Consider the following 54,985-nt stretch of genomic DNA (forward strand, 5'->3'; position numbering starts at 1 on the left):
ACATGCGTCACGAGCTTGCGCTTCCCGCCCGGATAGCGAAGTGGGGAGAGATACTTGCGCGCCAGCGCCTTGGTCGCGGCTTTGAGAGCCGTCTTCGTCTCGTCGTTGGCAGTCATATTCGTATTCCTCTTCCGACCGCGGCGCGTGAAGACTAGCTAACAGGACGGAAATTCGCTGTCGTGATCCACAGCATCGAACACAACTTACGGTATTTCTGTCAAGATGTTGGTTGTTGCAAAGTGCTGCTCGCGCATGGCCTTAGCGCAGTGAGGTCGTCCTGTTGCCTTGCTGCACTGGGCCCGCTTCGTGGTCTCCACCCGACCGCTGCGACACGATCGCGAGCGCTCTCTCGCGCGTCGGCCGGCTCGGGGAAGGTGGCGGGCCACGTGGCCACGTGGCACACTCGTATCGCTAACGTTCGACGCGATGCGATGCACAAACTCACTTCGATGCTGGTGCGCGAGCACGGCCGCATCGTTAAAGAAGACCTGAACGGCCGCTGGATGATGCACAACCGCCGCCTCGCCCCGGCGATCGCGGACGTCGGCTTCTTCGAGTTCTCGCGGTAGCTGGTCTATAAGGCTCGGCGCGCCGGCATCGAGATCGTCATGACCTTGCCGCTCTCGGTCCGCACTTGGGCCTGGTCGCCTGAGGCACCGAACAGATCGCGACATCAATGCCACGATCAACCTGAAGAACCTGTCCGGTAGCGCGGTGCTCATCGGGCGCCGTCCGGTGACAGCCTGTGGAGTGGAAGGGGCTGGCGCCGGACTCGAAACTGCCCACGATAAAGCAGGAAAAGAGCCATAAAAACGGTAGCGAGGCCAATCGGTGTCATGCTACCCGGAGAGGATGATATACGGCGAATTTGCATCTTGCGACGAGTGCGGCACCGTTCACCGCGTGCGCATCGGGATTGGGACGGAGCCTGTTCAGGCTCATCGATTTGCTTGCGTCCAGTGCAAGCAGGAGATGGGTGTCGTTGTCGAGTTCGGGAAAGGGGTCTCGTTCGGGCCGAACGCAACCGTCGTCGAACCGGTAGATGACGCCCCGACCATCAATCTTCATGCGTCTTTCGTGTTCGCAAAGGGTGAACTCGGCGACCCGGGCGCCTTCCCGAGCATGGAGTTTTCCAAGCGGCTGCTAGAGGCGGCAGAGGAGAGGGCCGGGGAAGACCTGGGGGCAAGACTAGCGCAACTGTCCAGAAGCCAGCGCTCGAGGCCGCGGCCGACCGAAGAATGGGAGCAGCTTCGCTGGACCTGGTCGCTGACCCGCGCTGGCAAGCCGGACCTGGCGGAAAAGAGATTTCAAAAGTTCCTGAAGCTGAGCGCCTACGATCCGCCGCCGGAGGACCTGCCGGACTGGCTGTTCCAGTTTGCGGCAGATGTCTCAGGGCCGCACTTCGACACCCTGTTTGAGGCCGTCTTCGAGCAGCTGCGTATCGCCAAGGACAAGCCGGACTTCCCTCGGTTCGTCGAGCACTACGGCGCCAAGATGAGCGTGCCCAACGGTCGTCGATACTTCGACCTGTGCGGCGCATACTTCAAGGCATTCCCGGAGTTTTCGCAGGTTCATCATCTCGTCACCGCCGGTCTTGAGATCGGCGATGACCACGCGGCCGCGTCCATGAACTACGACGAAACGCGGATGTTCTACGGGAACACGTTCGAGGTTCTGGGAGAGCACGTCAGCATCCTGACCATGCTGAACAATCTGATTGAGGATCGCCTATTCGATCAGCTGCGAAACCTCACGCTCGCGGAGTATTTGAAGACAGACAAGGCGGGAAGGTGTCGGGCCTTTGCAGAAAACCCGGCCTTCGCGGCCATCACCGCCGAGTTCGACAATCAGGTCCGAAATGCCTCGCATCATGGGGGAATGACCTTCGATCGCGACACCGGGTTGGTTGAATATCGCTCCGGGAAGGGCGGGCAAGGCGATCTGAACTCCATGAGCTACGCTCGATATCTGGCGCGATGTGTTACACTCTTCATGCAGGCGCTGGTGCTCTTGCGTCTTGAGGTGGCCGTCGCAGAGTTCTTCAAAACCCAATACCCGCTCTGACATCGCCACAAAACGGACAACGGCTTCTTGATGACTCTCGGTGAACGGATCGATTTCGGCAGCGGCTCCTATGAAATCCGAACGGTCAGTCATCGCCGACAACATTCTGGACCGCGACTTCCAGGCTGACCAGCCAAACCAGAAGTGGCTGGCCGACTTTACCTACATCTGGACCGCTGAGGGCTGGCTTTACGTCGCTGTCGTGCTGGACCTGTTTTCTCGGCGCGCAGTGGTCTGGTCCATGAAAGCTGATCGAGATGCCTCATTGGTCCTGGACGCACTAATGATGGCGATCTGGCAGCGCGGGAAAGCCGACGCTCTGCTTCATCATTCGGACCAAGGATCGCAATACACAAGCAAGCAATTTCAGAGGTTTATGTCTGACAACGGGATCACCCGCTCGATGAGCAGGGCTGGAAATGTCTGGGACAATTCAGCAATGGAGAGCTTCTTCTCATCGCTGAAGACCGAACGGACAGCCCGCGAGGTTTATCGCACCCGCAACGAAGCCCGCGCAGAAGGCATTCGAAACTGGGATACCTCAGCCCCATGGAGTTCGAGACCCACGCTATGCTAGCTTGACCAGCTGTCCACGAAACCGGCAGCAGCTCACCTTCTACTATCGTGCTATCGACAATTCTCTGTCCGTGCCAAGGTCGCCTGCGCCACCGGATGGCTTGATCCGGCCTCGACCTCGCAGCAACCGCCAGCAGATCAGCCTAGGGCTAGGTTAGCCTAGTCCTTCTTTGGCGTGCTTGATGGACCCCTAGGTATGTCGGACGGCCCCATTTCTGCTAGGGTCCATCCCTATAATTTTCTGTTGCCTGCCAGCAGGTTGAGTTATTCACGCTGGTCATGAACATGCGAGACAAGCGATACTTCTGGCTGAGCGCGCGGCAGATGCAACGACTTCAGCCGTTCTTTCCCAAGGTGCGAGGCCGGGCGCGGTCCGACGACTGCAAGGTGCTGAGTGGGATCATCTACGTCAAGCGCTATGGGCTGCGGTGGCAGGATGCGCCTTCTGTCTATGGGCCCTATAAGACTCTGTATAACCGGTTCGCCCGCTGGTCTCGAATGGGCATCTTTGTCCGGATATTTCAGGAACTGGCGCAGCCCGGCAACCATGGCGACACGTTGATGATCGACAGCACATTCCTGAAAGCGCACCGCACCGCAGCAAGCCTGCGAAAAAAGGGGGCCGTCCGCGGGCGATCGGACGCACGAAAGGCGGCCTGAACTCCAAGCTGCACATGCTCAGCGACGGCAAAGGCCGCCCGCTGAACGTCTTCCTCTCCCCAGGCCAGATGGCCGACAGCCGAGGTGCCCTCGTGCTGCTACGCCATCCGCCGAAAGCGAAGCGCTTCCTGGGTGACAAGGCTTATGATGCCGACTGGCTGCGCGATGACCTCAAGAACCGTGGCATCCGTCCCTGCATCCCGCCCAGGAAGAAGCGCAGAAAACCGGCCAGATACAACAAGCGCCTCTATCGCAAGCGCTACCGCATCGAGAATGCCTTCGGTCATCTGAAGGACTGGCGTGGGGTCGCGACCCGCTATGAGCGCTGCGGGGACATCTTCCTCAACGCCATCATCCTGGCCGCGATCATCATCTTCTGGATATGAAACTTATAGGGATGGACCCTAGGATCATCCTTGGCCAACTGCCTCTATATATCGCCTGAATGCGCCGACAATTGCCGCGTCATCGTTGCCGAACCGTTGAGCAGGTGCGCAGCGGAAGTCTACATGTGCCCGCGTCATCCAATACACCAGCCTCAGATTGCTGATATGAGGTGGCCTAACCTGCAGGATGGCGCGGACCACATCGAAAACCCGATTGTTTGCCGTATCGAATTGGAAGAGCGGCAACCTAGTCCTGCCATTCTGAACCAAGGTGATGATTGCATCGTTGCGGGCCATGGCCTGCATGGCGCCTTCCGGGTCATCCGTTCCGATGCGCAGCAGCGCGCAGGCCAGCGCCGCATCGATCAGGTCGATTCTGGCCAGAAGGCGTTCCTCGACGCTGGGTTCGTTGATGAAGTTTTCTGGTGGCATTCTATTTCCTCTTGGGAACGGCCCGGTTCCGCGCTTCATCGAAGCTGAATCCGGTGGGAAGCGTGACCTCCCTCACGGAAAGATAGCCGCCGATGCATTCCGGGCAGACACGCCGACCTTCTGGTAGCCATTTGCGCATCGCCTTGCCCATGCGGACGATCGTCTCGTTCGTCGCGGACACGACGATCCGCCCGTTGCGCACCACAGCATCGCCAGAGACCAGCGCCGGGTCGAGGATCCGGCCGCAGCCCGCGCAAAGCTCCGTGGGCCAGGCACGACCCGGCTCGACCTGATTCCAGTGCGCATTGACTGGGAGGCTGGCTGAGCGGCGCTCGATCTCGGGCAGCGTCACGGGCCGGAAATCCCAAAGGTCCACGCCAACGTTGACGCTGTTTCGCGAACCCTGCCAGTTCTGATGGACATGGCCGAACAGTTGCAGCCCCTGATGCCGCGCGCCGGGCCAGGTGATCATGGGATAATGACAAAGGAACAACCGCCGTTTGTCCACGACGATATCGGCGGTCTCGCTCACACTGTCCCAAGGCATGCCTGAAACCCAGTCTTCATCGTGATTGCCACGGATCAGATGCTTTCGGCCCGGCAAGGCATGGAAGATGCCTCGGACCTCACGCCGTTGCGCATCGGTGGATCTTCCCGCGGTGAAATCCCCGAGAATCCAGAGGTCATCATCGGGCTGAACCCTGGCCCGGCACTCGGCCAGCAGGTGGGCGTTCATCGCGGACACGTCTGGGAAGGGGCGGTCGCAGAAGCGGATGATATTGCTGTGCGAATAATGGGGATCGGCGGTGAACCAGTGCATGTCAGCCCTCCCGTTCGCGGGCGTCGCGGTCCGCGGCGTCGATCTCTCGCACCCGCGGGATATATGTGGCCAGCAACTGCGCGAGAAGCGCGGGATCGTCCACGTTCATGAATCCGGGAAGGGTAAACCTGATCGCATCGGCAGCGGCCTTCTTCCCGTTCAACGATTCCGCCAGTTCCGCTGCGAGCGTGTCGATGGACCGGCCGAGCCGATACCAGCGCGAGGCGGTGCGGGACCAGCCGGCCTCCGAATCGATGGGGATCAACTGCGAGGTTGTGCTACTCGCAGTGCCGAGCAGCGGGTGATCGGTCACCTCGCCCCAGAGCATCACATGCCCGTCGAACGAAATCGCCGCTTTCCAGTCCGACAGGACCGGTGCCTGCGCTAAGTCCGCCTCAGATGGTCCGGCCTCGGCAGCGGCAATGGCGCGTAGAACCTTATCGCACCACGCGCGGTCTTGGGATGAGAGTTTCATGATGGTTTCTCCGTTTCAATGACATGAAGAGGGCGACTGCGGCGATGCCGCAGGCGCGTTAGATTCAGGGAGGTATGGAAAGGTGGATGGGCCGGCTCAGTGGAGCGTCGGCCCCTGTTCCAGATCGGCGGCGCGTTGCAACATACGGGCCGCGACCCGCAGACTGGGCCGATACCGTTGCAGGGAGGGGTGGGACAGGATCTCGGAGATCGACTCGATGGAGGCTTCCGACAGGTTGCGTTTCGTGCCCTCGCGGCGGACGAAGCTTGTCAGTTCTGTTAAGGTGAGGTGACGCAGCTGGATCGGCGGGCACCGACTGAGCAGCGGCTCCGGCAACTGTCGGTAATCGTTCGAGGTCAGCACCCAGATCACCCAACTCATGTCAAACTTTACTTGATAGTAGGGACAGCTCCAGTGCCGTGCAGTCAGGGGTTCCAACAGCGGCAGAAGCGCCTCGGCCAGACCGAAGGCGTGACCCTTTGTCGAAACAGCAGTGCCGGCCTTTTCCACCTCGTCGACCACCATCACCGGGTTGGCGATAGGATTATGCAGGATGGTTTCGATCAGTCGCCCCGGGCATGACCCGCCCCAGCCTCGCTGGGAGCCAACGACCCCGAAACTGGCATTTTCCGCCGTGGCTTCGATGACCATGGTAGGCGTGGACAGCAATTTGCCGAGGCGTCGCGCCAATTCGCTTTTGCCAATGCCGGGTGGGCCGTCGAGCAAGAGCGGCGGGATCTTGAGACCCGGCAGGCCCTCGCGCACCGATCGGCGCATCGCGTGCCAGACCACCTCGGTGGCAGGGGCCATCCAGGGCATGTCCGCGTGCAAGGCTGCGGCCAGTTCGTCGGCGTGATGCTCGTTCCGGATAGAGACCAGCCGGGCACCGTCCTTCAGCACCTCAAGTCGCGCCCGGTCATCGGACCTCAAATGCTCGAGGCCGGAGGCCGCCTTGCGGCGTTCGAGGATCCGATCGACCCGACGCTTGATACGGCTCTCGTCGTCACGGCCCATCCCGATGAAGTCCGTCAGGTCGGGCGCCGGGACGTCATCGGCGTCCACTACATCGCGGATCGGGGCTAGAATATTCGGAGGGAGCCTTCTGCAGCGCAACCTGCGCAGGTGTTTCTTGAGACGGATTTCGAGCTCAACGCGGCCCGCGTTCGCGCTGAAGAAGCGCGCCTCGATGAAGGGGATGGCGTTGGACATTGGATGACTCCAGGCCTGAGGGGGCCGTCGACCGGGAGTGGCCCGGCCGGGGAAAATGTGTTGGGGAAAGTGGCGATCAGGCGCCGGGGAAGATGAAGCCGCGCAGCAGCAGTTCGGCCTCCCCGCCTTTGGGCACCTCGTCGGGATAGCCGAGCGAGACGTTGATGACCGGTGCCCCGCGGATGCGGGTCGAGAGCGTCCGGTGGGTGTGGCCGAAGAACCAGTAGTCGGGCCGGTGCGCCTCCATCCACCCGTCAAGATCCGACGCGAAGGCTGGGCTGATGACGGACATAGGACCGGAGACCGCCGAGCTTGGAGCGTGATGGGTGACGATCACCGTTTGGCCGGGCCAGGGTTCGGTCATCTCCCGCGTCAGCCAGTTCAGATGATCTTGATGAATCGCGGCAACATCCTCGGGGCTAAGGAACTCACCATCGGTCCGGAGAGTCCGAGCGTAATCCGGCATCACCGTTGCAGCCCGCGTCATGGCGGCTTCGGGATCGCCAAGCAGGGCAAAATCCGTCCAGAGCGTGCAACACAGAAGGCGGGGGGTGCCGAAGGTCAGAGCGCGCTTCTGGGCAAGGTGTGCTCCGGCCGCCGATGCTATCCGGGTCAGAACATCGTCGTCGAGGGTGGCGCCGTAATAGTCATGGTTGCCCGGGATCACCCATATCTGCGCGGGTGAGACCAGCCGCGCGATCCGGGACAGCGCCCAAGGCCAATTTCGATGCGGATCATTGGCCAAGTCACCTGCGATAATAAGCGCATCAAGGCTGCGCAGCACCGGCAAGATGCCTGCGAACGGATCTCGCCCGGCGTCGGCCCAGAGGTCAAGGTGCAGGTCGGCGGTGATCAGGATGTTCATTGGCCACGCGCTCCTGTTGTCAGATAGGGACCCGACGCCTCGTGCCCAGTGGGAACGAGCTCGGCTTTGGCCAGCATGATGACGGAGAGCGGAGCGGAGACTTGGTCGTGCAAATGTCGGGATAGCATGGATATATCTCTTGAAAGCAGGCATGATGGATCGGTGCCGTGGCAAGACATGCCCGGCGCGGTGCGGATGGAAACCGGAAGGGCCTCCCGGTCTCCTCGTTGGTCAGAGGAATGAGGGTTTGCACACCTTGGCTGCCGTCACGGCGCGCCAGTCGACCCCCTCGAACAGGGCATCGAACTGGACCTTGCTCAGAACGACCGGCCCGGCCTGCGGCTTCGGCCAAGTGAACCGCCCGCCGTTCAGCCGCTTCATGGTCAGCACCAGCCCGGTGCCGTCCCAGACCAGAAGTTTCAGCCGGTCGGCGCGGCGGGAGCGAAACACGTAGATGGCGCCGTTGAAGGGATCCAGGTCGAAGTGGTTGGCGACATGCGCCACCAGCCCGTCCATACCTTTGCGGAAGTCGATCGGTTCGGAGGCCAGGAAAATACGAAAGCTGCCGGACGGGGAGATCACTGAGCCGCCCTCACTGCACGGATGATTTCGGCCAAGTGGTCAGCCGGGTAACCGGAAGGTATGGCGATATCGGCATCGCCGATGGTGATCCGGCACGTCGGGGCAGAGGATTCAGAAACTGCCTGTGCGGGCGTCTGGCGACGGGGCTTCACCGCACTCGGCGGCACGACCTCGAAGAACGCGGGCGAAGTATCTTCGCCCTTTGCGTTTTTGACCCAGAGTGCCACCAGGGATTTGTTGGCGCCGATCTCTTCGGCAATCTCGCGGATCCCTTCGCCGGCCGCGATCCGCTCGACCGCCATGGCGCGAAGGGCCTCAGGCCATTTCCGCCGACCACTGTTGCGGGTCGGGACCGCAATGCCCCAGACCTCATTCACCTTCTCCGGGACCTCTCCGTCCAGCATCTGTCACCTCCTTCGTCAGGTGGTAACAGTATCGATAACCCCTTGATTCATTGAAACATGGGGTCTTTGCACCGGTTACGAAGTGCAAGGCGTTCGGAAACAATGGACGGGTAAGTCTGGACGTTCACCGGACCTCGATCTGAAGGATTGCGATGGAAGGTACCTATGGTCCGGCAACCGGTCCCGCAACTTTAATGCTCTTCATGTAGATCGTTGAGCTGCGGCACCGGCTCTGTTGCGCAAACCAGTTGACGGTCGAGCTTCCCCTATCCCCGGACGGACCTATCCCACGACCTTCGTGACGGGTATGCCGAGGGCGGTGTAGCCGTTCAGGACGGCAATGCGGACCTGTAGCTCAGCGACCTGGCGGTCGAAGTCCCGCGCCATGAGGCGTTGGCCCAAGAGCCTATAGCGAATGAGCTTCCTCCCAAGTATAGCCACTGTCCGCTGAGGGCTCTGAATGTTGGTCCTGGGACGAAGCGGGCATGCGTGGCCGCACAACACGCCGTTCCAGGTGTCACAAATCTCGATCCTGTCTCGTCATGTGAGTATAGACAGAGAACGGAGACAGCGATGACCCCTCGTATGAATTACTACAAGGCCGCGCCTGATACGATGAAGGCGATGAGGGCGGCCGAGGAGACGGCGAAAGACTTATCTCTCCCTGACGCGCTGCGCGAGTTGGTCAAGATGCGCGTGTCGCAGATTAACGGCTGCGCTTTCTGTCTGGACATGCACGCCCCTGTCGCGCGGCAAGCTGGAGTGTCGCAGCAGAAGCTGGATGTACTTGCGGCGTGGCGAGAAAGCCCAGTCTTCGATGATCGCGAGCGTGCTGCTCTGGCCTGGGCCGAGGCTTTGACGCGCATTGAGCAAACTGGCGCGCCCGATTCCGACTACCAGCGCCTGGCGGTATCCTTCGATGAGCGCGAACGGGTCGAGCTGACCTTCGTGATCACCTTGATCAATGCGTGGAACCGCTTTGCGGTTGGCTTTCGCACGAGCCACGCGCTGCGCAAGAGCCAAGATGCGGCAGTCTGATTCACACAGTCAGATCTTCGAGGGAGAGCGTCGGCGTCTGGCGGGGCTCGCCTACCGCATGACCGGATCCGTGGCTGAGTCGGATGACATCCTCCAGGACGCCGCGCTCAAATTCCGTGCCGTTGATTTGTCCTGCATTGACCGCCCGACCCGGTGGTTGTCAACGGTGGTCATGCGACTGTGCCTCGACCACCTACGATCCGCACGGGCGCGCAGGGAAACATATATCGGGGCATGGCTGCCCGATCCGTTGGTTGCCGATCATGCCCCGGGCGCGGAAAGTGATTGGATCGTTACGGAGGATGTCGGCATCGCGCTGATCCTGACCCTCGACACCCTTACCCCGGAGATGCGTGCGGCGTTCATTCTCCGAGACGCGTTCGACTACTCTTTCAAGGAAATTGCTGTGCTCATTGGCAAGAGCCCCACTGCTTGTCGGCAACTTGTCTCCCGCGCGCGGCGCAAATTGGCTGGCGCCGAACCTCCCGATCCACCGTCGAAAGAAACACATCATCCGCTCGTCGCCGCCTTCTGGGAGGCGAGCCGGCAGGGTGACATGGACCGTCTGCTTTCCCTGTTCGCCAACGATATTGAGGTTCACACCGATGGTGGCGGCAAGGTCCCGGCAGCAATCAACATACTGAATGGATCTCGCAACGCTGCCCGGTTGTTCGCCGGCCTCGCCAGAAAGCGAACACTTCCGGCCGGGCCTTGCCCTCCGCTACGCTGGATCAATGGCTCGCCCGGCTTCATCTCCCTCGAAAGCGGCATCTTGCAGACCACCGCCCTCTCAATCCGGAGCGGCCGGATAGAAACGATCTGGATCGTGAGGAATCCCGAAAAACTCAAACACGTGCGCTCGCATAGCTAGACGCAGGAGATTCCGGTACGTCGAGCCAGCTTCGGAGCTTTTGGCCGTGCGCCCCACCCATAGTCTGTCGACCAGCCGACTTGCGATACGGTAGTACCGCTCGAACCGGACGGCCGCCGCGTAGGGTCAGGATGCATTGCTTTCCGTAGTGCTGCGTGATTCACCGCTTCGAAAACGGAGCGGTGACAGGATCTTTTCTTGCTGAGCGACGCAAAGATGGCGCGTCTGAAACCCTTCTTTCCAAAGTCGCACGGATAGCCCCGGGTTGATGGCAGGCGCGTGCTGAGCGGGGTTATCTTTCCGCGCGACTTCGGCCTGGAATGCAGGGCCTGATCCCCTTGCTTTTCAGGGCGTCGCGGATCCAGTCCGCCTACTTGCTGCTGTGAAGAAGACCCCGACAAACAACCCCAAGTCACGAAAATTTGATATCGTGTGAACCTAGGTATGCTATGCCTCTTGCAGCAGGATCATCGATTCTACCTGATAATGATAGTTTGCAACTGGGTGATGGGGGTGCCGTGAATCCGGAGATGCTGAAGGGCCACCTTGATGCCGTCCTGCTTTCGGTCGTCGAAGGCGGCGCGGGCTATGGATATGCCATCATCAAGGAGATCAGCCAGCGCAGTCAGGGTGCTCTCGATCTGCCGGAGGGCACGATCTATCCCGCGCTGCACCGGCTGGAAAAGGCCGGGCTGATCGTCAGCCAATGGGAACAGGCTCCATCGGGGCGCAAGAGACGAACCTATACTTTGACCGATCTTGGAAGACGAACTCTTACTGAGAGATGCGATCAATGGAACTCTTTCGCGAACGTGATCACCGCCCTTCTGACGAAGCCTCGCGCGGCGACCGCCTTATAGAGGAATATGCCGCCCGCACGGCCGAAGCGGCCACGTCGGACCGCGAAATGGCCGAACGGCTGCGGTGGGAGATCATGGATCACCTTGCCGAGGCGGCCGAGGATACCCAGGGCGGGGACGATCCCGCCCGCGCCGCGATCGAACGGTTCGGATCGCCCCGCGCCTTTGCCACCGAATATCGGGCCGCCGTCGTGAAATGGCGGCTGAAACGGATGCGGTCCACCGCGCTTTACGGCATGATCGCCGTGTTCGTCGGGATGCGGCTGCGCAACTTTTTCCTTGAACCCGGCTGGCGCGACAGCCTGCAATCGACCCTGTGGGGCGATGCGCTGCTGGCGATCGATCGGTATGCCTTCCTGATCGCGGTGATCCTGTTGACGGTCGGCCTTCTGTCGGGCAGCCGCTTCTTTCCCCGCAACCGGGTGGGCGACGGGCCGAAACGCGATCTGGTCACCATCGCCGCGCCCTCCGTCCTGATCCTTTTATCCGCCCTTGCCATCATCGGTTCGATCTTCGTGCTGGTCGGCCCGGGCGTCATGAGCCTTGCCAACTACGGTCTGGGCTCCGTCACCTTCGCGGCGCTCGTCACGGTCTGCATCGTCATCCTTGCGCGTCTGCTGAACCTTGTCGTCGCCTATGTCACGTCCCTCAAAACGCTGAGCCTGCCCAAAGAACTGTTCTAGGGGCAGCCTTTCCCACATCGCCGACATCGGGTGTCGGGCTTCGGCCCGATCCCCCCGTCACGTCTTGTCAACTGAGGCACCACGCGCTTCTCAGGCCGATCACGGCCCGCCGCAGGAGAGATGCCATGTACCAGCCGAAGATTTCGCCCCCCGCCCCGCGCCGTCCGAACCCCTTGCCATCGTCGGGATGGCCTGCCGCTTTCCCGGCGGCGTCGCCTCGCTTGACGATTACTGGGCGCTGATGGCCGAAGGCCGTGACGGCATCCGCGAGATCCCCGCCGACCGGCTGGACATCGACAAGTTCTATGACCCGCGCGCCGAAGCGCCGGGCAAGATCTTCGTGCGCCATGGCGGATTTCTGGATCAGCCGCTGGATGCCTTCGACGCGGAATATTTCGGCATGTCCCCGCGCGAGGCCGCCTATCTGGATCCGCAGCAGCGCCTGTTGATGGAGGTCGCGTTCGAGGCGATCGAGGATGCAGGCATCCCGGCGGAGCGCCTGCACGGCAGCAATACCGGCGTGTTCATCGGGGGTTTCATGGTGGACGGGATGCTGACGCAGTTCAGCCCGCTGGGTCGCGACGCCATCGGCCAGCACAGTGCCGTCAGCTCCACCCTGACGATCCTGTCGAACCGCATCTCGTATCTGCTGGACCTGCACGGGCCGAGCTTCACGCTTGATACCGCCTGTTCGTCCTCTCTGGTCGCCATGCATCAGGGGTGCCAGGCGCTGCGGGGCGGCGAATGCGATCTGGTGATGGTCGGCGGCGTGAACGTCATCTTCCGCCCCGAAACGCTGATCGCCATGTGCAAGGGCGGTTTCCTGTCGCGCGACGGACGGTCCAAAAGCTTCGACGCAGTTCGAAAGGATATTCGGCCTGCCCGTCCACACCATCTATGGCATGACCGAAACCGCCGGGTTGATCGCCACCGCGCCCATCGCGACGCCCCCCGATTACGCGACGGTCGGACGCCCCGCCCCACAGACCGAGCTGCGCGTTCTTGAATATGGCGAAGGCGGCCCCGGTGCGCCGGTCGCGGACGGCCCCGGCGTGATCGCGGTTCGCGGACCGCAGGTCTTTGCCGGATATCTAGAGGGGGGCGGCCTTGCGGACGGCTGGTTCGTGACCGGCGATATGGGCAGGCTGGCGCAAGGCACGCTGGCCGTCACCGGGCGCAGCAAGGACATCATCATCCGTTCGGGCAGCAACATCGACCCTTCGGTCATCGAGGACGCCGCCGAAAGCCACCCCGCCATCGCCGCCTGCGCCGCCGTCGCCATGCCTGACCGTTACGCCGGCGAAGTTCCGGCCCTGTTCGTGACGCTGCACGAAGGCATGTCGCCCGGCACCGAGGCCATCGCGGATCACCTGCGCGACCGGCTTGCCGAACCCCATGCAAGGCCCGCCCATATATTCGTGCTGCAAGACTTGCCGCTGACGCGGGTGGGCAAGGTCTTTCGGCTGGAACTGCGGCGGATGGCGGCGGAACACGCGCTGCGCAAGGCGCTGCCGGAGTTCGGGGGCGCGATTACGCTGAGCGGGGACGGGGCGGCCGTGGTGGCCGGGATCGATTGCCCGCAGTCGCGCCGGACCATCGAAGGACTCGGGCTTCGTCTTGCATGAGGAGCGTGCAGATCTGGCGGGTGATGCTGGACCGCCCTGCCCCGCAGGATTGGCTGAGCGGCGAGGAGCGCGCGCGCGGCGGCCTTCATGCGCCCCGAGGACGGGCGGCGTTTCGCTGCCTGCCGCACCGCCTTGCGCGGGATACTGGGCCGGCGGTTCGGGATGCATCCGGCCCTGGTCCCCATCGCGCAGCCCCCCGGCCATCGGCCGACAACCACCCCGCACATCGCCTTTTCCGTCAGCCATAGTGGCGATAGGGCGCTGATCGCGCTGGCTTCGGACGTGATTGTCGGCGTCGATCTGGAACGGCGGTCGCCGCGCCCGCTGAGCTGGCTCTGCGCCCAGATGTCGCCCGCCGAACGGGTGCGCGGGGTGGGTGATCCGCTGCTTCGCTGGGTCTGCAAGGAGGCGGCGCTGAAGGCAACGGTATATGGACTCGCCTTCGATGCCGCCGGAATTGCCGTGCCGGAGGGACGCGACCCGCGAAGGATATCGGTGGCCCGGCCACGACCTCCGTTCTGGCACCTTTCCTGCCTTTTCCCGTGGCCTGATTTTGTTGCAGCGATCGTCACAGATCGCGCGCATAGCGTTGCATTTCACGAATGGGTGAACTGACGGGCAGCTCTTCACTTTGTGTTGCAAGGTGTTGTGACGCTATGCATCAATGGGCCTGCGATCTTCGCCATGAAAGGAACTCCGGATGAAGACCCCGATCCTTGCCGCCCTCCTTGCCGCCGCTGCCCTTCCAGCAATCGCCCAGCCCCGGCCCGTCCCCCTGCGCGGAGAGGTCGAATCCTTCGCCCCCGGCACGTTGAACGTCACCGCCCGCACAGGCGAGACGGTTGCCCTCGAAGTCCCCGACACCCTTGAGATCGTCAGCATGATCCCCCGCGCGCCCGCTGACATCGCTGTCGGCGATGCCGTCTCCACCACTGCTGTGCCGGATGGCAATGGCGGGCTGACGGCGCTTCAGGTCTCGATCCTGCCTGCCGCGATGGCCGGGCAGAACGAAGGCCAGCGCCCTTGGGACGCCGCCCCCGACAGCGTGATGACCAACGCCACCATCAGCGGCGTCGCGACCGTCAACGATGACGGGCAGATCACCCTGAAATACGGCGACGAGACTGTTACCATGACCGTTCCGGCGCACGTGCCCGTTATCTCCTTCGGGCCGGGCGATGCTGACCTGCTGGCCCCCGGCGCGGATGTCTTCATCATCGCAATGCAGGCCGAGGATGGAACCCTGTCCACCAACCGCGTCATTGCGGAATCGAACGGCATCAAGCCCCCGATGTGACGCCCGCGGGCGCGGCGATGAAGCTGCGCCCTCCCCGCCCCCCGAGGACGATCATGCCCGTAAGCCTTGGCTTTGCCTTCGCCGCAGGTCTTTTGACCATCGCGGCCCCCTGCATCCTCCCCATGCTCCCCATCCTTCTGGGCGCATCCATTGGAAAGGGGTCGCGGCTGCGTCCCTTGTTCATCGTGCTCGGCTTCGTGCTGGCCTTCAGCGCCTTCACGCTGGCCTTCAGTTTCTTCACCCGCTTGGCGGGTCTGTCGGCGCTGGATTTGCGGCTGGGATCGGCGGTGCTGATCGGGCTGTTCGGCGTCTTCATGCTCTGGCCAGCGCCGATGGCCCGGATCACCGCCCGCCTCCCATCCTTGGCCGGCGGCGGCACGGGCGAAGGTCTGGGCGGAGCCATGGCGCTGGGCGCGGGGCTGGGCCTCGTTTGGGCCCCCTGCGCCGGGCCGGTGCTGGCGTCAATCCTCGTCTTCGTCGCGACATCGCCCGACTGGACCAGCTCGCTGGTGCTGCTGCTGGCCTATGCGCTGGGCTGCGCCATTCCGATGCTGCTGATCGCATATGGCGGACAGGCCGCGACGACCCGCGTCCGCACCATATCACGCCATACGCATGCGCTGCAGCGCGTCTTCGGCGTGCTGATGATCCTGTCCGCCGCCGCCATCTGGACCGGATACGACACGATCGTCGTCTCGCGCCTCACGGCATTTTACCCTCAGGGGCGCGCAGGCCTTTGAACAGGAGATTGCACATGACCCGCATCACCCGGCGCGGCCTGATCGCCGCCACGCTCGCCTTGCACGTCCTGCCTGCGCTTGCGGCGAATCCGACCGAGCCGGCCCCGGAATTCGAGGGGCTGGAGAACTGGATCAATTCGGACCCGCTGACGATGGGAAGCTTGCGCGGCAAGGTCGTGCTGGTCGACTTCTGGACCTTCGGCTGCGTCAACTGCATCAACACGCTGCCCCATCTGACGCAGTGGCACGAAACCCATGCGGCAAACGGGTTGGTCATCGTCGGCATCCACACCCCGGAATTTCCGTTCGAACGCGATCTGGGCGCGCTTCAAGATGCGGTCGCGCGGCATGGGATCGCCTATCCGGTGGTGCAGGACAACCGCTACCGCACATGGCAGGCCTATGGCACCCGGTATTGGCCGACCTCGGTGCTTGTGAACCGCGAGGGGCGCATCGTGAAATACCACGAAGGCGACCGAGGACTGGAGGACTTCAGGAAGGATATTGAGGTGGAAATACACCGACCTTCTTGATCGCTATCTGCCAAAAACGCCGGCGTGGAGTTCCCAAACGACATTGTAGGTCACGTTGACAAATGTCTGGGCCATAGGCTGATGCAAGCGATGTCTGCGAAGCCGAGGGTTGCCAATCGGCGACTGTTCTTCAGTTTGTTGAAGCAACGCTCGACCATGTTGCGCAAGGTGTAGATGGTCATGTCGATGGTTTTGCGAACCTTTCGGTTCTTTCGCATCGGGATCATCTGCACGCCGTTGCGACTCTCGATGTCTTCCCGAATTTTTCATAGTCATAGCCTCTGTCGGCGATCAGAACGGCAGGTTGCGGCAGATTTTCGGCCATCACCAGATCATAGCCAGTATAAATCTCAGCTTCCGCGAATGAGCCACGGCCTTCGGCGCTGCCAAGATGACCACGGCACTGCTCGATCGCCTCAACCACCGCTGCCACATCCTGAAGACCGGAAACAACAGCTTCCGCTCCAAGGCCAGCACAGAAGCCGCCGCCCGTAAAAAGAAGGAAACCAGCAATGTCTTGACCCAGCCATGACCCGCTTCTCATAAGCTAAAGGGGGGTCACTCCTCGGTGGAAAAACCGGGCCACTTCCGGGTGGAAATCAACACGCCAGCGATGGTGGGCCGATGGGGCTGAATGGCCACAGCATCGACGCCGTCGCCTTGGCCGCTTGCATTGTGCTGATCCTGCCGGGCGGGCAGATCAACCCCGACATCCTGCTCGCAGATGCCAGGGCGGTCCAGATCTTGAAGGACTTCGTCGCAGTGTGCAAACCCGCCGCAATCTGCCACGACTCATGGCTGCTAGTGGACGCGTGGGGGCGCGAGATGACCGCGTGGCACTCGATCCGCAAGGACGTCAAGACTGCGGGCGCGACATGGGTTGACCGGGAAATCCCCGTGTCGGACGGCATCATCACCAGCCGCAGCCCCGACGCTTTCGACGCTTTCGTGGCAGCCATCCGCGCCGGCTGATCGCCCTTGCCCCCCGGCGTGCCCGTTCAGGGCCGCGCCGGAGCCATCCGGCGATAGGTCCAGTCATCCGACACATCCTCGGCGAGCAGCGCGTCGACCTTGGCGCGGTGGGGGGAGTGCCTGCAGACAGGGTCCATCGCGAAGGGATCGCCCGCCAGCGCCATCGCTTGGCAGCGGCAGCCTCCGAAATCCTGGTTGACCCGCTCGCAGCCGCGGCACGCGTCGGGCAGCCAGTCCGTGCCCCGAAAGGCGTTGAACGCGTGGCTGTCGCGCCAAATCTCGGCCAAACCCGTGTCGCGCACATTCGGGAAGGTCAGGTGCGGGATGATTTCGGCGGCGTGGCAGGGCAGCACGCGCCCATCCGGGGCGACGTTCAGGCCCGTCGAACCCCAGCCCCCCATGCAAGCCTTCGGATAATCGGCATAATAATCCGGCGGCACGAAATCGATGACCAGCCGGCCGCGAAGACGCTCCGTCGCCTCGGCCACGACGCGTTTGGCGGTGTCAACCTGCTCGCGCGTCGGCTGGAGGGCTGCGCGGTTCTTCAAGGCCCAGCCTTGGAACTGGACGCAGGCGACCTCGATCCGGCGGGCGTTCATCCGCAGCGCCATGTCGATGGTGGCGGGAAGGTCCGAGATGTTGGTGCGGTGCATCACCGCGTTCAGGGTCAGGGGGATGCCCAGGTCATCAATCTCCGCCGCGATCGCCATCTTGCGGTCGAACCCGCCCTTGTAGCCGCCCACATGGTCTGCGATCGCCGCTGTCACGCCCTGCAGCGAAAGCTGGACATGATCCATCCCTGCCGCCACCAGCGCCTCCAGCCGCGCTCGGGTCAGTCCGATCCCGGAGGTGATGAGATTGGTGTAGAGCCCCGCCCCCGACGCGGCGGCCATCAGCTGCTCCAGATCGCGGCGGGCGGCGGGTTCGCCACCGGACAGGTGGATCTGCAGGATGCCGAGGTCGGCCGCCTCCCGGAAAACCCGCGCCCAGGTTTCCGTGTCCAGCTCGGCCTGCGCGCCCAGAAGCTGCAGGGGGTTGGAACAGTAGGCGCAGGCCAGCGGGCAGCGGTGGGTCAGTTCCGCCAACATGGCGATGGGTGGCGGGGCCGCAACACGGCGGTGGGGCGTGTTCAAGGCCGCACCTCCAGCAGGCGTTTCGCCAGAAGGCCGTCGAGGAATTCAGCCACGTCCGGCTGGATCACCTCCACCGGCGCCTCGAATTTCCGCGAAAGACGTCCGGCAATAACCGCGACCGAGGATTCGCCGTCTACCTCAGCCATCACGGCATGCCCGATCTCGTCCAGCAACAGCGCCCGTTCCGGCCCCAACAGGACCTGCCGGCCCCGGACGCCGTCCCACCGCATGCGGACGCCGCGTGGCAGAAAGAAGATCCGCGCGTCAGTCACAGCAGCCCCTCGGCTGGGGTCCAGCCGCCGGGCGGGATGCGGCCCGGCGAAACATAGGCGCAGTCCAGCGCGTCGAGCATCGCCCAAAGCACCTCCGTCTTGAAGGTCAGCGCGGCGGCGGCGGCATCCTGGTCAGCCGCCGTCAGGGCATGATCCAGCACCCAGTTCAGCCCGAAATCCACGTCCTTCGGCGCCTCCGTCAGGCGGTGGCGGAAATAGGCGATCGTCTGGTCGTTGGCGAAGTCATAATGCTCCAGCAGGCCCGCGATGCGGTTCTGGTGGATTGCCGGGGCGAACAGCTCCGTCAGGGAGGAGGCGACTGCGGGCAGCAGCGGCTGGTCGCGGACGAAGCGGACATAAGCATCGACGGCAAAGCGCGTCGCCGGAAGCACGCCTCGCGTGGAGGCGACGTAGTCGGGATCCAGCCCCACGCCCTCAGCCAGCTTCAGCCAACGGCGGATGCCGCCGCCCTCCCCCACGCCGCCGTCATGATCCTCGATCCGCGAGCGCCAGATGCGGCGCAGATCCGGATCCTCCACGCGAGACAGGAAGGCAGCATCCTTCATCGGGATGCGGCTTTGATAGTAGAAGCGGTTGATGACCCAAGCCCGCACCTGATCCATCGTGCAGCCGCCCGAATGAAGGCGGTGGTGGAAAGGGTGCTTGTCGTGATACCGCTCCTCCCCGATGCGGCGCAGGCGGGCCTCGAACGTGTCGCGGGTGTCGGGCTGTGGGATCATGCGGTCAGGTCCATTCCGTCGAACCCCAACTCCCACCCGGCGGCCACAAGCGCGTCACGCTCAGGTCCGGGTTGCAGGACAGGGTTGGTGTTGTTGATGTGCACGAAGATCTTGCGACAGGTCAGGGAGGCCAGCGCAGCGATACTGCCTTGGGAGCCGTTCATCGCCATGTGACCCATGCGGGCACCGGTCTTGTGGCCGGTGCCGGTGCGCTGCATTTCGTCGTTCTCCCAGACGGTGCCGTCGAAGAACAGGACATCCGCATCCCGCAGACGGTGCAGCAGATCGGGCGGAACCGCAGCGCAGCCGGGGATGTAGTAGGCGACGCGGCCATGCGCAGCCAGCCGCAGCCCAACCGTCTGCTCGCCCAGAAGTCGCGTATCGACCTCGGCCTCCTCCTGGTAAAGCGGCACCTTGCCGGGCACGGCGAACGCGGTCACCTCCAGCCCATCGACAGGAGCGAACGGCTGTTCGAGCTGCTGGACAGCGCGGTCCACAAAAACCGGGTTCAGGACGCCGAAGATGGGGTTGGCGTCCAGTGTGCGATGGGTCGCGGCGGTGGCGTGCAAGGTGAAGGGTGTGCTTTCGCGCAGCGTCAGAAGGCCGGCGATGTGGTCGACGTCGCCATTGGTCACGACCACCGCGCGGATCGGGCTTCCCCTATGTGTCCGCGGGTGCAGAGCAGGCGTCTGCGCCAGTTGCGCCCGAATGTCCGGAGAGGCATTCAGGACGACCCACTCTTCCCCGACCTCTACGGCCAGCGAAGATTGTGTCATTGACGGAATGTGTCCTGCGCGTGCGGCAGAACAATTGCCGCACCCGCAGTTCCACTGCGGCAGGCCACCGCCCGCCGCAGTGCCGAGTATGAGGATATTCACCGGATCTTGGAGATCAGAGCGGGTGACGATCGTCGCGGCCGCCGTCACGGTCGTCTTCGGACGGGCCATACATGTTGATCTCCATTCCGCACGCGACTTCGGTGGCAGACGGTTTCTTCCAGGCCATTAGATTATCTCCTTGGTTGAGTGTGTGAGGGTAGACGGACATGTCCGGGCATCAACCCCGGAACATGCATAAGGGAGCACAGGCGTTCACCTCTGCGTGTGCTCCGGCTCGGGCGCCGCCGTCGCCTCGATCGCGAGGGTCACCCGGACAGCGTCGGAGTTGGCGGGGGCGCTGCGCCCGGCGTCGAACGCACTGCGCAACAGCGTCGTCGTGGCTGACAGGCCCAGGGTCGGCACCCCCTTGGCCGACAGACCGGCCCGGTTCAACGTAGCGTCGAGCGTGACGGTCTGCGTGACCCCGTTCAGGGTGAGGTCGCCTACGATGAAGGCGGTGTCGGTTCCTGTAACCTCGATCCGCGTGGAGCGGAACGTCACTTCCGCTGCGCCGAGGAAATCGGGCGACAGGATGTCTGCGTCCTGTGCCTCGTGGCCGGTGGTCAGGCGGGTCAGCGGGATCGTGGCCGTGACCGAGGATGAGGTCGGAGCCTCGGCGTCGAAGGAGATCACTCCTGCAACGCCGGTGATCAGGCCGGTCACGGGCGAAAATCCGTGATGATCGAACGAGAACAGCACCTGGCTGTGGGCCGTGTCGATGTCATAGGTCTGGGGGGCGGCCATCGCGGATCCGCCGGTTATCGCAAGGGCGGCTGCCCACGCCATGATCTTGATCACTTCGATCTCCGGTTATGGGGAGGATGAGGGCGGGAACAGGCCCGCCCACGGTCCTTACTTCTTCAGCCGGTAGGCCACAATCTCGTCGCCCTGGCCGGTTTCCATGAACGAATGGCCCGAGGCGCCGATCAGCACGTATTGCTCGCCATCCACCTCGTAGCTGATGGGGTTGGCCTGACCGCCGTTCGGAAGCACGTCCTGCCACAGCACCTCGCCCGTTTGCACGTCGATCGCGCGGAACAGGTTGTCGGTTGCGGCGCCGATGAAGGTCAGCCCGCCCGCCGTCGTAACCGAACCCCCATTGTTGGGCAAGCCGATGGTGAACGGAATGTGTGACTTGATGCCGAACGGACCGTTACGACGCGCGGTGCCCAGAGGCTCGTCCCACACCGTCTCGCCAGTATCGAGGTCGATGGCGCGGATGCCGCCATAGGGCGGGGCCGCACAGGGCACGCCCGTACCCCAGTTCCGCCAACCCGCGTTCACGCGCACGGCGTAGGGCTCTTCCGCCTGCGGATAGACCGAGCCCCCCCCTTCGCCACGACCGGCACCCGCCGGCTTGTGCGCGCTTTCGTTGTCATGCGGAGCATAGATTGGCTTCACGCCCATCTCATCGGCTTCCTCGCGCGGGATCAGCTGGTCGTAGTTCGGCAGGTCGTTGTAGTTGGCGATGATCAGGCGGCGCACCGGATCGATCGAAACCGAACCCCAGTCCGAGCCGCCGTTATAGCTGGGATACATGATCCACGGCTTGTCGACCGAAGGCGGCGTCAGATAGCCTTGGTAGTTCGACCAGCGGAACTGGATCCGGCACATCATCTGGTCAATGGGGGTGAAGCCCCACATGTCCTTTTCCTGCTTCGGCTCTTTCCGCAGCGTGTGCCACAGCGACACGGGCTGCGTGTCGGCCAGCCATTCGGGTTCGACCGAATTGTCCTTGGGGGCCTCGACCTCACCGATGGGGGTCAGGGGTTCGCCGGTGCGGCGGTCGAAGATGTAGATGTCGCCCTGCTTGGTGGGCAGCATGATCGCAGGGACGTTGTCTCCCTGGGCGTTCGGATAATCCAGCAGCGTGGGCTGGCTGCCGAGGTCATAGTCCCAGACGTCGCGGCGCGTTGCCTGGAAGTGCCACACCGGCTGGCCTGTCGTCACGTCCAGTGCCACCAGCGAGTTCGAATATTCGTTCATCGCGTCGATGCGGCCGGTGCCATAGTAGTCGATCGCCGGAGTGCCCAAGGGCACATAGACATAACCCAGCTGTTCATCCCCTACGCCCGCCGTCCACGAGTTGGAGGTGCCACGCGTGTAGGTCTCGCCTTCGGCCGGGCCCTGGCTGTTGTCAGGGTTGCCGTGATCCCAGGCCCAGACAAGCTGGCCCGTCACGGCGTCATAGCCACGAATCACTCCGGAAGGCGCATCGCGGTTCTGGCCATCCTTGACCTGTGCTCCAGTCACGACAATGCCGCGCACGATGGTTGGGGGCGCGGTGACGGCATACCAGCCCGGCACCTTCTGGCCGATACCCTGCCAGAGGTCGACGGCCCCGTTGTCTCCGAAATCCGCACAGGGTTGGCCGGTCTCCAGATCCACTGCGATCAGGCGGGCATCCAGCGTGCCCTCGATGACGCGGGTCTTGCACTGCGCGCCATCGGGCAGCGACGGTTCGGTATAGGTGGACACGCCGCGGCAGGCCGCCGCATGCGGGATCGCCTGCGCCGCGACACCGGGATCGTGACGCCAGTTCTCTTCACCGGTGGCCGCGTCGATGGAAATAAGAATGTTCTTTGCCGAGCACATCACGAGGCTGCGCCCGACCTTCAGCGGCGTGGTTTCCGGCGAATACCGCGCGCCGGGCTCCGGCAGGTCGCGTGTGGGGTAGACGAAGGCGCGCTCCAGATTGGCGACGTTTTCTGGTGTGATCTGGTCCAGCGGGCTGTAGCGCTGCGCGCCTTCGCTGCCGCCGTAGAACGGCCAGTCGGAGCCGACTTCGGGCTGAGCAGCGGCGGGACGCACCTGCGGCTGCTCAGGTTGCGCCGGAGCGTCCTGCGCGAAGGCGGGGCCGGCGGACAAGAGAAGCGCCGCGGCGAGTGTGGGTTTGAAAATCATGGTCAGGTCCTTGCCTGCGGACGGCGGAGGGCCGGCAGCACGATAAGAATGAGGACGAGGACGACGGTCGGCGCGACAAGTCGCGGCACCTGGCCCCACCAGTCGAAGCCGACTTCCCAGAACGCCCAGATGACGGTCAGCCCCCAGACCACCAGGTAGATCCACAGCGCCCGCATCCGCTGGCGCGCCAGTTCCACCGCCGTAACGATCAGGCCAAGTCCGGCCAGAGCGTAATACCAGCTTCCGCCCAGAATGATGAGGTAGATGCCACCCCCGACGAGGGGCAGCCCGAAGAGGACGAGAACAATGGCCAAGGCAAAGGCGGCGAAACGCCACCCTCGGCCCGTCGGCCCGCTCGGGGTCGTCGCGTTGTTGGATATGAAGGTCATGATGCTCTTGTAGTTGTGGGCCGTTGAACGCTGCCGGCGGGCACGCAGCCCGATCAGGTGGGCGTACATAACGGAGCATGCGACGGCACACAATGGATTCATTACTTCAAAGTAACTTAGAAATTCTTAATCTTCTCTAAGTGCTACAGGTAGATCCTTGGCGCCCGCCTTCCCCGCCTCCTGTTCCGTCGTGAAGCCAAGGATGAAGTTCAGCAGCGGTGTCATCGGCAGGCCATGACCGAACCCGAAAAAGATCAGCGCGGGGACCATCCATGCCGCGCCCGCCTCGCTCAGGCGGTCAGGGTAACGGCAGCCGTCCCGACAGATACCCGCGCCTCCTGCAATGACGCTGTCACCGAACCGTGCGGCGAGCTGTTAAAGCACCTACATCACAAACTAACTTCGGTGCTGGCGCAGCATTTTCCGGCGGCCGACGCCGGCCTCGTTACGCAAGGAAGGGTGGCACAGGTCCTGGCAAATGCACGGCGGTGGGGTTGTGCGTACGCTTGCTGGCCTTCGTTCCGATCAGTGCCCCATCCGCAGATTTCAAAGCACTGGCGATTTCGGGCTGCTCGTGGGGGTCCCACTCGCTTACCCCGACGCTGATCGACAGATTCAGGGTATGGCCGCCCCACGTCAAAGGCGTGGAGGCGATCAGTTTCACGACCCGGTTCGCGAAGGCCATGGCCTCCGCATGGTCGACGCCATGCAGCACAATGCAGAACTCGTCCCCTCCCAGACGGGCCATGATGTCGTTCTTGCGCAGGGACTGCATGATGTTCTGGGTGACATGAACCAGCGCCGCGTCGCCTGCATCATGCCCGAACTGGTCGTTGATCGACTTGAAGCGATCCAGATCCAGAGCCAGCACCGCCAACGTGGTTTCTCCGGCTTTCGCAAACGGTGACAGAGCGGCAACCCGGGTGTGCAATCCCCTGCGATTGGGCAAGCCGGTCAACTCGTCCTGCTCCGCCAGGCGCAGCAGCGCGTCCTGTGCCCGGTTCATGGTCATCAGGACGAATCCGAGGTTCAACAAGACGCCGCCAATGATCGCGCAGACGAGGAACCACGCCCCCACCTTGTAATAGGCCTCCGTGGTCATGAGGCCCATCAGCCGCGCGATGTTGGTCACGGCTTCCGCACCCTGCCCCGCAATCAAAAGGGCGGCCGCGAGTATTGCAACATAGCTGCCGATGTACTTGTCCACCGCGCGCAGAAGAATCCCGGCGGCCAACCCCACGGCCCCGATCTGCGTCGCCGCCGCGATCACGTTGATCGTGATCTGGCTTGTGCCGAAGAGAAGGAACGCAGCCATCGTTCCAGCCGTCAGGATGCCCACCCGTGCCGTGCGCGGAGGAAGATCGTAGAAGGCTGCGGCTCCTTGCCAGACCATAGCGAAGCTCAGGGTGACGAGGGTAAGGCCGATGTAGTTCAGCCCGCTGACGCCATAGCCCAGAAACAGCATTGGCCCGCTGACACAGTTGAGAACGACCCCTCCAAGCCAGTAGCGGGCCGAGATCAACTCCCGATACTTCAGCACGACGAGCAGCCAGACGACGGCGAGGCTGAACGCGTTGAGAAGAATGATGATGAAGAGCGTGGGAAAGTCGAGCTGCATAATCTTTCGCTATCAAGATCAGGTGCGTCATTCGCACGAGGGAGGCAGGCAGGAATCGAGGAAGGTATGGCAGAAAATCAAACCAATCCGAAATGGACGACATGGACGTGTCTTGGAGAACGGCACGCACACCTGGACGAACCGGCGCTGAGCCAGGACATTTATTCCAGCCGGAACGATGGGAGTGTCTGAAACTCTGTGTATCTGACGGGGCCCATACGGTTTTCAGATACAGTCAGGCGTCGAAGCGCCCGGCGAACATTATGGCCAGCTGATTGCGGGCCGCAACCCATTCACGAACCGCACGACCGCCCTTCTCGAAGTTGCGGATGGCCAGGTAGATCAGCTTGGTCGCGGCCTCCTCGGTGGGGAATGAGCCCTTGGTCTTCAGCGTCTTCCGCAGCACCCGGTTCAGCGACTCCACGGCGTTGGTGGTGTAGATGATCTTCCGGATCGCTGCGCTGAAGGCAAAGAACGGGATCACCTCGGCCCAGGCCCGGCGCCAGGCCGGGGCAATGGAGGGGTATTTCCCGGCCCATTTCTCCTCGAACCCGTCCAACTGTCGGGCGGCCTCCTCCGCCGTCGGGGCCTGGTAGATCGGGCGCAGATCGGCGGCCACGGCCTTGCGGTCCTTCCAGCTGCAGAAGTTCATCGAATGCCGGATCAGGTGAACGATGCAGGTCTGAACTGTGGTATCCGGGAAGGCCGCTGTGATGGCTTGCGGGAAGCCCTTCAGGCCGTCCACGACCGCGATCAGGATGTCCTGAACCCCCCGGTTGCGCAGTTCGTTCATCACCGACAGCCAGAACTTGGCGCCCTCGTTGTCGGCGATCCAGAGTCCGAGGACCTCGCGCTCCCCATCCCTGGTGACACCCAGGGCGATGTAGACCGCCTTGTTCTTGACCATCCGACTGTCGGCATCGCGGATCTTGACCCTGAGCGCGTCGAAAATGACGATCGGATACATCCGGTCCAGCGCCCGGTGCTGCCACTCGCGCACCTCGTCCAGAACTGCATCGGTCACGCGGCTGATCAGGTCGGGCGAGACCCGCAGGCCATACAGATCCTCAAGATGGGACTGGATGTCGCGCACCGACAAACCGGCGGCATAGAGCCCGATGATCTTGTCATCCACCCCGTCGATCCGGGTCTGACCCTTCTTCACCAGCTCAGGCTCAAAGCTGCCATCCCGGTCGCGCGGAACCGACAGCGGCACCTCGCCATCCGAACCCTTGACCCGCTTGGTTGAAATCCCGTTGCGGCGGTTGGATTGTTCCGGCGGGGCCTCGGCACCGGCCTCATAGCCCAGATGCGCGGTCAGTTCGGCCCCGAGCATCCGTTCCATCAGACGGATCTTCAGCTCCTTCATCAGCCCGGCCTCGCCAAGCAGATCGTCAGGCCGCTTGCAGCCCTTCAGCAGCTCGTCCAGCAATTCGTTCGAAATCGTCATCAGCCTTGCTCCTCTCAGGAAGCATGGACCACATCACGAATACACAGAAGCTCGGACACTCTCGGAACCATCCTTGCGAAGCTCGGGAGGACCTGAAGAAGGCTCTCCCCCAAGCGCGGCATTTGCAACAGCCTGTTACGAAGACGCAATACCAGAAGACGCAATACCAGATGTGGACAGCCCACGAGGAGACCTCCTCCATAGTTCCAAATGCATTTTCCTCTGGACAAAGCGGACAGACCCGCTTATCGGGCCGAATATCTGCCGCCTGGTAATAAGTAGATCAGTGTGTGGCGGCGGCGGGTGTTGAAGCTGGGCGGTGGCGCGAAAGCGCACGGACAGTTTCACCGCCCAGCATGACCCCGCAGGGTGTCCGGCAAGATGATCTCAGTCAGGCTGTCTTGTCTTTCGGGCGGACTTGCTTCCTGCCTCTTGCGCCAATCACAGATCAAAACCCGCCACGCGCCCGCGATGTCATCGCAATATCGGTATCGGGCTTTTCAACCCCGTCCTTCAAAAGCAGTCGCTATCCCGCGGGTTGGCAAACGTTCGGATCGGGCTCGCATCACGGGGAGAATGCGGGCGTTAGAGCATAGGCTGCACGCCCACGCTCGATTAGTTTTATCCTGCAACTCCGTTTCGTCGCGATTGGGATGAACGGTGCAGGTGGGGGGCAAGCATGGGCGCCCTTGATCTGACCGAAGCCGCCCTGCGGCAGGTTGCGCGGTGACCTTCGGGTTGGCGTGGCGGCGGCCGAAGTTTTCAGCGCGTCCTGCACGAAGCCGGACGATCCGGTTGTCGCAGCGATCGGCGATTTCGACGCTCTTTCTGAACAGTACTCCATGCATGTCGCTCTGGACGTGGAGGTTCTGGCGGCCATCCTGAGATGACTGATACTTCAGCCCCCCCACCCGCCTTGAAGCATCCCAGTGGTCAGCAGCCCCGCGGACCAAACATCGATGCCAAGGTAGACAAACCCGCGGAACAGCAGGTTGTACTGCATCTGCCCCACCAGCTGCCGCTCGGAGCAAACCGGGAACAGGATCTGGATCAGCTTGCCCGGATCTACCGCACCGGCGCCACCGGTGTGGAGCGCCTCGAACCCGCCTTCCGTGCTGGGCAGCGCTTCATTCACCACCCGCCGGATCCTGCGCAGCGGAGGCCACGCAGGATTGCGATCTCCCGATCTACATCGCTGGCAGCGCCCCCTTCGCCTTGTCCGTCCCGAGCATCATCGCCCCTGCCACCGAAAGCAGACTTCTTCAGCCGCCGCTTCGTGCCACCTGCCTTCCGCTTCGGGCCTGCCTGTCGATCCGCGACGGCTGGCGCAACGGGACCGTCAAGCGCCTGTCGCTTGCATCGTCACGGGCGGGCCGGCTGCGGCCACTTCAGCAGGGGCAGGCTTTGCCCGGGATCAGGGGCCTTTGGAACGGCCGTACCCTTCAAGGGCACGGCCACTATGGTCAGCCGGGGGCATAGCCGAAGCTGACGGGCGGCTCGGCGGCCGTTTCCACCCAAACACTTTTGGTTTGGGTATAGGCCATCAGCGCCTCCGCCCCCGAGGAACGCCCATAACCCGAGCGCCCAAACCCGCCAAAGGGCGAACAGACGTTGATCGTCTTGTAGGAATTCACCCAGAATGTGCCCGCCCGCACCGCAGCCGCCATCCGATGCGCGCGACCGACATCGGCAGTCCAGACAGCACCTGCAAGGCCATAGGGATTGTCATTGGCCAGCGCGATCGCCTCCTCTTCGGTGTCGAAGGTCAGGACGGACACGACAGGGCCGAAGATCTCCTCGCGCGCCACGGACATGTCGGGCGTGACACCGTCAAGGATCGTCGGCGCGAAATAGAAACCACCCGTCGTCTCCAGCGGCTCCGGACGGGCGCCGCCAGCGGCCAGTCGCGCCCCTTCGGCCACGCCCGCATTCACCATCTGGCCGATCTTGTCCCATTGGCGCTGGTTGTTGATCGGGCCGACATGCGTCGCCTCGTCGAAGGGATGGCCGATCGCGATGCGGCGTGCGGCGTCGGCGTATGCGTCCACGAACTGCTCATGAACCGACCGGTGCACCAGCAGGCGGGACCCCGCAACGCAGCTTTGCCCCGCCCCTGCGAAAATCGCGGCCTGCGCGCCCACCATCGCCCTTGAAAGGTCCGCATCCGGGAAGACGATGTTGGCGGACTTCCCGCCAAGTTCCAGCACGCAAGGAACCGTGTTCCTTGCCGCCGCCGCCGCAATGGTCGACCCCGCCTCGGCAGAGCCGACAAAGACCACCAGCCCCGTCTTGGGATGGGTCACGCCCGCCTGCCCCGCCGTCAGGCCGCCGCCGGCGATAACGTTGACAAGGCCACGCGGCGCCCCGCCAAGTTCGCACATGCGCCCAAGGATGAGGGTGGACAGCGGCGTCAACTCCGACGGCTTGATCACGACGCCATTGCCCGCGCAGATGGCCGGCGCAATCTGCCAGCCGCCGGTGAACAGCGGCGCATTCCACGGGGTGATCTGCATCACCACGCCGATCGGTTCCTGCCGGGTATAGTTGAAGTGGCTGGACGGAACCGGGATCACGTTGCCATAGATCTTGTCGCACCAGCCCGCGTAATACTCGAACATCTCGGCCACGCGCAGGGCTTCGCCCTTGATATCGCGGATCGGCCGACCGGCAGAGCGGCTTTCGATTTCCGCGATCAGCGGTGCATGGGCGCGGATCTGCGCCGCGATCGCCCACATGATCCGGCCGCGCGCGGGGGCGGGCATGGCCATCCACTCGCGTTGCGCGCGTTCGGCGGCGTCCATGGCCGCGTCGATCTCGGACGGGCCGGCATCTGGAAACGACGCGAACACCTGCCCGGATGCGGGATCCGTCAGGTCCAGCGAGGCGCCGGTGCCGCGGACGATCCCGCCACCGATGAGGCTGCCTATCTCGGCCCCCGGAAACACCTCGCGGTACAGGGCGAGGATGCGGTCGGCCTGTTCGGCCGCGGTGATGGTCAGGGTCATCGCTTATCCTTTCGTGCGGAAATCGCCCATGCGGGTGAAATCCTCGGTCGGGCCATAGGGGGAATTGGCCCAGAGTTCGGCCGCCTTCTCGGTCAGCGGCATGGGGGTGCCGGTGTCGCCGGCAAGTTTGCGCGCAAGGCGCACGTCCTTTTGCATCAGGGCCATGGTGAAGCCGCTGTCGAAGCCTTCGTTCATCACCCAGGTGGGAAAGTGCACCTCCGACAGCATCGACCGGCCCGAGGCGGCATTCAGCACCTCCAGCGTCGATTCCACCGAGATGCCGGCCGCTTCCGCAAGGCGCAATCCCTCGGCGGTGGTGACCATATGCGCCGCGCACAGAAGGTTGTTCACCAGCTTTGCCACATTGCCCGCACCGCTTTCGCCCACATGGATCGCCTTGGTGGACAAGGCATCAATCACCGGCTGCGCATCCGCCAGATCGGCATCGGCACCGCCGATCATCATGGTCAGCGCCCCTTTTGCCGCACCGGCCGGCCCGCCCGATACCGGCGCGTCCAGAAAACCGTGCCCCATTTCTGCCAGCGTCGCAGCCACCCGGCGCGACACATCGGGTTCGGAGGTGGAGGTGTCGATGACCACGATCCGCCCGTGCGCCTGCAACAGGTCACGGACCTGCTCGATCACGTTGGCCACATCCTGCGCCGTCGGCAGCGAAAAGACGATGCGGTCGGCTGCGAACACCGCCTCCAGCACCGGCGCAGGTTCCACCCCTGCGGCCTGCGCCAGATCGCGGCGGACGGGCGACAGGTCATAGCCCAGCACCCGAAAACCTGCACGCGCCGCCGAAGTGGCCATGCCCAGCCCCATCGCCCCCAGTCCAACGACCCCGACCGTCACGTTACCTGCCATCTCGCACATCCCTCCTGCTGATCATGGCAGGATCGCCGCAGCTTCGGTGTTGCGCTAGCGTCCCCGCATCGAACAGAGTGTTGCCCTGTCAGGAACGCCCGGCAAAGCTGGCCATTGCGCCTTCCAGATGCTGTGCAAGCGCCGCGACAGAGGCGGGAAGGCGCCGCCGCGCCCGCACCATCAGATGCGCCGACGCGCCCGTGAAAGCCAGATCCGCCAGTTCGCGCACCTCTGCCGACCCTTCGGCCAGATCCATCGCAACCGACGCGCGGGGAAGGAATGCAAGCCCCAGACCGGCGGTGACGAACCGCCGCAGCGCGTCGATGGAAGTGGTGATCAGCCGTGGCGACAGGGCAAGCCCGCTGTCCGCGGCAACGCGCGCCAACAGATCGGTCGTGCCGTGGCCTGCCGGCAGAAGCGCAACGGGATGGCGCAGGCAATCGGCCAGCGCAACTTGCTTTCCCTGCGCCAGGGAATGCTCCGGCGGCAGGACCACACACAGCGGATGGCGCGCCTGCGCGACGCTACGGACTGCCCCAGTGGCAGGCGGACTATAGGCAATCCCGATATCGCTGTCGCCATTCACCAGCGCAGCCACGACCGCATGGGTCGATCCGATCCGCAGGTCGTATCTGACATGGGGCGTGGCTGTCATGATTCCGGCCAGGCCGTTCTGCACCAGATCCGCAAGGAACCCTTCGCCGCAGTGGATGCGGACGTTGCGTTGCTGGATCCCCCGCAGATCCGACAACTGCTCCTCGAGGATGCTGAACTCCTCCACCGCGCGGCGGGCATGTTCCAGCACAAGGCTGCCGGCGTCGGTCAGCGTGACGCCGCGCGCGCTGCGATCGAACAGGGCAACACCCAGCTCTGCCTCCATGTCCGCAATCTGGCGCGAAACGACGGAGGGCGCGATCCCCAGATGCGCGGCCGCCGCCCGAATGGATCCGAGCCGCTGAACGGCAAGGTAGATGCGGATATCACGAGCGTCGAGGGTCATCATCGGCAAAGGATGATGACCCGACGCACCGACTGTCAAGCCGCGCCCAGTTCGGCCTGTGCCAGCCGGACCCAGAACGCCGCCGCATCCCCGATGATGGCATCATTGAAATCGAAACGCGGGGAATGAAGGCCGGGATTATCGCCTTCGCGCCCTGCACCCATCCAGAAATAGCAGCCGGGTACCTCGTTCAGCATGAACGCGAAATCCTCGGCCGCCATGCTGGGATCGGCGTCAACCACCGACAGTCCCGCCGCCTGCGCAACCGCGCGCACGCGCTGCGCATGGGGGGCAGAATTAAGCGTGGAGGGATAGCGCCGTTCATAGCGAAGATCCGCCGTGCACCCAAGGCCGGTCGCCACCGCCCCCGCCAGCGTCCGCATCCGCGTTTCGATCAGCTCGCCGATGGAAGGATCGAACCAGCGGGTGGTGCCGCGGATCACGGCGGTTTCGGGCAGGACGTTCCATGCCTCGCCCCCATGCACCTGCGTGACGGACACGACGGAACTGCGCAGCGGGCTGACATTGCGGGCGGCGATCGATTGCAGCGCGGTCACGATATGCGATGCGGCCAGAAGCGAATCCGCGCCCTCATGCGGCATCGCCCCATGGGCGCCCGCGCCGGTCACAGTGATCTCGAACACCGCGAAGGCGGCCATCATCTCGCAGTCGCGGGCCACCACCGTGCCGGGTTGCAGGCCCGGCCAGTTGTGCATTGCGTAAATGGCATCAACCGGAAAACGCGTGAACAGCCCGTCACGGATCATCTCGCCCGCGCCGCCCTCGTTTTCTTCCGCCGGCTGGAAGATGAAACGCAGCGTTCCGGCGAATGGGGTTTCGGCAAGAACACGGGCCGCGGCCAATGCCACCGCGACGTGGCCGTCATGCCCGCAGGCATGGGCGCGGCCCGCGTGGCGTGACGCCCAGTCCACGCCCGACGTTTCCGTCATCGGCAAGGCGTCGATGTCGGCGCGGATCCCGATGGCCGGCCCCTCGCCCTTTGTCAGGGATGCGACGATGCCGGTGCGGCCTACCCCGGCCTGCACGTCATATCCCCATCCGGCCATCTTCTTTGCGATGAAGACGGCCGTGTCATGTTCCGCAAAGCCCAGTTCGGGGTTTGCGTGCAGGTGGCGGCGCCAAAGGACGGCGTCGGCAATCTGGTCCTGGGGGATCATCCCAGAACCCGCAGCGTCAGATCGGCGATGACAGCCGAACCAAGATAGGTGCCCAGCATCACGCAGATCGCGATGATCACGATCTTCCAGCCGGATGTGCGGGCGATCGCAAACTCCTTTGCCGAAAGTGCAAGACCGCCATAGGCCAGTGCCGGCGTGGCCAGCGCCAGAAAGTTGATCTTGCCAACCTGTTCCACCACCCATTCGGAACCGGGAACACCCGGAATGGTGATCGCGATGGCGATCAGCGACACCCAGCCGACGGAGGGCAGATAGAACGGAACGAACCGTGCCAGGATCAGCCCGATGACCGAGCAGGCGTAAAGGATGGCCATGCCGGGAAGCGCCTCGGCCGCGCCGACGCCGGTGGAGACATAGTTGGCAACGCCGCCGATGATGCAGGCGATCAGCAGCAAAAGCGCCGTTTCTCCCACGCGGACCTTGGGTTCATTCTTGGCGTCTGCATTCATATGTTCGGTGTTCTGCATGATGGCGCCCTCAGTAAAGGTCCGGCCGTGCCTTGCGGAACAGCCATTGGGTCAGTGGAAGGGCGAGGAACATGCCCACGTAAAGGCCCGTCGCATAGGTCAGCACGTTCGACGCGCCTGCAAGACCAAGGATCAGGTCCTTGTTCTCCGGCTCGGCCGTGACAAGGGCGCCGGTGCACGCAGCCAGCATGGAGCCGGAGCCGACGCCGCAGGACATCGCCAGGGCGCGGATATCGAACAGGCCAAGCGCGTGGATCAGGACGGGGATCACGGCAAAGACGAAGGTGCCGATCAGGGTGCCGGTGGCATAAACGCCCATCACGCCCGCGCCTTCGGGACTGTCGAGGCCATACTTCTCTGCCACCAGCGCAAGGTTCGGTTCCCGGTCGATGGAATAAACGGCACCCACCGTTTCGCGCCCCATGCGCAGAACATAAACTGCGATGGGGAAGGCGATCAGCACGGTGCCAAGATTGCCGATTTCCTGCAGGATCAATGCGGGGCCAGCGTCGATGATGGCCTCGATTTGCGGCCCAACCGTGGTGCCGAACTTTGCAACAAAGGGCGTGATCGCGATGGTGATCATCGTGCCCGCGAACTTCTGCACGTTCGGGGTCAGTACGGATGACGTGATCCGCGTGATGTTCGGGTTCAGCACGATCCCCGCGGCAAAGGCGTAAAGCATCGGCAGAAGCACGATGGCCGCGATGCCGATCGGAATGCGGATGATCCCGATGATTTCCGCGATGATGACAATCGCCAGCACAAGCCCATGCAAGGCAAGCTGGCCGGGTCCGAAAACACCCGATTTCGGCATCCTGTCCTCCTGTTGATTGTTTTCTTTTTGCGACACTATGAAAGTCCGCCTTCTATGCCGCCAGATCGTAAATTGGAACGCTGTGTTGCTTCTGGCCGAACAGGCGGGTGTGCCGCTTGGGTCACGCTCGCTTTCAAGAACCGTATCGATCATCCGGGCGGTGCAATGGAAGGCTGGTGCAGCGCGATCTCCGGCGGCAGTGGCCGCGGGATCGTAACGTAGCGGAACGAACCGCCCGGGCTGCGGCTTTTTGCGCAGCCAATCCGGTCGCAATGCCGGAACGAACCGTGACAGGCGCCCCCGAAGGGGCGCCATTGTTTCAGCCAGCCAGCAATGCGGCGTTGCCGCCTGCCGCAGTCGTGTCGACGCACAGATGGCGTTCATGGGCGACATGGGCGATATCGGGCTGACCCGTGATCAGCTGGACGATCTCGCCCTCGCGCTGCGCAAGGGCCGTGGCATAGGCACGCGCACGCACGGCATCCCCCCACCAGATCGCCGCCGAGAAACCGGAAAGCCGTGTCAGAGCTTCAGGCGCAAGAAGCCCCTCCACGCCGACGGCTTGACCGCCAAGCGCTTCCACGGCGGCCACCTGGTCGCGCGTGGCAGCAGCCCCCGGCCCAAGGCAAAGAACCGGCGGGCGAGATATTTCCGTCAGGCGGTTCAGCTCCCCCGTCGGGCCGGGCATCAGGCGTTCTTCGATCTTGCGCGGCGTAACAGCGGCAAGCCGGCGGCCGATCAGGGCTTCGTCGGCTGCGGGCAGATGTTCTTCCGCGTTCACCTGCGGCCCCGGGGCAGCAAAGAAGCGCGGAACGTAATTCGGCCCGCCCGCTTTTGGCCCCGTGCCCGAAAGCCCCTCACCGCCGAACGGCTGAGAGCCGACAATCGCACCGATCTGGTTGCGGTTGACATAGATGTTGCCGACATGGATCGCATCCGACACCTCCTGCACGCGGCTGTCGATGCGGGTGTGCAGGCCAAAGGTCAGGCCATAACCGCGGGCATTGATATCCGCGATAACCTTGTCGATCTCGGCGCCCTTGAAGGTGGCGACATGCAGGACAGGTCCGAAGATCTCACGCTCCAGATCAGCGATGCCGTTCACCTTCAACAAGGTCGGCGGGATGAAATACCCCGTCGAAGGCACGCTGACCTTGTGCAGCACGCGGCCCTTGTTGGCGGCAAGATATTCGGCAATGCCGTCACGCGCGCGTGTGTCGATCACCGGGCCGACATCGGTTTCGAGATGCCACGGATCACCCACGCGCAATTCATCCATCGCGCCCTTGATCATCTCGATCAGGTGGGGCGCGATGTCTTCCTGCACGTAAAGGCACCGCAAGGCCGAACAGCGCTGCCCGGCCGAACGGAAGGCCCCGTTCACGATGTCGCGCACCGCCTGCTCCGGAAGCGCGGTGGAATCAACGATCATCGCGTTCAGGCCGCCCGTTTCTGCGATCAGCGGCGCGCCGGGCTTCAGGTTCGCGGCCATGTTCCGCGCGATGGTTTGTGCTGTCGCTGTGGAGCCGGTGAAAACCATGCCCGCCACGCGCGGATCGGTTGCCAGCGCAGCCCCGACGATGCTGCCGCGCCCCGGCAGCAGCTGCAGTGCGGCAAGCGGCACACCCGCCTGATGCAGCAACCGTACGCCAAGGGCGGCGATCACGGGCGTCGTCTCGGCCGGCTTGGCGATCACGGCATTGCCCGCGATCAGGGCAGCCGCGATCTGGCCGGTGAAGATGGCCAGCGGGAAGTTCCACGGGCTGATCGCACCGATGATGCCACGCGCCTGACCGTCATGCCCTTCGGCCGCGTAATACCGCAGGAAATCCACCGCCTCGCGCAGTTCGGCAACGGCATCGCCCAGCGATTTGCCCGCCTCACGCGCAAGTATTCCAAAGATTGGCCCGAAGTTTTCCTCGTAAAGGTCGGCAGCACGCAGCAGAACCTCGGCCCGCGTCGCGGCGGGGGCATCCCAGACGCGCGCATCATCGATCGCGCGGGTGGTCGTGGCGGCATCCACCATCAAGACCTTCGCGATGGCCGCGCCGGTGGCGGGGTTCACAACATCGCCCATCTCGCCCGTGGCTTCGCGAACGGTCAGCGGCAGCGCATCGGGCAGCGTGATGTCGCGGGCCGCCTCGATCCGCGCCAGCGTTTCTTCATCGCTCAAATCGAACCCGGTGGAGTTTTTCCGCGCCCCGAACAATGCGGGCGGCGCAACAAGCGAGGACGGCGCCGTGCGCGGTGTGCTGAAGGGATCGCGGGCGACCTCCTCGGGCGCGATGGCTTCGTCGACGATCTGGTTCACGAAGCTGCTGTTGGCACCGTTTTCCAGCAGGCGCCGCACAAGATAGGCCAGCAGGTCGCGATGCGCACCAACGGGCGCATAAATGCGGCAGCGGGCCTTGCTTTCGCGCAGCACGATATCATGCAGGCGTTCGCCCATGCCGTGCAGGCGCTGGAATTCGAAGCGGATATCGCCCGCCATTTCAAGAATGGCGGCAACGGTGTGGGCGTTGTGCGTGGCGAATTGCGGATAGATGCGATCCGAATAACCGATCAGCTTCTGCGCGTTCGCGATGAAGCTGATATCGGTCGCGGCTTTGCTGGTGAACAGCGGGAAATCTTCCAGCCCTTCCACCTGTGCGCGCTTGATCTCGGTGTCCCAATAAGCACCCTTGACCAGCCGGACCATGATGCGGCGGTCAAGCCGAGTGGCCAGAGCGTGCAACCGGTCGATGGTCTGCCCCGCACGCTTGCCATAGGCCTGAACGACCACCCCGAACCCGTCCCATCCCGAAAGCGAGGGGTCTGACAGAACCGCCTCGATCACCTTCAGCGACAGCACAAGGCGGTCCTGCTCCTCGGCGTCGATGTTCATCCCCATGTTCGCCGCCTTGGCCTGCTTGGCCAGCCGCAGGACAACGGGCACCAGCTCGCGCATCACGCGGGCTTCTTGCGCGACCTCATACCGCGGATGCAGCGCCGACAGCTTGATGGAGATCCCGGGATTGGTTTCGACCGAGCCGCCTGCCGACACACCGATGCAGGCCTTGCCGATGGCGGCGATGGCATCGGAATAGGCGCGATCATACCGTGCGGCGTCGGCCGCGGTCATCGCCGCTTCGCCCAGCATGTCATAGCTGTAGGTGAAGCCTTCGGCCTCGCGCGTCTTGGCGCGGGTCAGCGCGGCTTCGATGGTCTGGCCCAGCACGAACTGCCGGCCCATCTCCTTCATCGCGCGGGCCACCGCACTGCGGATCACAGGTTCGCCCAAGCGGCGGACCATGCGCCGCAGCGTGCCGGCCTGATCGTCGTCCAGCACCTTGCCCGTCAGCATCAGCGCCCATGTCGAGGCGTTGACAAGGCTGGATGTCGCCTCGCCCAGATGCTTGCCCCAGTCCGAAGGGGCGATCTTGTCCTCGATCAGCGCATCGATGGTGATGCGGTCGGGCACGCGCAACATCGCTTCGGCCAGACACATCAGGGCAACGCCTTCACGGGTGGACAGGCCGTATTCTGAAAGGAAATGCTCCATCAGCGACGGCTTCGCCTCGGCGCGGATGCGGCGCACCAGCTCGGCGGCGCGGCGCGTGATGGCGGCGCGTTGCGCGTCATCCAGACCGGCAGCAGTAGTCAACTCGGCCAGCAACGCAGCCTCGTTGCGCAGCTTGGCATCAGTTGTGAATTCGGGTGCGGTGACACTGCTCATGCCGATCTCCATTTTTCGAAGAAGGCACCTATATCAAATCCAATGTGGGCCGTTTGACCATTTATAGAGTTAAGTGAGGTCTTTCGGACCGTATTTATGGCATAGTTCAGGACGAAAGCGCGGCAAGTCCCATTCAAACCCGCCATCGGCACAGGGGTGAATCGCCCGGAACCTAGAAATTCACCGCGCTCCAAGGATTACGTCGCATCTCATCTTGTATGATCTATTGCCCTTCACGTACGCCCAAGCGCCGCCATTTCCCGGAATTACCTTTTTTATCTGGCGTCCACTTGTCATATAAGAGATGACTGTGCCGCATGCATATCGGCAATCGGAGGCATTGGTGAGCAATCAACCCGCCGGGATCTTCCCGCTGCAATCTGTCTTCGCGCAGGGCCTGTTTTGGATGGCACTCAGCATGGGATCGTTTATCGCGATGTCCGTGGGTTCGCGCGAACTGGCCGAAACGCTGTCCATCCGGCAGGTTCTGTTCTTCCGTGCGCTTGTGGGGCTTTTCGTGCTTCTGGCCGTCGGCCGCGCGCTGTTCCCCGAGGTGCGCCGGATGACGCAGGTGCGGCTTCACGTCATCCGCAACGTCGTCCACTTCACGGCGCAGTATTTCTGGACCATCGGGATCGTCCTGCTGCCGCTTGCCTCCGTTTTCGCGCTGGAATTCACGATGCCCATTTGGGTGGCCCTGTTTGCATGGCTGCTTCTGCGCGAGCGTCTGACGCAAAGGCGGATCCTGGCCACCATCGGCGGGTTCGTCGGCGTTCTGGTCATCGTGCGCCCCGGCGCGGGCATGATCGATCCCGCCGCGGGCCTGGTTCTGGTGGCGGCGGCCGGATACGGGCTGTCGCTGATCATGGTCAAGCGGCTTACGCAGCACTGCTCTCCGGGGGCGATCGTGGTGTGGATGATCCTGATCCAGCTGCCCCTTGGCTTCATCGCCGCGGTGACCGACTGGCGCCCCGTTCACCTGACGGATGTGCCCTGGATGGTGGTGGCCGGCGCAGGCGCGCTTGCGGCCCATTACTGCCAGGCGCAGGCGCTCAAGCGGCTGGAGGCGTCAGTGGTCATACCCATTGATTTCCTGCGTGTGCCGCTGGCCGCACTTGCCGGGTTCTACCTTTACGGCGAGGCGATCGACATCTGGGTCTTCCTTGGCGGGGCCATCATCCTGCTGTCGAACTTCCAGGCCGTCTTGGCCGAACAGCGCGAAAAACGGCAGCAGGCGTAGGAAGATCAGCCGGAGGCTTTCGCCTGACGCAGCGCACGTTCCAGCGCGTCCAGAAACCGCGAACGATCCGCCTTGGAAAACCCGCGCCCGCCGCCCTGCCGGAACGGATCGGCGGATCGCAGATCGGCCATCAGATCGCGCGTGGCCAGTACGTTTCCGATATTCGCAGCCGTCAGCGCATCGCCATCGGGGCGCAGCACCAGCGCCCCCGCCTCCACGCAGCGGGCGGCAAGGGGGATATCATTGGTGACAACGACATCCCCCCGCCCGGCACGGTCCGCGATCCACATATCGGCCACATCCGGCCCTTCGGCCACAAACACGCTTTCGATCAGCGGGTTCGCCGACGGGCGGATGCCACCGTTGGATACCATGAACACCCGCACCCCGTGGCGGCTTGCCACCCGCTCAACCTCCGCCTTGACGGGGCAGGCATCGGCATCGACATAAAGCTCAGTCATAAAGGGCGCGGGCATGGAAGCCGATATGATCTTCCATGAAGGTGGAAACGAAGAAATAGCTGTGGTCATAGCCGCGCTGCATGCGGAAGATTCCGTCCTGACGGCGCGCAGCCATCGCCTCGGCCAGCGCCTCTGGGCGCAGAAGGTCAAGGAACTGGTCCGAGGCGCCCTGATCCACCAGAACCGGCCCGTCAAAGCCCCGCTTCTTCATCAGCAGCGTGGAATCATGCGCGGCCCACGTGCTTTCATCATCGCCCAGATAGGCCGCGAACTGCTTGCGCCCCCAATCGGACGCCGTCGGGTTGGCGATCGGCGCGAAGGCGGAAACAGACCGGAAGCGCCCCGGCAGCCCCATCGCAATGGTCAGCGCGCCATGTCCGCCCATTGAATGGCCGCTGATCGCCTGCCGCCCGTCATCCAGCGGAAAGGCCTTGAACAGCATCTCGGGCAATTCGGCGGTCACGTAATCCCACATGCGGAAATGCGGCGCCCAGGGCGTCTGGGTGGCGTTGACGTAAAAGCCCGCCCCCTGCCCCAGATCATAAGCCTCGTCATCGGCCACCCCTTCGCCGCGCGGCGAGGTGTCGGGGAAAACCAGCGCGATGCCTTCCGCAGCCGCCCATTGCTGGGCACCCGCCTTCACCATCGCGTTTTCATGGGTGCAGGTCAGGCCCGAAAGGTACCACAGCACCGGCACGGGCGCATGCTCCGCCTCTTCCGGCAGGAACAGCCCGAAGGTCATGTCGCAGCCCGTGGCGTCCGATGTGTGCGTGTAAACGCCCTGCACGCCGCCGAAGGCACGGTTTTCCGAACGGGTCTTCATCATATCCCTCCGCATGATTGGTGGGGCTGACCGTTTCACGCAGATCGCCCCGGTGCAAGCCTCAGTCAGCCAGCACCTCCACGCGGCGGTTGCGTTCGCGTCCGGCTTCGGTGGCATTGGTGTCGCGCGGGGCGAAAGGGCCGACGCCTTCGGCCTGCAAACGATCCGCCGCGATCCCCTGCCCGATCAGCCAGTCGCGCACCGCGCCGGCCCGTGCCTGCGACAGCGCGACATTCACCTCCCGCCCGCCCGAGGCGTCGGTGTGACCCACCAGCGTGATGCTGCGGCCCGGATTTTCATTCAGCCAGTCCAGCAACTGCGCCAGCACCGGCTGATCGCCGCTCAGCGAGGCACTGCCTGCGGCGAAGGCCAGCCCCTCCAGCACCCGTGGCAGCCCGTCCTGCGCCTGCCGTTCCGGTTCCGGCTCCGGCACGGGGGCGGGGGCCGTCGCGGGGGCGGCATCGGTGGGCTGCACCTGCACCACCTCGATGAAGCCAAGGTCCGCAGTGCGGCTGACCATCACCCCGATCCGCCCCTCCTCCTTCGCCGCGGTCATATAACGAAAGTCGCCCAGATCGACATGCATCTCAGGCTCGGGAAACAACGACACGGAGTAGCGGAAATCGTATCCGCCACAGTCATCGGTTCCGCAATCCAGCCGCAGCGTCCAGCCCTCGGCTAGAAGCGCCTCCCGGATCGGGCGCAGCAGCGAAAGCGTCGTGAACCCTTCGGGCGGGCTCGTCTGCCACGCGGTGCGCGTCACCCGGCCTTCCACAGCCTCGGTGGGAAAACCTTCGGGCGTCCATGCGCCCAGCGGAAGGGTCACGCGGTCCAGCGGCAGATCCGCGCTGCGCGTCACGGTGGCCTCCCCTTCCACCGGCGGGGTGAAGGCGGCGGCGGGACAGGCGATCAGAACAAAGGCAAGGGCACGGAAGATCACGCTGCCGCCTTTCGATAGTGATAGCGGCCGCATTCCGTCATCCCCGCAGCGACATAAAGCGCACGCGCGGGGTGGTTGGCCGTTGTGACCACCAGCGCAAGCTGCGCAGCCCCCTGCTGCTGCGCCCAAAGGGCCGCGCCACGCAGCAGATCGCGCGCGATGCCGCGGCGTCGATGGGTTTGGGCCACCTCAAGCGCGTGCAGAACCGCCAAATCGCCGTTCAACGCCACGAAACCGGCACCACCTTCTTCGGCGATCACGCATTTGCGGCCCGCCACCCGATCCATCACCGCAAGACGGGGCGGCCCGACCTTGCCCGAAAGCGCCCACATCGCAAGCGTGACGTCCGGAACTGGCCACTCCGCAACAGCGCGCGAGGCCCCTGCAAGCCCGCCAACGGGGGCACAGTAGGTCACGCTCTCATCCTCAACGGTGTAGCCAAGATCCGCCAGCGCGGCATCAAGCCGGGCCTCATCCCCCCGCACCATCACAAGGGGCGGCGGCGCGCCATCATATTCCCCTTCCAGCGTGGCGGCAGAAACGCGCCCGCCGCCGCCCGCGCCGTCACGCAGCATCCACGGCCCCTGCCGCCACATGCGCGCGGGCGGCCAGGTGGGCGCCATGCGGGCGATGAGGCAGGTCATGCGGTCAGGTCGGTCAGGCGGGCCATCGCCTCGTCAAGGCGGGCGGCGTCCGTACCGCGGATCACGAGGTTGGTGCCCGTCACCCCGTCCTGCACGAAAGGATAGCTGCCCATCGAAAGATCGGGATACTCGGTGGCCAGGGCACCGAAGGGACCGGCGATATCACCCTCCCCCCGTTCCACCCGCAACGAGCGGCTGAGCAACGGCTGACCCTTGGCCAGCCCCGACAACACCCCCGCCAGCATCGCGTGGAACACGTTCGGCACGCCGGCCATCACATGCACATTGCCGATGGTGAAGCCGGGCGCGACAGAAACAGGGTTTTCGATCAGCGTGGCCGTATCGGGAATGCGGGCCATGCGCTTGCGCGCCTCGTTGAAGTCGCGCCCCGTCTTTTCGTAATGCGCCCCCAGCAGCGCGGCGGCATCCGCGCGCACATCGATATGCACGCCAAAGGCCGCGGCCACGGCATCGGCGGTGATGTCGTCATGCGTCGGCCCGATCCCGCCCGAGGTGAACACATGATCATACGCCCTGCGCAGCGCGTTCAGGGCTTCTACGATGGCGGCCTGATCGTCGGCGACGAACCGCACCTCACGCAGGTCGATCCCCGCTGCCGTCAACTCCTGCGCCAGATGGTGGGAATTGCTGTCGCGCGTACGGCCGGACAGGATCTCGTCCCCGATGACCAGCATGGCGGCGGTGGCGTTGGGCATGGCTGCATCCTTCTGTTCCGCCAAGGTATAGGCTGCGCCCGTGCCGGTTCCAAGGGCGGGGGTGGCGCTTGGCGTGCAAGGCGCTTATCTTTGCGAAAGGACAGAAAGGACCAGACCGTTGGAAGAAAGCCGAGGCCGCGTCACCCGCGAGGGTATCCGCATTTACGATCCGCAGGAATTCGAGGGAATGCGCGTGGCCGGCCGTGCCGCCGCCGAGATCCTTGACGCCGTGACGCCGCATGTGGTGCCCGGCACGACCACCGCCGCCATCGATGCCTTCATCGAGGACGAAGTGAAGCGCATGGGCGTCACCTCGGCCACGATCGGCTACAAGGGGTATCGCCACGCGTCCTGCATCTCCATCAACCACGTGGTCTGCCACGGCATTCCGGGGCCCAAGGTGGTCAAGGACGGCGATATCATGAATATCGACGTGACCGTGATCGTCGATGGCTGGTTCGGTGACAGCAGCCGCATGTACGTGGCCGGCACCGCCAACCGCAAGGCCGAACGGCTGATCGACGTGACGCATGACGCGCTGATGGTCGGGATCGAAGCGGTGAAGCCCGGCAACACCTTCGGCGATATCGGCCATGCCATCCAGACCTTCGTCGAAGGCAACCGCATGTCGGTGGTGCGCGATTTCTGCGGCCACGGCATCGGGCGGGTTTTCCATGCGCCGCCGAACGTGCTGCACTATGGCCGCGCGGGATCGGGCGCGGTTCTGGAAGAAGGCATGATCTTCACGATCGAGCCGATGGTGAACCTTGGCCGCCCCGAAACCAAGGTCCTGTCCGATGACTGGACGGCGGTGACGCGCGACAAATCGCTTTCGGCGCAGTTCGAACATTCCGTCGCCGTCACGGCAGACGGGGTAGAGATCTTCACGCTGTCGCCCAAGGGCATCTTCCACCCTTCCAAGCGCTGAAGGTCACAGCCCCAGAAGTGCGGGCAGATCGTCCATGCTGTCAAAAACAGTCGCGCCTTCATCTGCAAGGCGCGTGTTCCCGCCGGGGGCATAACCGAAGCACGGGATGCCCGCCGCGCGCGCCGCACGTGCGCCGGTCGGGCTGTCCTCGATCACGGCGCAATCGGCGGGATCATGGCCAAGAAAGCGCGCGACGTGGCGGTAAAGGCCCGGGTCCGGCTTGGGCATGTTCAGTTCCTGCCCTGAAAAGACGCGCCCCTCCAGCCGCCGCCAGACATCTGGATGCTGGCCCAGCGTGATCATCATCTTTTCGGTCGTGCCGTTCGATCCCACGGCATAGGGAATTTTCGCCGCATCCAGCCGATCCAGCAGGCCCGGAATGCCCGGCACCAGCGGCGTATGCTGGCGCAGCAGCGCATAGATGCGGGCATAGATGTCCTGCACCCACGTTTCGGGCAGGTCCGCCCCAAGCTGGCGCGCGGCGCGGAACACGCCGGGAATGGTGCCGCCCAGAAACAGCCGCTCCACGCCGTCATGGTCCAGTTCCAGCCCATGCGCGGCCAGATCGCGGGTGATCAGGTCCAGCGTCGGCGGCTCGCTGTCCACCAGAACGCCGTCACAGTCGAAGATCACGGCACGTATCATGCGGACGGTCCTTTCAGGATGGTGATGTGGGTTTCACCGTAACGGCGTCGATCCAGCATGTCGAACGCGGCGGGCGGCGCGGGCGCGGCCCCTTCTTCCCAAACGATCAACGCATCGGGGGCCAGCCAGCCACCCTCAAGGCAGGAGGCCAGCGCACGCTCCCCCAGACCTTTCCCATAGGGCGGATCAAGGAACACGAGGTCATAACCCGCAGCGCGGTTCGGCCCCATCTTCGCCGCATCGCGCCGCCAGATGTCAGTCACGCCGCCAGTGCGCGTGATCTCCACGTTGCGGCGCAGCAGGCCGCGGGCGGTTGCACCATCATCCACGAAGGTGGCGCGGGCGGCACCACGGCTGATCGCCTCCAGCCCCAAGGCACCGGTGCCCGCGAAAAGATCCAGCACCCGCGCATCGGTGATGGGATCGTCATACCCGCCATTGATCAGCAGGTTGAAGATCGCCTCGCGCACACGGTCCGAGGTGGGACGCAGATGCGCGGCGGCATCCCCCGCCCCCACATCCGCCAGATGGGTGCCGCGCATGCGGCCACCGACGATCCTCATAGCAGGTCCTTCACGGTTGCGGCGCTTGCCACGGCTTCGGGCGCCGGGGAACGGTTGGCCTCGATCAGCCGCTTGCCGACCATATAGGCGCGCGGATCATTCGCCGCATCCACCGCCAGAAGCCGGCCTGCCGCGAAATACCAGAACGAGGTGCCCGCCTCTCGCCGCACCACCACGCGATCATGGCCCCGATGCAGCCCCGCGATCTGAAGCTTCACGTCATACTGATCGGACCAGAACCAAGGTTTGGGCACATAATCCTGCGCCGCACCCAGCATGTTCGCCGCCACGGTTTCGGCATGATCGATGGCATGCGGCACGGATTCCAGCCGCAGCCGTTCGCCCCCATGCAGAAACGAGGCGCAATCGCCCGCCGCCCAGATGGCGCCATCCGATGTGCGGCCCCGCGCATCCACCGCGATCCCGTTATCGAGCGCCAGCCCCGCAGCCTCGGCCAGCGCGGTGGCAGGGGCGATGCCGATGCCGGCGATCACGAAATCGCAGGGGATGATGCGCCCGTCGGTCAGCCGCACGGCCGAAACCGTGCCCTCCCCCTCCAGCCCCGCCAGCGCGGCACCTTCCAGAAGCGTGACGCCATGGGCATGATGCAGGTCGCGGAAGAAATCCGCCGTTTCGGCACTGGCCACGCGCGACAGGATGCGTGGCGCGGCCTCAAGCACCGTCACCTCCAGCCCCAGCTTTGCGGCAACGGCGGCCGCTTCCAGCCCGATGAAGCCGCCGCCCACGATCACCACCCGCGCCCCGGGGACGAAACGCGCCCGCATCGCATCCACATCGGCCACCGTGCGCACCGTGAACACGCCGGCCAGATCGGTTGGCAATCGCCGCGCGACCGATCCCGTGGTCAGCGCCAGCATGTCATAGGGCAGAACCTTGGCCCCCATCCGCACGCAGCGGGCGTTGCGGTCGATGCCGGTGACGCGGCAGCCCGTCCGCAATTCGATGTTCTGATCGGCATAGAAGCTGTCGGCGCGCAGGGTCAGGCGATCCACGTCCATTTCGCCCAGCAGGTAGGCTTTGGAAAGGGGCGGGCGCTGGTAGGGGGCCACAGGCTCCTCGCCGATCAGCGTGATGCGGCCCGTTGCACCCAAGGCGCGCAGCTTTGCCGCCAGCGCCACACCGGCCTGCCCGGCCCCCACAACCACGATATCGTTCATCTTCGCCATGCCCCGCCTTTGCCGCGCAGCCTATATCCCGCGCAGCGGCAGGTGCAACTACCGCTCCTCGTGGTCGCGCCGGAAGGGACCATAGGATGTGAGCACCTCGATCTCCTCATCCACCGCGGCGCGTTCCGCTTCAAGATACTGCGCGACGGCCTTGGCGAAGGCAGGGTTCGCGATCCAGTGCAGCGAATGGGTTTCCACCGGCAGATAACCCCGCGCCAACTTGTGTTCCCCCTGCGCGCCCGCTTCCACATGCGAAATGCCATGTGCGATGGCCCAGTCCATCGCCTGATAATAGCACATCTCGAAATGCAGGCAGGGATGGTGTTCGCTGCTGCCCCAGTACCGGCCATAAAGCGTTTCGCGGCCGATGAAGTTCAGCGCACCCGCCACCCAGCGCCCGTCCCGTTCGGCCATGACCAGCAGGATGTCGTCCGCCATCGTTTCGTGGATGGCATCGAAGAACGCCCGCGTCAGATACGGGCGCCCCCATTTGCGTGCGCCCGTATCCTGGTAAAAGCGCCAAAAAGCATCCCAGTGTTCGGGCCGAAGCCGGTCACCGGTGAAGGCGTGGATCGTGCCGCCGAAAGCCTGCGCCACCTCCCGCTCTTTCCGCAGGGTCTTGCGCTTGCGCGAGGAAAGGTCGGCCAGAAAGGCGTCGAAGCTGGCATAGCCGCGGTTCTGCCAGTGAAACTGCTGGCTGGCACGGGGCATCAGGCCCAGTTCCGCGCCAGCCAGCGCCTCGTCCTTCGTGCAGAAGGTGACGTGGACCGAGGAAAGATCGTTCCCCTTGGCAAGCGCCAGCGCACCTTGGATCAGGGCGCTGCGGCCCGTATCCTCAAGCCCCGGAAGGGTCAGGAAACGCCGCCCCGTGGCGGGGGTGAAGGGAACTGCGATCTGCAGCTTGGGATAGTAATCACCCCCCGCCCGTTCGAACGCATCCGCCCATGCGAAATCGAAGATGTATTCGCCCTGGCTGTGGCTTTTGACGTAAAGCGGCGCGGCTGCCACGATCCGCCCGTCGATGCTGGCCGTCAGCGGCCGCGCGTCCCAGCCCGACCGCCCGCCGGTGGAGCCGCTTCGCTCCAGCGCCAGAAGAAAGCGATGGGTGGTGAAAGGATCAGCGGGGCGTCCGCCCTCCGGATTGGCCACCGCATCCCAATCATCGGGCGGAATGCTGGCGTACCCGTCATGCGCGGTAACTTCGATCTGTGTGCTCATGCGCCCAATGCTGGCGCATGCGCGGGTTGCGTCAAGCGCCGATGGAAGCGTCATAACCTTCGAAGGTCACATTGTCGGCAACGCGGCGGGCGGTTGCCTCCTCTTGCGGGGTGCGGATCGTCCAGCACAGGATGGCTGCCCCCTGCGCCTTCAGATCCGCCACGCGGATGCGGTCCAGGTCCCGCGCCTGATGCGAGATGAAGCAGGCGCCCGCGCGATCATAATCGGGAATGTCCCGCAGCCGCGCGCAGGCTTCCGCGCCCAACTCCGGCCAATCGCCGGGCGCGTAATCGCAGGTGGTGATGCCGCGCGGGATATGCGGGGCAAGATCCGCCATCAGGACCACAGTTTCGGGGTTGAACCCCATCAACGCCACCGGCCCGCGATATCCCTCCAGTGCCTTGGCCGTTGCCCGTTCCAGCGCGCCGGTAAAGGGCGTCTGGTCCTTGATCTCGATCAGCAGGGGCACCTGTCCATCCACGATTTCCAGCACCTCGGCCAGCGTCGGGATCGTCTCAACGCTGTCCGTCAGCACGATCTGCGACAGTTCGGCTGCGGTGCGGGCAGCAACAGGTCCCGCCTGCCCTGTCAGCCTGTCCAGCACATCGTCATGGAACACCACCGGCACGGCATCCGCCGAAAGCTGAAGGTCGATCTCGATGGCATAGCCGGCCTTCATCGCCGCGCGGATGGCCGCGCGCGAATTTTCGATCCGCCCCGCCGTGCGATCGTGCAAGGCGCGATGGGCGACGGGCAGGCGCAGGAAGTCGGGATGCAGCATCAGCGAAGCTCGAAGATCGCCTCGATCTCGACGGAAACGCCGCCGGGAAGCGAGGCCGCCGAAACCGCCGAACGCGCGTGCCGCCCCGCATCCCCGAACACCTCCACCATCAGGTCGGAAGCACCGTTGATGACTGCCGGCTGGTCCGTGAAATCGGGGGTGGAGTTTACGAAGCCCACCAGCTTCACCACCCGCGCGATCCGGTCCAGATCCCCGCCGCAGGCCGCCTTGGCCTGTGCGATTAGGCTCAGCGCGCAGAAACGGGCCGCCTCGCGCCCCTGCTCTGTCGTGATGCCATCGCCCAGCTTGCCGTTTGTGCCGCGGCTGATCTGGCCCGACACGAACAGCTGGTTCCCGGTCTGCACGAACGGAACATAGTTTGCCACCGGCGGGGGGGCGTCGGGCAGGCTGAGGCCCAGTTCGGCAAGGCGGTTTTCGATGGCGGACATGGGAAGGCTCCTTCAGGGATCTGGCGGCAGGCTAGTGACGCCCCCGCCGTCTGACAAGTCAGCTTTCGCGGAACGCCCGGTCGAAATAGCTGGTCAGCGGATGCAGCAGATATGCCATGGGCGAACGGCTTCCCGTGCGGATGAATGCCTCTGCCGGCATGCCGGGCGTCAGCACCAGCCCCTCGGGCACGGCCAGTTCGATGCGGGCCAGATAAAAGCTGTTTCCCTGATCATCATGCATCGTATCGGGCGTGACCTGGATCACCCGCCCTTCCAGTTCCGGCATGGTCCGTGCCGAAAACGCGGGCAGGACCAGACGCACCGTCTGCCCCGCCCACACCTCGTCCACATTCAGGGGCGGGATGCGCGCCTGCACAAATAGGGGGTCATCCTGCGGAACGATCTCCAGCAGCGGCTCTGCCGGTTTCAGCACGGCCTTGGGGCTGATAGTCAGGCCCAGCACCCTTCCCGCGATCGGCGCCCGGACTTCCAGCCGCGCGATCCGCTCCGACAGGGCGCGGCGGCGTTCGGCAAGCTCCCCCCGCTGGTGTTCGATGTCGCGCAGCCGGGAAATAGCCTCCTCGCGCCGCTGCGAGGCTAGGCCCAGCGCCTGCAGCCTGTATTCGCTGATCCGGCCACGGGCCTCGGCTTCCCGGGCGGCAAGGGCCCCCATCTCTCCCTCAAGGCGGGCCTCCTCGCGTTCAAGCGCGCGCACGCGGGCCCGCTGCGTCAGCCCCTGCTTCAGAAGTTCGCGCTGATCGGCCAGATCGTCGGCCACAAGTTCTGCCTGCCGCCGCCCCGCCTCTTTCTGGGCAAGGATACCGGTAATCTGATCGGCCACCTGTGCCTCGCGCCGTGAAAGCTGGTCAAGCTGCGCGGCCAGCGTATCGGCGCGGGCCGAGAACAGCGCGCGCTGGCCGGACATGACCTTCGCATCGGTCAGTTCAGCAGGAAAGACCACGGTGGCGGCGCCGTCCCGCTCTGCCTCCAGCCGGGCGCGGCGGGCGGTAAGTTCCGTCCATTTGCCCTGAACGACAGCATGTTCGAACCGCAGGTCCGCCCCGTTAAGGCGAACCAGAAGATCGCCCGCCTGCACCGCCTGCCCTTCCAGAACGGCAACATGATCCACCACGCCGCCATCGGGATGCTGGACCAGCTGGCGGTTCTGCGTCACCCGGATCTCGGCCGGGGCAACCACCGCGCCATCGATGCGGGCGAGCATTGCCCACGCCCCGAAACCCGCGACCAGCAAGGCCAGCACGCCAAGGCCGAACAGGACGGGCGTCCTTATGGCGAAGGTCATGCCGCCCCCCTTTCGTGCAGGATGTCGCTATGGTTGCGCACCATCTGGCGCAGGATCGCCTCGCGCGGGCCGATGGCGCGCATGATGCCGCCTTCCAGCACCATAAGCCGTTCGCAATCGCGGATCGCGGCCGGGCGGTGCGTGATGACCAGTGCCGCCCCGCCCCGCGCCTTCAACGTGCGCAGGGCCGAGTGCAGCGCCTCCGTCCCCGCGGCATCAAGGCTGGCGTTCGGTTCGTCCAGCAGCAGCAGCACCGGATCGCCGTAAAGGGCGCGGGCAAGACCGATGCGCTGGATCTGCCCGCCGGAAAGCTGCGTCCCGATGGCCGAGATGCGCGTGTCATAGCCCTGCGGCAGCGCAAGGATCATCTCATGCGCGGCGGCGCGGCGGGCGGCGGCCACAACCTGATCGGAATCCGGTGCATCCAGCCGCGCGATGTTTTCCGCCACCGTTCCGTCAAGCAGCGTTACCCGTTGCGGCAGATACCCAAGATGCCGGCCCAGCACATCGCCGTCATACTGATCCAGCGCCGCACCGCCCAGCCGGACGTGCCCCGTCTGGGCCGGCCATGTCCCGACCAGCGCACGGATCAATGACGTCTTGCCCGCGCCTGAATCGCCGATCACGCCCAGCGCCTCGCCCGGGATCAAATCGAACCCGATGCCGCGCAGAACGGGAGCGGACGCACCGGGCGGAACGACCGTCAGATCCCGCACCTCAAGCCGCGCTTCTGGGCGCGGAAGCGAAAGGCGCGGAACGGGCGGGGGTTCTTCGGCCAGAAACCGGCCCAGCCGCGTCCAGCCTTCGCGGGCCCGCATCACCGCGCCCCAATGGCCGATGATCGTCTCTATCGGCGTCAGGGCCTTTCCCATCAGGATGGAGGTCGCGATCATCACCCCGGCCCCAACTTCGTGCTGCAACACCAGCCATGCCCCAAGGCCCAGCATTCCCGATTGCAGCATCAGCCGCAGCGTCCGCGTCAACAAGGCGAACGCGCCGGTGATTGCCCCGCCTTCCACCCCGCGCACCAGCCCTGCCAGACGCGCCTGCTGCCAGCGCGCCAGAACCGCGCCGCGCATGCCCAGCGCGCGCACAACCTCGGAATCCGCCAGCATCGCCTGGGCCATCCGCTCGGCCTCGGCATTCAGGCGCGACGCCCCGGCTGCTGGGCGTTCAGCCATCCGCCGGTTCAAAAGCGTCAGCGCCACAAGAACCGCGCCGCCTCCCACCGCCAGCGCCCCAAGCGCCGGATGAAACACGAAGATCAGCGCCGCAAAGAACGGCGTCCATGGCAGATCGAACATCGCCAGCATCGCGGGCGAGGCGAACAGACGCTGCACAGCCTCAAGATCCGCCGAGGCCGCACGCGCGGGCAAATGATCGGGATCGCGCGACAGCCGCCGCAGGGCGGCGCGGAACACGCGCGTATCCAGCGCCTGCTGAACCCGCGCGCCCAGCATCAGCATGATTCGACCACGCACCGCATCCAGCAGGCCCATCATTGCAAACAGGCCACAGGCCAGAAGCGACAGCGCCATCAGCGTTTCCGCAGAACGTGCCGCCAGAACGCGATCATACACCTGCATCATGTAAAGCGGGCCAGTCAGCATCAACACGTTGCAAACGCATGAGAAAATTGCGACTGCCGCGAAGGCGCCCCTTGACTGGCGCAGCGCCTGCCGCAGTTCGGGCGGCCCGCTTCTTGCTGTCATTGCTGCCATGATGCGCTTCGCCCCCAATCCTTCGGACGTTGTCATCGCCGGTCGAGCCGAATATGGCATGAGCATATGGCGGTGACATTCTGTCACGACTTCATGAGGGATTGGTAGGACATGGCCATTAAGAAAGCATTGCTTCGGCTGCCGATGATGGCCGCCATCTCGGGACTTGCGCTGCTTGCCGCCTGCGGGCCCGCGCCGCACGCAACCGGCACCGCCGATCCGCAGGAAGAGGTGAACCGCCAGCGCCACAACTTCAACAAGGGCGTCGACCGCCACGTGTTGCGCCCGGTTTCGCACACCTATGGCCATGTGCCCGGCCCCATCCGCACCGGCGTGTCCAACTTCGCCGAAAACCTTGAACTGCCAAGCGACGTGGTCAATGGCGTGCTTCAGGGCCGCCCGGGCAACGCACTTCAGAACACGGGCCGCTTCCTCGTCAACTCCACCATCGGGATCCTGGGCATCTTCGATCCGGCAAGCCACATCGGCATGCCCGCCAGGAAAACGGATTTCGGCGAAACGCTTTACACATGGGGCGTGGGAGAAGGCGTTTACGTTGAAAACCTGTTCTTCGGCCCGTCGACCGAACGTGACACCTGGGGCAAGATCGTGGACCAGATCGCCAACCCGCTGCACTTCCTGCTCGACAGTCCGGAAACCGGCTATACCACCGTCGCCAAGGGCGGCGAGGTACTGGATAAGCGCTACACCTATTCCGGTGCGTTCGATGACATCCTATATGACAGCGCGGACAGCTACTCGCAGGCCCGCCTCGCCTATCTCCAGAACCGGCGCTACACGCTGGAACAGAATGCGGGGGTTTCGGGAACTTCGGGCGGCGACGACGGGTTTATCGACCCATACGCCGACGCGTCCGGTGACGGGGCAGCCGCCCCGGCACCCGCTGATTTCATCGATCCCTACGAGGATGCCAATGCGCAATGATCTGACTTTCGCCCCCGCCCTGAGCCGCCGCGCGGTTACCGCCGGTCTGGCTGCGGGTGCCTGCTTCGTGGCGATGCCCTCGATGTCGCTTGCACAGGGCGGCGCCGATGCTGCCCGCCGCGCTGTTGAACAGGCCGTGGCCGATGTGAACCGCATCATCGCCTCGGGCCAGTCGCAACAGCAGATGTATGCTGATTTCGAACGGGTCTTCGCCACCTATGCCGATGTGGCGACCATTGCGCGTTCGACGCTTGGCGTTGCCGCACGGCAGGCCACGGCCGCGCAGCTGCAAGCCTATACGCAGGCCTATCAGGGCTATGTCTCGCGCAAGTATGGTCGCCGGTTCCGCGAATTCGTGGGTGGCCAGATCGAGGTGACGGGCGTCCGCCCGATCAAAAGTTATTACGAGGTTGTCTCGACCGCCTATACGCGCGGCAACTCGCCCGCCGATGTGCGCTGGCACGTGTCCACCAACAGCGGCAGCCCGAAGTTCTTCAACATCATCATCCAGGGCGTGAACATGCTCGCATCCGAGCGGACCGAGGTGCAGGCCATCCTCGATCAGCAGGGCGGCAGCATCGACCGGCTGACGCAGGCGCTTCGCAGCGCCTGATCGCCCTGCCGCGTTCGTGCAAAGGAAAAGGCGCCCCGCGGGGCGCCTTTTTTTTCATGCCTGTCTTATCCGCCGAAGGCGCGCATGACATCGTTTATGATCCGTTCGGCAACGTTCGGCTCCTGCCGCTGCCGTTGCGGCTGCGGCTGGGGCTGCGCTTCGGCCACGGGCGCGTTTGTAGGGGCTGCCGGCGGGGTACGGGGTTCGGGCACGATCTTGCGCAGCGGCTCCTTCGGGGTACCCTGCTCCACCCGCGTCATCACCTCGCGCCAGATGTCGGCAGGAAGCCCCCCGCCCGTGGTGCCTTTCAGCGGCGTGTTGTCGTCATATCCCATCCAGACGCCAACCACGTAATCGGCGGTGAAACCCACGAACCACGCATCCCGCGCGGCCTGCGTGGTACCGGTCTTGCCTGCCGCCTCGCGCCCGTCGGGCAGACGGGCCCGGCGACCGGTCCCGTTCTCGATCACCTGCGTCATCATGTAGGTCAGCAGCTGCGCGGCCTCGTCCGAGATGACACGTTCGCCCATGCCGCCTTCCTGCCCCATCAGCGGCGCGTCGTCGCCCCGCAGGCGCAGGCTGGTCAGGCCATAGGGTTCGACCGACATGCCGCCGTTCAGGATGCCGGCATAAGCGCCCGTCATTTCCAGCAGGGTCGCTTCGGACACCCCCAGCGCCAGCGAGGGGCTGTTCACGAGGTTGGAATGGATGCCGAACTTCTGCGCAACATCAATCACCTTTTCGCGGCCGACCGCCTCGGACACGCGCACCGCAGGAATGTTCAGCGAATGGGCCAGCGCATGCGTCAGCGTCACCACACCGCTGAAGGTGTGGTCATAGTTCGAGGGCGTCCATGGTCCCGATCCGGGAATGTTCAGCGTGAAGGGTTTGTCCTCCACGAAATCGGCCGGGCTAAATCCGGCATCCATCGCAGCGGCATAAACGAAGGGCTTGAAGGCCGAACCCGTCTGCCGCCGCGCCTGAACCGCACGGTTGAATGATCCCGCGGGGGCCACAGTGCGCCCGCCGACCATCGCGCGCACCGCGCCATCGGCCGACATCACGATGACCGCCGTTTGCGCCTTGGACCCTTCGCTGACCTTTTCCTTGAAAATCTGCGTCACCGCATCCTGAGCCGCGCGCTGGATGCGCTGGTCCATGGTGGTGTTGATGATCACATCCTCGGTCGTGTCGCGCGTCAGGAAATCGGGGCCCGACTCCATCAGCCAGTCGGCAAAGAACCCGCCCGAACGGTCATTGGCCGCGCCCGAAAGCTGCGCCGGATGCGACCTCGCATACTGCGCCTGCTCGGCGGTAAGATAGCCCTGCTCCTCCATCAGACCGACAATCACATTCGCGCGGTCGATGGCACGCTGAAGGTTGTTCGTCGGCGCGTAATAGGACGGCGCCCGCAGAAGGCCCGCAAGCATCGCCGCCTCGGCCGGATCGACATTGCGCGCCGACTTGCCGAAATACCGTTCGGCAGCAGCCTCGAACCCGCGGGCACCCGCGCCAAGATAGACGCGATTGAAATAGATGGTCAGGATGTCGGCCTTGGAATACTTGGCCTCCATCGCCAGTGCGTAGGGCACTTCCTTGATCTTGCGCCACAGGGTGGTGGTGCGGCAGTCGGCCTCGTATTCCGCTTCGGTCGCCCAGCGAGAGGCGTCGTATTCCACGCCTAGGCACAGAAGCTTGGCCACCTGCTGCGTGATGGTGGACCCGCCATTGCCATCGAACGGACCGCGCCCCGCGCGCAGGTTGATCGCCACCGCCGACGCAATGCCGCGCGGGCTGACGCCGAAGTGGCGATAAAAGCGCCGATCCTCGGTCGCGACGACGGCATTGCGCAGGTTTTCCGACGCATCCTCGGATCGCAGGGTGCCGCCATAGGTTTCGCCGCGCCACGCAAAGGTGGCCCCTTCCCTGTCCAGCATCGTCACGGATCCGCGCACCCGCGCATCCAGCAGATCGTTCACCTGTGGCAGCGTGGAGGCGAAATACAGCGTCGCCCCGCCCAAAAGAACAGCCAGCACGAACGCGCCGCGCCATGCCACGCCCCAGACCACGCGGCGGATCAGCGTCAGAAGGCCGATGATCAGGGCCATGACCGGATTGCGCCGCGGCCGCTTTGGCGGTTTGCGACGCGGTGCGGGCTTGCGCGGCCCGCCACCATTGCCGCCGTTTCCAGCGCCGGACGCGCCGCGCCCACCGCTTTTCTGCCCATAGCGCCGCTCCGCCACGAGGGGCGTGCGCCTT

General features: G+C 64.3%; 61 protein-coding genes and 5 pseudogenes (1 of these 66 running past the window's edge). 22 read left to right on the forward strand and 44 right to left on the reverse strand.

Features of this window, described 5'->3' with window-relative positions; genetic code table 11:
- Positions 1-116, reverse strand: partial view of a DNA adenine methylase gene (locus tag JX25_RS09630; protein WP_128254782.1) — the beginning only. The gene continues 856 nt to the left of window position 1, outside the view; the window shows 116 of its 972 coding nt (coding positions 1-116); it begins with the start codon at positions 114-116; the stop codon falls past the left edge of the window.
- A 270-nt stretch (positions 117-386) separates the two neighbouring features.
- Here JX25_RS09630 and JX25_RS14840 point away from each other — a divergent pair, with 270 nt between their 5' ends.
- The 4 genes and pseudogenes from JX25_RS14840 to JX25_RS09645 all read left to right on the forward strand — a co-directional run bounded on the left by JX25_RS14840 (position 387) and on the right by JX25_RS09645 (position 3,686).
- Positions 387-569, forward strand: coding sequence for a hypothetical protein (locus JX25_RS14840; RefSeq protein ID WP_164876101.1), 183 nt, complete (start codon positions 387-389; stop codon positions 567-569).
- A 403-nt stretch (positions 570-972) separates the two neighbouring features.
- Positions 973-2,064, forward strand: coding sequence for a hypothetical protein (locus JX25_RS09635; protein ID WP_128254783.1), 1,092 nt, complete (start codon positions 973-975; stop codon positions 2,062-2,064).
- A gap of 79 nt (positions 2,065-2,143) precedes the next feature.
- A pseudogene (locus JX25_RS09640) lies at positions 2,144-2,646 on the forward strand (IS3 family transposase); the annotation flags it as partial.
- Positions 2,647-2,925: 279 nt separating this feature from the next.
- Positions 2,926-3,686 (forward strand): IS5 family transposase gene (locus tag JX25_RS09645; protein WP_128254784.1). Its coding sequence is split into 2 segments (ribosomal slippage): positions 2,926-3,262 and positions 3,262-3,686, totalling 762 coding nucleotides; the frame shifts between segments, so codons are not numbered across the junction.
- A gap of 24 nt (positions 3,687-3,710) precedes the next feature.
- Here JX25_RS09645 and JX25_RS09650 read toward each other — a convergent pair.
- The 8 genes and pseudogenes from JX25_RS09650 to JX25_RS09685 form a co-directional block, all read right to left on the reverse strand.
- On the reverse strand, positions 3,711-4,118 hold the full coding sequence (locus JX25_RS09650) for a hypothetical protein (protein WP_128254785.1): 408 nt from the start codon (positions 4,116-4,118) through the stop codon (positions 3,711-3,713).
- A 1-nt stretch (position 4,119) separates the two neighbouring features.
- Positions 4,120-4,938, reverse strand: a complete 819-nt coding sequence (locus JX25_RS09655; protein WP_128254786.1) for a metallophosphoesterase — start codon at positions 4,936-4,938, stop codon at positions 4,120-4,122.
- A 1-nt stretch (position 4,939) separates the two neighbouring features.
- On the reverse strand, positions 4,940-5,413 hold the full coding sequence (locus JX25_RS09660; protein WP_128254787.1) for a DUF6634 family protein: 474 nt from the start codon (positions 5,411-5,413) through the stop codon (positions 4,940-4,942).
- 96 nt (positions 5,414-5,509) lie between these two features.
- Positions 5,510-6,622 (reverse strand): AAA family ATPase, encoded by a 1,113-nt coding sequence (locus JX25_RS09665; RefSeq protein ID WP_128254788.1) that lies wholly within the window; start codon positions 6,620-6,622, stop codon positions 5,510-5,512.
- A gap of 76 nt (positions 6,623-6,698) precedes the next feature.
- Positions 6,699-7,487 (reverse strand): metallophosphoesterase, encoded by a 789-nt coding sequence (locus JX25_RS09670; RefSeq protein WP_128254789.1) that lies wholly within the window; start codon positions 7,485-7,487, stop codon positions 6,699-6,701.
- 231 nt (positions 7,488-7,718) lie between these two features.
- Positions 7,719-8,069: an IS66 family insertion sequence element accessory protein TnpB gene (gene tnpB, locus JX25_RS09675; RefSeq protein ID WP_128254790.1), complete on the reverse strand. Its 351-nt coding sequence runs from the start codon at positions 8,067-8,069 to the stop codon at positions 7,719-7,721.
- Positions 8,066-8,473, reverse strand: a complete 408-nt coding sequence (locus tag JX25_RS09680; protein ID WP_128254791.1) for a transposase — start codon at positions 8,471-8,473, stop codon at positions 8,066-8,068. The genes tnpB and JX25_RS09680 overlap by 4 nt, the downstream gene beginning before the upstream one ends.
- A gap of 282 nt (positions 8,474-8,755) precedes the next feature.
- Positions 8,756-8,881, reverse strand: a pseudogene (locus JX25_RS09685) (IS5/IS1182 family transposase); the annotation flags it as partial.
- A 165-nt stretch (positions 8,882-9,046) separates the two neighbouring features.
- Here JX25_RS09685 and JX25_RS09690 point away from each other — a divergent pair.
- The 11 genes and pseudogenes from JX25_RS09690 to JX25_RS09735 all read left to right on the forward strand — a co-directional run bounded on the left by JX25_RS09690 (position 9,047) and on the right by JX25_RS09735 (position 16,120).
- Positions 9,047-9,511 (forward strand): carboxymuconolactone decarboxylase family protein, encoded by a 465-nt coding sequence (locus tag JX25_RS09690; protein ID WP_128254792.1) that lies wholly within the window; start codon positions 9,047-9,049, stop codon positions 9,509-9,511.
- On the forward strand, positions 9,498-10,382 hold the full coding sequence (sigJ, locus tag JX25_RS09695) for an RNA polymerase sigma factor SigJ (RefSeq protein ID WP_164876102.1): 885 nt from the start codon (positions 9,498-9,500) through the stop codon (positions 10,380-10,382). The genes JX25_RS09690 and sigJ overlap by 14 nt, the downstream gene beginning before the upstream one ends.
- A 216-nt stretch (positions 10,383-10,598) precedes the next feature.
- Positions 10,599-10,700, forward strand: a pseudogene (locus JX25_RS15385) (IS5/IS1182 family transposase); the annotation flags it as partial.
- A gap of 200 nt (positions 10,701-10,900) precedes the next feature.
- Positions 10,901-11,242 carry a PadR family transcriptional regulator gene (locus JX25_RS09700; protein ID WP_128254794.1) on the forward strand — a complete coding sequence of 114 codons (342 nt, stop codon included), beginning with the start codon at positions 10,901-10,903 and terminating at the stop codon, positions 11,240-11,242.
- Positions 11,176-11,925, forward strand: a complete 750-nt coding sequence (locus tag JX25_RS09705) for a hypothetical protein (RefSeq protein WP_128254795.1) — start codon at positions 11,176-11,178, stop codon at positions 11,923-11,925. The genes JX25_RS09700 and JX25_RS09705 overlap by 67 nt, the downstream gene beginning before the upstream one ends.
- Before the next feature lie 64 nt (positions 11,926-11,989).
- Positions 11,990-12,931: a beta-ketoacyl [acyl carrier protein] synthase domain-containing protein gene (locus JX25_RS09710; protein ID WP_128254796.1), complete on the forward strand. Its 942-nt coding sequence runs from the start codon at positions 11,990-11,992 to the stop codon at positions 12,929-12,931.
- On the forward strand, positions 12,819-13,550 hold the full coding sequence (locus tag JX25_RS09715) for an AMP-binding enzyme (RefSeq protein ID WP_338323037.1): 732 nt from the start codon (positions 12,819-12,821) through the stop codon (positions 13,548-13,550). Before JX25_RS09710 ends, JX25_RS09715 begins: the two co-directional genes overlap by 113 nt.
- Before the next feature lie 87 nt (positions 13,551-13,637).
- Entirely contained in the window at positions 13,638-14,165 is a 528-nt protein-coding gene (locus JX25_RS09720; protein ID WP_128254798.1) for a 4'-phosphopantetheinyl transferase family protein, read from the forward strand.
- Between the two features lie 85 nt (positions 14,166-14,250).
- The gene (locus JX25_RS09725; protein WP_128254799.1) at positions 14,251-14,847 is read left to right on the forward strand and encodes a hypothetical protein; all 597 of its coding nucleotides are present in this window, start codon (positions 14,251-14,253) and stop codon (positions 14,845-14,847) included.
- Between the two features lie 53 nt (positions 14,848-14,900).
- Positions 14,901-15,587, forward strand: a complete 687-nt coding sequence (locus tag JX25_RS09730; RefSeq protein WP_128254800.1) for a cytochrome c biogenesis CcdA family protein — start codon at positions 14,901-14,903, stop codon at positions 15,585-15,587.
- Between the two features lie 14 nt (positions 15,588-15,601).
- Positions 15,602-16,120, forward strand: a complete 519-nt coding sequence (locus tag JX25_RS09735; protein ID WP_128254801.1) for a redoxin domain-containing protein — start codon at positions 15,602-15,604, stop codon at positions 16,118-16,120.
- A 50-nt stretch (positions 16,121-16,170) separates the two neighbouring features.
- Here the strand turns inward: JX25_RS09735 and JX25_RS09740 are convergent.
- Positions 16,171-16,466, reverse strand: a pseudogene (locus JX25_RS09740) (transposase); the annotation flags it as partial.
- On the opposite strand from JX25_RS09740, the pseudogene JX25_RS14845 reads away from it, so the two are divergent.
- A pseudogene (locus JX25_RS14845) lies at positions 16,461-16,652 on the forward strand (ATP-binding protein); the annotation flags it as partial. The pseudogenes JX25_RS09740 and JX25_RS14845 overlap by 6 nt on opposite strands.
- Positions 16,653-16,744: 92 nt before the next feature.
- A complete protein-coding gene (locus JX25_RS09745) occupies positions 16,745-17,092 on the forward strand; it encodes a DJ-1/PfpI family protein (protein ID WP_128254802.1) in 348 nt (115 codons plus the stop codon).
- Positions 17,093-17,118: 26 nt separating this feature from the next.
- Here the strand turns inward: JX25_RS09745 and pqqE are convergent, their stop codons facing one another.
- The 11 genes from pqqE to JX25_RS09795 form a co-directional block, all read right to left on the reverse strand.
- A complete protein-coding gene (pqqE, locus tag JX25_RS09750; protein WP_128255240.1) occupies positions 17,119-18,180 on the reverse strand; it encodes a pyrroloquinoline quinone biosynthesis protein PqqE in 1,062 nt (353 codons plus the stop codon).
- A 41-nt stretch (positions 18,181-18,221) separates the two neighbouring features.
- Positions 18,222-18,497 carry a pyrroloquinoline quinone biosynthesis peptide chaperone PqqD gene (gene pqqD / locus JX25_RS09755; RefSeq protein WP_241557897.1) on the reverse strand — a complete coding sequence of 92 codons (276 nt, stop codon included), beginning with the start codon at positions 18,495-18,497 and terminating at the stop codon, positions 18,222-18,224.
- The gene (pqqC, locus tag JX25_RS09760; RefSeq protein ID WP_128254803.1) at positions 18,494-19,237 is read right to left on the reverse strand and encodes a pyrroloquinoline-quinone synthase PqqC; all 744 of its coding nucleotides are present in this window, start codon (positions 19,235-19,237) and stop codon (positions 18,494-18,496) included. The genes pqqD and pqqC overlap by 4 nt, the downstream gene beginning before the upstream one ends.
- Positions 19,234-20,115, reverse strand: a complete 882-nt coding sequence (gene pqqB / locus JX25_RS09765; RefSeq protein ID WP_241557898.1) for a pyrroloquinoline quinone biosynthesis protein PqqB — start codon at positions 20,113-20,115, stop codon at positions 19,234-19,236. The genes pqqC and pqqB overlap by 4 nt, the downstream gene beginning before the upstream one ends.
- 13 nt (positions 20,116-20,128) lie before the next feature.
- Positions 20,129-20,242 carry a pyrroloquinoline quinone precursor peptide PqqA gene (gene pqqA / locus JX25_RS09770; protein ID WP_128254805.1) on the reverse strand — a complete coding sequence of 38 codons (114 nt, stop codon included), beginning with the start codon at positions 20,240-20,242 and terminating at the stop codon, positions 20,129-20,131.
- A gap of 86 nt (positions 20,243-20,328) precedes the next feature.
- Positions 20,329-20,913, reverse strand: coding sequence for a YceI family protein (locus JX25_RS09775; RefSeq protein ID WP_338323031.1), 585 nt, complete (start codon positions 20,911-20,913; stop codon positions 20,329-20,331).
- A gap of 54 nt (positions 20,914-20,967) precedes the next feature.
- Positions 20,968-23,019, reverse strand: a complete 2,052-nt coding sequence (locus JX25_RS09780) for a pyrroloquinoline quinone-dependent dehydrogenase (RefSeq protein WP_128254806.1) — start codon at positions 23,017-23,019, stop codon at positions 20,968-20,970.
- 2 nt (positions 23,020-23,021) lie between these two features.
- The gene (locus JX25_RS09785; RefSeq protein ID WP_128254807.1) at positions 23,022-23,408 is read right to left on the reverse strand and encodes a glucose dehydrogenase; all 387 of its coding nucleotides are present in this window, start codon (positions 23,406-23,408) and stop codon (positions 23,022-23,024) included.
- Positions 23,409-23,534: 126 nt separating this feature from the next.
- Positions 23,535-23,678 carry a hypothetical protein gene (locus JX25_RS14850; RefSeq protein ID WP_164876103.1) on the reverse strand — a complete coding sequence of 48 codons (144 nt, stop codon included), beginning with the start codon at positions 23,676-23,678 and terminating at the stop codon, positions 23,535-23,537.
- Positions 23,679-23,853: 175 nt separating this feature from the next.
- Positions 23,854-25,026 carry a GGDEF domain-containing protein gene (locus tag JX25_RS09790; RefSeq protein ID WP_128254808.1) on the reverse strand — a complete coding sequence of 391 codons (1,173 nt, stop codon included), beginning with the start codon at positions 25,024-25,026 and terminating at the stop codon, positions 23,854-23,856.
- A 235-nt stretch (positions 25,027-25,261) separates the two neighbouring features.
- Entirely contained in the window at positions 25,262-26,476 is a 1,215-nt protein-coding gene (locus tag JX25_RS09795) for an IS256 family transposase (protein ID WP_128254264.1), read from the reverse strand.
- 719 nt (positions 26,477-27,195) lie between these two features.
- Between JX25_RS09795 and JX25_RS14855 the strand changes: the two genes are divergently transcribed.
- Positions 27,196-27,366, forward strand: a complete 171-nt coding sequence (locus tag JX25_RS14855; RefSeq protein ID WP_164876104.1) for a hypothetical protein — start codon at positions 27,196-27,198, stop codon at positions 27,364-27,366.
- A gap of 8 nt (positions 27,367-27,374) precedes the next feature.
- Here the strand turns inward: JX25_RS14855 and JX25_RS09800 are convergent, their stop codons facing one another.
- The 8 genes from JX25_RS09800 to putA all read right to left on the reverse strand — a co-directional run bounded on the left by JX25_RS09800 (position 27,375) and on the right by putA (position 37,549).
- Complete coding sequence (locus JX25_RS09800; RefSeq protein WP_128254809.1) at positions 27,375-27,614, reverse strand: hypothetical protein; 240 nt, start codon at positions 27,612-27,614, stop codon at positions 27,375-27,377.
- A 325-nt stretch (positions 27,615-27,939) separates the two neighbouring features.
- Complete coding sequence (locus tag JX25_RS09805) at positions 27,940-29,481, reverse strand: aldehyde dehydrogenase family protein (RefSeq protein WP_128254810.1); 1,542 nt, start codon at positions 29,479-29,481, stop codon at positions 27,940-27,942.
- 3 nt (positions 29,482-29,484) lie between these two features.
- Entirely contained in the window at positions 29,485-30,351 is an 867-nt protein-coding gene (locus JX25_RS09810) for an NAD(P)-dependent oxidoreductase (protein ID WP_128254811.1), read from the reverse strand.
- A gap of 88 nt (positions 30,352-30,439) precedes the next feature.
- On the reverse strand, positions 30,440-31,351 hold the full coding sequence (locus tag JX25_RS09815) for a LysR family transcriptional regulator (RefSeq protein ID WP_206611544.1): 912 nt from the start codon (positions 31,349-31,351) through the stop codon (positions 30,440-30,442).
- 35 nt (positions 31,352-31,386) lie between these two features.
- Positions 31,387-32,529: an amidohydrolase gene (locus JX25_RS09820; protein WP_128254813.1), complete on the reverse strand. Its 1,143-nt coding sequence runs from the start codon at positions 32,527-32,529 to the stop codon at positions 31,387-31,389.
- Positions 32,526-33,017 carry a hypothetical protein gene (locus JX25_RS09825; protein ID WP_128254814.1) on the reverse strand — a complete coding sequence of 164 codons (492 nt, stop codon included), beginning with the start codon at positions 33,015-33,017 and terminating at the stop codon, positions 32,526-32,528. The genes JX25_RS09820 and JX25_RS09825 overlap by 4 nt, the downstream gene beginning before the upstream one ends.
- A 10-nt stretch (positions 33,018-33,027) precedes the next feature.
- Positions 33,028-33,834, reverse strand: coding sequence for a DUF3100 domain-containing protein (locus tag JX25_RS09830; RefSeq protein ID WP_128254815.1), 807 nt, complete (start codon positions 33,832-33,834; stop codon positions 33,028-33,030).
- 319 nt (positions 33,835-34,153) lie between these two features.
- Entirely contained in the window at positions 34,154-37,549 is a 3,396-nt protein-coding gene (putA, locus tag JX25_RS09835) for a bifunctional proline dehydrogenase/L-glutamate gamma-semialdehyde dehydrogenase PutA (RefSeq protein ID WP_128254816.1), read from the reverse strand.
- A gap of 343 nt (positions 37,550-37,892) precedes the next feature.
- On the opposite strand from putA, the gene JX25_RS09840 reads away from it, so the two are divergent.
- Complete coding sequence (locus JX25_RS09840) at positions 37,893-38,789, forward strand: DMT family transporter (protein ID WP_206611545.1); 897 nt, start codon at positions 37,893-37,895, stop codon at positions 38,787-38,789.
- Between the two features lie 5 nt (positions 38,790-38,794).
- Here the strand turns inward: JX25_RS09840 and JX25_RS09845 are convergent, their stop codons facing one another.
- From JX25_RS09845 to JX25_RS09865, 5 genes are all read right to left on the reverse strand, one after another.
- On the reverse strand, positions 38,795-39,250 hold the full coding sequence (locus JX25_RS09845; protein WP_128254817.1) for a YaiI/YqxD family protein: 456 nt from the start codon (positions 39,248-39,250) through the stop codon (positions 38,795-38,797).
- A complete protein-coding gene (gene fghA / locus JX25_RS09850; protein ID WP_128254818.1) occupies positions 39,243-40,073 on the reverse strand; it encodes an S-formylglutathione hydrolase in 831 nt (276 codons plus the stop codon). Before fghA ends, JX25_RS09845 begins: the two co-directional genes overlap by 8 nt.
- Before the next feature lie 61 nt (positions 40,074-40,134).
- On the reverse strand, positions 40,135-41,013 hold the full coding sequence (locus JX25_RS09855) for an OmpA family protein (protein WP_164876105.1): 879 nt from the start codon (positions 41,011-41,013) through the stop codon (positions 40,135-40,137).
- Positions 41,010-41,657 (reverse strand): GNAT family N-acetyltransferase, encoded by a 648-nt coding sequence (locus JX25_RS09860; protein WP_128254820.1) that lies wholly within the window; start codon positions 41,655-41,657, stop codon positions 41,010-41,012. The genes JX25_RS09855 and JX25_RS09860 overlap by 4 nt, the downstream gene beginning before the upstream one ends.
- Entirely contained in the window at positions 41,654-42,373 is a 720-nt protein-coding gene (locus JX25_RS09865; RefSeq protein WP_128254821.1) for a competence/damage-inducible protein A, read from the reverse strand. The genes JX25_RS09860 and JX25_RS09865 overlap by 4 nt, the downstream gene beginning before the upstream one ends.
- 118 nt (positions 42,374-42,491) lie before the next feature.
- Here JX25_RS09865 and map point away from each other — a divergent pair, with 118 nt between their 5' ends.
- A complete protein-coding gene (map, locus tag JX25_RS09870) occupies positions 42,492-43,301 on the forward strand; it encodes a type I methionyl aminopeptidase (protein ID WP_128254822.1) in 810 nt (269 codons plus the stop codon).
- A 3-nt stretch (positions 43,302-43,304) separates the two neighbouring features.
- On the opposite strand, the gene JX25_RS09875 is transcribed toward map, so the two are convergent.
- From JX25_RS09875 to JX25_RS09910, 8 genes are read right to left on the reverse strand one after another with little or no spacing between them, the layout of a single operon-like run.
- Positions 43,305-43,946 (reverse strand): HAD family hydrolase, encoded by a 642-nt coding sequence (locus JX25_RS09875; RefSeq protein ID WP_128254823.1) that lies wholly within the window; start codon positions 43,944-43,946, stop codon positions 43,305-43,307.
- Positions 43,943-44,509: a 16S rRNA (guanine(966)-N(2))-methyltransferase RsmD gene (rsmD, locus tag JX25_RS09880; protein ID WP_128254824.1), complete on the reverse strand. Its 567-nt coding sequence runs from the start codon at positions 44,507-44,509 to the stop codon at positions 43,943-43,945. Before rsmD ends, JX25_RS09875 begins: the two co-directional genes overlap by 4 nt.
- Complete coding sequence (locus JX25_RS09885) at positions 44,506-45,687, reverse strand: NAD(P)/FAD-dependent oxidoreductase (protein ID WP_128255244.1); 1,182 nt, start codon at positions 45,685-45,687, stop codon at positions 44,506-44,508. The genes rsmD and JX25_RS09885 overlap by 4 nt, the downstream gene beginning before the upstream one ends.
- A gap of 57 nt (positions 45,688-45,744) precedes the next feature.
- On the reverse strand, positions 45,745-46,914 hold the full coding sequence (locus JX25_RS09890; RefSeq protein WP_128254825.1) for a GNAT family N-acetyltransferase: 1,170 nt from the start codon (positions 46,912-46,914) through the stop codon (positions 45,745-45,747).
- 31 nt (positions 46,915-46,945) lie between these two features.
- Positions 46,946-47,695 (reverse strand): glycerophosphodiester phosphodiesterase family protein, encoded by a 750-nt coding sequence (locus JX25_RS09895; RefSeq protein ID WP_128254826.1) that lies wholly within the window; start codon positions 47,693-47,695, stop codon positions 46,946-46,948.
- Positions 47,695-48,144, reverse strand: coding sequence for a RidA family protein (locus JX25_RS09900; protein WP_128254827.1), 450 nt, complete (start codon positions 48,142-48,144; stop codon positions 47,695-47,697). The genes JX25_RS09895 and JX25_RS09900 overlap by 1 nt, the downstream gene beginning before the upstream one ends.
- A gap of 58 nt (positions 48,145-48,202) precedes the next feature.
- Entirely contained in the window at positions 48,203-49,447 is a 1,245-nt protein-coding gene (locus JX25_RS09905; protein ID WP_128254828.1) for an HlyD family type I secretion periplasmic adaptor subunit, read from the reverse strand.
- Positions 49,444-51,168: a type I secretion system permease/ATPase gene (locus JX25_RS09910; RefSeq protein ID WP_128254829.1), complete on the reverse strand. Its 1,725-nt coding sequence runs from the start codon at positions 51,166-51,168 to the stop codon at positions 49,444-49,446. Before JX25_RS09910 ends, JX25_RS09905 begins: the two co-directional genes overlap by 4 nt.
- A 111-nt stretch (positions 51,169-51,279) precedes the next feature.
- On the opposite strand from JX25_RS09910, the gene JX25_RS09915 reads away from it, so the two are divergent.
- Both JX25_RS09915 and JX25_RS09920 read left to right on the forward strand, forming a co-directional pair.
- A complete protein-coding gene (locus JX25_RS09915) occupies positions 51,280-52,113 on the forward strand; it encodes an MlaA family lipoprotein (RefSeq protein ID WP_128254830.1) in 834 nt (277 codons plus the stop codon).
- Entirely contained in the window at positions 52,103-52,726 is a 624-nt protein-coding gene (locus JX25_RS09920; RefSeq protein ID WP_128254831.1) for an MlaC/ttg2D family ABC transporter substrate-binding protein, read from the forward strand. Before JX25_RS09915 ends, JX25_RS09920 begins: the two co-directional genes overlap by 11 nt.
- Before the next feature lie 65 nt (positions 52,727-52,791).
- On the opposite strand, the gene JX25_RS09925 is transcribed toward JX25_RS09920, so the two are convergent.
- Both JX25_RS09925 and JX25_RS15260 read right to left on the reverse strand, forming a co-directional pair.
- Complete coding sequence (locus JX25_RS09925; RefSeq protein ID WP_241557899.1) at positions 52,792-54,834, reverse strand: transglycosylase domain-containing protein; 2,043 nt, start codon at positions 54,832-54,834, stop codon at positions 52,792-52,794.
- Entirely contained in the window at positions 54,825-54,953 is a 129-nt protein-coding gene (locus JX25_RS15260) for a hypothetical protein (RefSeq protein ID WP_277750078.1), read from the reverse strand. The genes JX25_RS09925 and JX25_RS15260 overlap by 10 nt, the downstream gene beginning before the upstream one ends.
- Between the last annotated feature and the right edge of the window lie 32 nt (positions 54,954-54,985).

Source organism: Falsirhodobacter deserti, from assembly GCF_004015795.1.
Lineage (GTDB): Bacteria > Pseudomonadota > Alphaproteobacteria > Rhodobacterales > Rhodobacteraceae > Falsirhodobacter > Falsirhodobacter deserti.

Coding starts and splice junctions, on each gene's coding strand:
- putA (WP_128254816.1), bottom strand. CDS start 37,549: ATGAGCAGTGTCACCGCACCCGAATTCACAACTGATGCCAAGCTGCGC.
- JX25_RS09745 (WP_128254802.1), top strand. CDS start 16,745: ATGGGGCTGAATGGCCACAGCATCGACGCCGTCGCCTTGGCCGCTTGC.
- JX25_RS14850 (WP_164876103.1), bottom strand. CDS start 23,678: ATGGTCCCCGCGCTGATCTTTTTCGGGTTCGGTCATGGCCTGCCGATG.
- JX25_RS09905 (WP_128254828.1), bottom strand. CDS start 49,447: ATGACCTTCGCCATAAGGACGCCCGTCCTGTTCGGCCTTGGCGTGCTG.
- JX25_RS09820 (WP_128254813.1), bottom strand. CDS start 32,529: ATGATCCCCCAGGACCAGATTGCCGACGCCGTCCTTTGGCGCCGCCAC.
- fghA (WP_128254818.1), bottom strand. CDS start 40,073: ATGAAGACCCGTTCGGAAAACCGTGCCTTCGGCGGCGTGCAGGGCGTT.
- JX25_RS09915 (WP_128254830.1), top strand. CDS start 51,280: ATGGCCATTAAGAAAGCATTGCTTCGGCTGCCGATGATGGCCGCCATC.
- JX25_RS09830 (WP_128254815.1), bottom strand. CDS start 33,834: ATGCCGAAATCGGGTGTTTTCGGACCCGGCCAGCTTGCCTTGCATGGG.
- JX25_RS09735 (WP_128254801.1), top strand. CDS start 15,602: ATGACCCGCATCACCCGGCGCGGCCTGATCGCCGCCACGCTCGCCTTG.
- JX25_RS09790 (WP_128254808.1), bottom strand. CDS start 25,026: ATGCAGCTCGACTTTCCCACGCTCTTCATCATCATTCTTCTCAACGCG.
- JX25_RS09655 (WP_128254786.1), bottom strand. CDS start 4,938: ATGCACTGGTTCACCGCCGATCCCCATTATTCGCACAGCAATATCATC.
- pqqC (WP_128254803.1), bottom strand. CDS start 19,237: ATGATCCCACAGCCCGACACCCGCGACACGTTCGAGGCCCGCCTGCGC.
- JX25_RS09825 (WP_128254814.1), bottom strand. CDS start 33,017: ATGCAGAACACCGAACATATGAATGCAGACGCCAAGAATGAACCCAAG.
- pqqE (WP_128255240.1), bottom strand. CDS start 18,180: ATGTTGGCGGAACTGACCCACCGCTGCCCGCTGGCCTGCGCCTACTGT.
- JX25_RS09730 (WP_128254800.1), top strand. CDS start 14,901: ATGCCCGTAAGCCTTGGCTTTGCCTTCGCCGCAGGTCTTTTGACCATC.
- JX25_RS09665 (WP_128254788.1), bottom strand. CDS start 6,622: ATGTCCAACGCCATCCCCTTCATCGAGGCGCGCTTCTTCAGCGCGAAC.
- JX25_RS09810 (WP_128254811.1), bottom strand. CDS start 30,351: ATGGCAGGTAACGTGACGGTCGGGGTCGTTGGACTGGGGGCGATGGGG.
- JX25_RS09725 (WP_128254799.1), top strand. CDS start 14,251: ATGAAGACCCCGATCCTTGCCGCCCTCCTTGCCGCCGCTGCCCTTCCA.
- JX25_RS09925 (WP_241557899.1), bottom strand. CDS start 54,834: ATGGCCCTGATCATCGGCCTTCTGACGCTGATCCGCCGCGTGGTCTGG.
- JX25_RS09690 (WP_128254792.1), top strand. CDS start 9,047: ATGACCCCTCGTATGAATTACTACAAGGCCGCGCCTGATACGATGAAG.
- JX25_RS09805 (WP_128254810.1), bottom strand. CDS start 29,481: ATGACCCTGACCATCACCGCGGCCGAACAGGCCGACCGCATCCTCGCC.
- JX25_RS09885 (WP_128255244.1), bottom strand. CDS start 45,687: ATGAACGATATCGTGGTTGTGGGGGCCGGGCAGGCCGGTGTGGCGCTG.
- JX25_RS09660 (WP_128254787.1), bottom strand. CDS start 5,413: ATGAAACTCTCATCCCAAGACCGCGCGTGGTGCGATAAGGTTCTACGC.
- JX25_RS09875 (WP_128254823.1), bottom strand. CDS start 43,946: ATGATACGTGCCGTGATCTTCGACTGTGACGGCGTTCTGGTGGACAGC.
- JX25_RS09795 (WP_128254264.1), bottom strand. CDS start 26,476: ATGACGATTTCGAACGAATTGCTGGACGAGCTGCTGAAGGGCTGCAAG.
- JX25_RS09865 (WP_128254821.1), bottom strand. CDS start 42,373: ATGCCCAACGCCACCGCCGCCATGCTGGTCATCGGGGACGAGATCCTG.
- JX25_RS09860 (WP_128254820.1), bottom strand. CDS start 41,657: ATGACCTGCCTCATCGCCCGCATGGCGCCCACCTGGCCGCCCGCGCGC.
- JX25_RS09900 (WP_128254827.1), bottom strand. CDS start 48,144: ATGTCCGCCATCGAAAACCGCCTTGCCGAACTGGGCCTCAGCCTGCCC.
- JX25_RS09720 (WP_128254798.1), top strand. CDS start 13,638: ATGCGCCCCGAGGACGGGCGGCGTTTCGCTGCCTGCCGCACCGCCTTG.
- JX25_RS15260 (WP_277750078.1), bottom strand. CDS start 54,953: ATGGGCAGAAAAGCGGTGGGCGCGGCGCGTCCGGCGCTGGAAACGGCG.
- JX25_RS09680 (WP_128254791.1), bottom strand. CDS start 8,473: ATGCTGGACGGAGAGGTCCCGGAGAAGGTGAATGAGGTCTGGGGCATT.
- JX25_RS09780 (WP_128254806.1), bottom strand. CDS start 23,019: ATGATTTTCAAACCCACACTCGCCGCGGCGCTTCTCTTGTCCGCCGGC.
- JX25_RS09920 (WP_128254831.1), top strand. CDS start 52,103: ATGCGCAATGATCTGACTTTCGCCCCCGCCCTGAGCCGCCGCGCGGTT.
- JX25_RS09890 (WP_128254825.1), bottom strand. CDS start 46,914: ATGAGCACACAGATCGAAGTTACCGCGCATGACGGGTACGCCAGCATT.
- JX25_RS09845 (WP_128254817.1), bottom strand. CDS start 39,250: ATGACTGAGCTTTATGTCGATGCCGATGCCTGCCCCGTCAAGGCGGAG.
- JX25_RS09635 (WP_128254783.1), top strand. CDS start 973: ATGGGTGTCGTTGTCGAGTTCGGGAAAGGGGTCTCGTTCGGGCCGAAC.
- JX25_RS09815 (WP_206611544.1), bottom strand. CDS start 31,351: ATGACCCTCGACGCTCGTGATATCCGCATCTACCTTGCCGTTCAGCGG.
- JX25_RS09670 (WP_128254789.1), bottom strand. CDS start 7,487: ATGAACATCCTGATCACCGCCGACCTGCACCTTGACCTCTGGGCCGAC.
- sigJ (WP_164876102.1), top strand. CDS start 9,498: ATGCGGCAGTCTGATTCACACAGTCAGATCTTCGAGGGAGAGCGTCGG.
- JX25_RS09785 (WP_128254807.1), bottom strand. CDS start 23,408: ATGACCTTCATATCCAACAACGCGACGACCCCGAGCGGGCCGACGGGC.
- rsmD (WP_128254824.1), bottom strand. CDS start 44,509: ATGAGGATCGTCGGTGGCCGCATGCGCGGCACCCATCTGGCGGATGTG.
- JX25_RS09895 (WP_128254826.1), bottom strand. CDS start 47,695: ATGCTGCATCCCGACTTCCTGCGCCTGCCCGTCGCCCATCGCGCCTTG.
- JX25_RS09650 (WP_128254785.1), bottom strand. CDS start 4,118: ATGCCACCAGAAAACTTCATCAACGAACCCAGCGTCGAGGAACGCCTT.
- JX25_RS09705 (WP_128254795.1), top strand. CDS start 11,176: ATGGAACTCTTTCGCGAACGTGATCACCGCCCTTCTGACGAAGCCTCG.
- JX25_RS09910 (WP_128254829.1), bottom strand. CDS start 51,168: ATGGCAGCAATGACAGCAAGAAGCGGGCCGCCCGAACTGCGGCAGGCG.
- pqqA (WP_128254805.1), bottom strand. CDS start 20,242: ATGGCCTGGAAGAAACCGTCTGCCACCGAAGTCGCGTGCGGAATGGAG.